Origin of the sequence: Asticcacaulis sp. AC466 (assembly GCF_000495815.1) — a bacterium.
In the GTDB taxonomy this organism is placed as follows: Bacteria; Pseudomonadota; Alphaproteobacteria; order Caulobacterales; family Caulobacteraceae; genus Asticcacaulis.
Map to the genome: position 1 here is coordinate 1 of NZ_AWGE01000029.1, position 41,134 is coordinate 41,134.

Consider the following 41,134-nt stretch of genomic DNA (forward strand, 5'->3'; position numbering starts at 1 on the left):
AGCCTCCGGAAAATCCGGGGCGGTTCACACCTCTTGGTGTTGGTGGGGGGCAAGGTTCAGGTGTTCAGAAGCAAGCATCCAAAGTTTGGGCAGGTCCGCATCGTCTGGGTAGGTAGCCTGAGCTTCCTCTAAAACGTATTTGCAAACGGTTTCGAGAAGCGTGCGCGAAGCGGTAATTGCGCCCTCCGGGTCACTGGAACGGCGGTCAAGTGCCTTCTGCCAAATGCCATGCACATTCTCCGGATCGAAATCTTCTAGTGCATCACTGATCGGAGCAATCCCCGGCACTTTATCTTGAAACTCTAAGTGGTCCATGAGGGGTCTAAATTCATCCCATATGTACGCACGGCGCTCCTGATAATGTTTGAACTTCCCTTTTATAAACTGCCAAAATTGACCTGCGTCCCGGTACCGGCGCAGCATGTCAGGTACCTTTTCCCGAGACACTGGACTCGTTAGAAGTTCTTGCCGCAGCCGAGAAAAATCACTTGAGCTGAGCCCCCCAGGGTCTTGGGTTGCCGCCGCAACGAGACCGGCCTGAAGTTTCTCTGCCTTCTCCAACAGCGTCCGTTCATCGTCCTCAGTATAATCACCAGTCATCGACTCCTGCCTCGCTTCTATTTCAACTCATGGATTTATTTCCGCCAGCCACATCTACCTTCTCATAGATTGGCGTGAACTTGACTTGGAAGGGAAGCTTGCGAAGGCTCCGCTCGGAGGAATCTGCGTGTCAGTTGCTTGCCACTCTTGGATTTACATAAAGCGGACATCCTCCGCAAACCCTGAAAAAGAAAGGGCCTAGCAACGGAAGCTGCTAAGCCCAAGTTTATGTTGAGAAGATACCACTTACAAAGCATAAACTCTGCAATTGGCGTATCCCGGTCGCGTCACAACAACCGGAATGGCAAAAACGGATCGCAAACGCGCACAGCATGGCTGACGCCGTCGGTTTAAGACCCGAAATTCATATGTAAACGTTTGCACGCGTATTGCGCAAGAAAAAAAGTAGGCGTAAGGCAATAATTAGAAAAAATATTCTGTATTCACGCGGTTTGTCGTTGTGCCGTTGAGGGCGCGTGCTGTCTACGACGTCAGGCAAGGCTAAATGGGCCTTAAGGCGCGCGCAATCTTGAATACGTATTCAATTCGAATTCGTTCTGTTGAATACGTATGCACCGGCTTTGCGGTGGCAAAGGGCTTTTGTACCGGACAAACTTGGCTTAAAGCGTGCTTGATAACGATTACAGGAACAAGGAAACCCGCCATGATCTCCAGGCCGCGCCTGACGACTCTCGCCCTCTTTTTGCTGGCCGGCGGTGGTGCCGCACTTCCCGCCCTGGCTCAGGACGCCGCCCCGACTGCTGATGTGTCGCAGTCGTCGCAGGCCGCGCCGAAGTTCCAGACCATCGCCAGCGCGGATTCACCGGATAAGGTGTTGCATGTCGATGTCATGCTGAGCGGCGACGGCAACCTGTCTTATCAGGTGGTGAGAAAGGGTCAGGTCATCGTCAATCCGTCGCGCCTGGGCCTTATCCTGGCCAACGCGCCGAAATTCGACCGCTATTTCTCGCTCGAAGATACACAAACGACGACGCACGACGATACCTGGGAGCAGCCGTGGGGCGAGCGCCGGCTGACGCGCAACCATTACAACGAATTACGCGTCAATGTGGTCCAGAAGACGTGGGATAACCGCAAGATGACGGTGGTGTTCCGCATCTATGACGACGGCCTCGGGTTCCGCTATGAGTTCCCCGATCAGCCACAACTGCACAAGCTTGAAATCATGGACGAATTGACCGAGTTCGCCATCGCCGATCCGGCCACAGCGTGGTGGGACGTGGCCGGCGAATGGAACCGTGAGGAATATCTTTACGAAAAGACGCCGCTGAACGAGGTCAGCGAAGCCCAGACCCCAATGACGATCAAGACGGATAAGGGGCTTTATATTTCCTTCCATGAGGCCGCTCTGGTCGATTACGCCGCTTACTGGCTGCGTCGCGTCGATGGCCAGCGCCTGAAAACCCGTCTGGCTCCGTCGGCCATGGGCGCGCCGGTGGTGCGTGATGCGCCGTTCCCGACGCCGTGGCGGACTATGCAAATCACCGACTCGGCGGCGGCTCTGTACAATGGCTCCGACCTGATCCTCAACCTGAACGAACCCAACAAGCTGGGCGATGTGTCGTGGGTCAAGCCGTATAAATATGTCGGTATCTGGTGGGGGATGCACCTCAATAAATGGACCTGGGAAGCCGGACCTCGCCACGGCGCCACGACCGAAAACACCGAGGCCTATATCGACTTTGCCGCGAAAAACGGCTTCCGCGGCGTATTGGTCGAAGGCTGGAACAAGGGATGGGAAGACTGGTTCGGCAAGGGCTACAACTTCTCCTTCACCGAAAGCTATCCTGATTTCGATCTGGCGGCCATTTCGGCCTATGGCCTGAAAAAAGGCGTGCATCTGGTCGGCCATAACGAAACTTCCGGCAATGTCGCAGTCTATGAACCGCAGATGGCGGCGGGCTTTGCCCAGTACGAAAAATACGGCGTCGATTCGGTTAAGACGGGCTATGTCGCCGATGCCGGGGGGGCGCGCGTCCGGGCCGCCGATGGATCGATCCGCTACACATGGAACGACAGCCAGGAAATGGTTCGTCATTACCTGCTAAACGTCACGACGGCGGCCAAATACCATATCGCCATCGATACCCATGAGCCGATCAAGGATACCGGCCTGCGCCGCACCTATCCGAACTGGGTATCGCGCGAAGGTCAGCGGGGCATGGAGTATAATGCGTGGGGCGATCCACAAAATCCGCCTGAGCACGAGGCCAACCTGGTGTTCACGCGCATGCTCAGCGGCCCGATGGATTTCACGCCGGGCATATTGTCTTTGCAGGGGCAGGGCAAACCGATTGCCTCGACCCAGGCGAAACAACTGGCGCTCTATGTTGTCTTGTATTCGCCGATCCAGATGGCGGCCGACCTGCCGGAAAACTACGCTAAATATCCCAAGCCGTTCCAGTTTATTAAGGATGTGCCGGTGGATTGGGAGCAGTCAATCGCGCTCAACGGTGAGATTGGCGACTATGCCACCATCGTGCGCAAGGATCGTCACTCGGAAGATTGGTATCTCGGCGCGGTGACAGATGAAACCGAACGTAAGGTGTCTGTGCCTCTCACCTTCCTCGATCCGGCAAAAAAGTACGTCGCGCAAATCTATCGCGATGGTCCAAAGGCTGGCCTGACGGGCGATGCCCGCTTTGACATCGTTATCGAAGAAAAGCCGGTGACCGCCGCCGACACGCTGGAGCTCCGCATGGCGCCGGGCGGCGGTGAGGCCATCCGCTTTGTGGCCCAGGGCGGAAAAGTGGCGAAGAAGAAAAAATAGTCCATTCAGCGCATTCATTGGCGCGGAAGGTTGTCATCTGTCTTTGCAGTTTTTTGAAAGCGCTTGCTTTCGCAAAGGAAACTATGTTTTCTCATCCCAAGCCCGTGTGAAAAGGGTTTGGGTGGGACGCATGGATACACTTTCGAGTAAAATCAGGCTTGAGGATCTGGCGAAGATCGCAGGCGTTTCTGTGGCGACAGTGTCGCGTGCGCTCAACGATTCCCCTGCCGTCAATCGCGTGACCAAACGGCGGATATGGAAGATTGCCCGTGATCACAACTATGTTCTGAACCAGGACATGCCGATGTCGATGTCGGGATCTCAGGCAACGATCGCTATCGTCATTCCGCCGCCGCACGGCCGCGAAGGCCGCTTTTCAGATCCTTTTTATCAGGAAATGATTTCCGGTGTCGGCGAAGCGGCGCGGGACATGGGGTGCGACCTGCTGCTGTCGCACCTGACACCCAAAAGCCAGAACGACCTCGTCACTCTGATGCAGAATATCAAAGCCGACGGCGTCATCTTCCTTGGCCAAAGCTATCTGCACGACCGCTTCAACCAATTGGCGCGGTCAACCAACAAGTTCATTGTGTGGGGCCAGGAACTCCCCGGCCAAAAATATTGTACCGTCGGGTCGAACAATCTTCAGGGCGGCACGCGCGCCACGGCTCACCTCGCGCGCCTTGGGCGTAAGCGCATCGCCTATTTCGGTGAAACGGAAGGTACCGAAATGAAGCAGCGATTTCAGGGCTATCTCAATGTCCTGAATGAATCGGGCCACGTCTATGATCCGCGTCTGGTCGTCAACACACATTTCGAAATTGCATCTGCCGAAAATGCTGTCCTCAGCCTGATCAATAAAGGCATTGCGTTCGATGGCCTGTTTGCCTGTTCCGACATTATTGCTTTCGGCGCCATTCGCGGTTTGATGCGTGCCGGCTTGCGCGTGCCGGAAGATGTTTCGGTGGTGGGCTACGACAATATCGTTTTGGCTTCGCTGACCCATCCGGCCCTGACGACTATTTCGCAGGATCTGGCCCGCGCGGGCAAGCTGATGGTCTCCAAGCTCATCGGCTCGATTTCCAATGACGAAAGCCATTCTGAGATCGTAGCCACTGAATTGGTAGTCAGGGAATCGTGCGGCGGTTAGAGGAACACGCGTTCAATTTGGCTTACGTATTGAACGCGAGGCGCGGAAAAACGCAAAATGTCGAGCGGGCTGCATATTCGACCTGAGTTAATCCGAAGGCAGATCGCTCTAGCTCGGTTTGGTTGTGCGTCGGTCAACATTAATTGACCTATGGGTAAGGCGGCGCGATCCATGCCATATCGCTATTGCGACGAATTTGCAGTTTTTTGCAATTTTTTACACTTTGCGTCAAATTTTGTACCGGCCACTTCATTGTCTTACGAAAGGCTTCATCACCAAATATTGCCGTAAAATAATATAAATCGTCCATTTTGCCATAATTTCGTATCTTGAAAGCCACAATATTACGAATAGTTCAGGTTTATAGCTGCAAATTTTTGCAAAGCATTGCAAAAACAACGGTGTTGTAGATACTCGCGCCTTAGACGCCAATAAGAGTGTCGTGAGGGTTGAGACGTCAAAGGCGAATGCTCCGCACATAATGACGGGGCAAGCGTTGATAAGATCAAAACGCAACACCAGGAGAGCTTATATGCTTAAATTAAAGGGTCGTAACGTGGCGTTCAGGACGCGCCTGCTGACCTGTGGCGCCACGGCTGCCGTATTGACCGCCATGTCGGTCGCGTTGCCTGCCATGGCTCAAACGACCACGGCACCTGCCGATGACACGACAACCATCGTCGTGACAGGCATCCGTCGCGGCATCCAGGACGCCATCTCAGCCAAGAAGAAATCGGCCCAGATCGTCGAAGCCGTCTCCGCCGAAGACATCGGCAAGCTGCCCGACGCCTCGATCGCCGAATCGATTGCCCGCCTGCCCGGCATTGCGGCCCAGCGCACAAACGGTCGCGCCCAGTCGCTGTCCATTCGCGGTCTTGGCCCCGATTACACCGTAACCACCCTGAACGGCCGCGAACAGGTTTCCACCGGTGACAACCGCTCTGTCGAATTCGACCAGTATCCGTCGGAACTGATCTCCCAGGTCCTGATCTACAAGACGCCGAATGCTGGCATGACGACCCAAGGCATCGCCGGCACCGCCGATCTGCAAACCGTCCGCCCGCTGGCCTATGGCAAGCGCGCCGCCGCCATCAATGTCCGCGGCGAGCAGAACAGCGAAAGCGCTGCCGTCGGTGGCATGAAGAATACGGGCAACCGTTATTCGCTGATGTATATCGACCAGTTCGCCAACAAGACGATCGGCCTGGCCCTGGGCTATGCCCATACCGACTCGCCCTATCAGGTCCTGAAGAAGGAACCCTGGGGTGACGGCGGCTATCCGACCTGCGGCGCGTGTCTGCCTGCAAATCAGAATCTGCTTATTCTCGGCGGCGCCAAGGACGGCATCATTTCGTCGAACCTGAAGCGTGATGGCTATATGGGTGTCTTGGAATGGCGTCCGAACGACCACCTCCACATGACCCTGGACGCCTATCATTCCGATTTCCGCGAATTGCAGAAGATTGCCCGTATCGAATATCCGCTGGCCTGGGGTGCCAACCACCTGGCGCCGGGCTATACGGCGGGTCAAACCTTCGTCACACACGGCGTTTTCAACGACGTCGCCGCTGTCGTCGAAAACTATACCAATGATCGCAAGGCCAAACTCGACGCCATCGGCTTGAACACCGAATACAAGCTGAACGACAACTGGGACCTGATGGCCGATGCGTCCTATTCGAAAGTGGCGCGCGACGACGTCATTCTGGAATCGACAGGCGGTACGGGCGCCAGCTCTTCTACGACCCGCCAGCTCGACACGGTGACCTTCGACACGCCGGACGATTACGGTCTGTCGACGCTTCATGGTGTTGTCGACTATTCCAACTTCGCCACCACCTTCCTGACTGATCCAGGCGGTTGGGGCGGCCCGGTCGCCAATCGTGCCGGCTACGTCAAGGCGCCGCATATCGAAGACGAGCTGTCGACGATCAAGCTGGCCGCCACGCGCCATATGGATAATGTCTTTTCAAGCGTCAGCTTCGGCTATACCACCGCGCACCGCACGAAGGACAAGCAGGGCGTCGAAGGTTTCCTGTCATTGAAGACGGGGCCGCAGGAAGTTGTGCCTGAGAAGTATCGCCTCGGCGTCACCGATGCCGCCTTCCTGGGCGGGTCGTCGGGGATGATCTCCTACGACGGTCTGGCCATGTACAAAGACGGCTACTTTAATTTCACGCAGGACGTCGGCCAGGACACGGTCAAGCGCACCTGGAACGTGGATGAGCATGTCGATGTTATGTTCGTGAAGGCCGATCTGGACACCCACCTGTTCGGTTTCCCGCTCACGGGTAATATCGGCATTCAGTCGCAGCACGCCAAGCAGACGGCCAAGTCCTACTTTACCGACGGCACAGCCAACGGCAAGACCCTGAAAACCGAAAGTGCCGACTACACCGATATCCTGCCGAGCGCCAACTTCAACTTCGCTTTGTCGGATGACATGACCCTGCGCGTTGGCGCTGGCGTCACCATCGCCCGTCCGCGTATGGACGACATGGCGGCGGGCGTCGGCTATGGCCCTATCTCCAACGGCAATCAACCGGTGCAGTTCAACGGCAGCAGCTATTACTGGTCCGGTTCCGGAGGCAATCCAAGCCTGCGTCCATGGAAGGCAACGGCGGTCGATATCTCATGGGAAAAATACTTCGGTCGCAAGGGATACGTCGCGATCGCCGGCTTCCACAAGACGTTGAACTCCTACATCTATAACCAGACCCTGTTGCGCGACTACACCGGGGCGGCAATCCCGACCGGCGCCGATCCAGCGGCCTATTCGCTGGCCCTGGCCAATCGTACCGGCACGGTCTCCGTCATGCAAAATGGCACCGGCGGCTGGATCCGGGGGGTAGAGCTCACCTTGTCGGTGCCGGGCGATCTCGTCACGCCGTACCTGAACGGCTTTGGCGTCATTGTTTCAGGAGCGTTCAACGAATCGCAGATCAATCCGTCGGGCACCAACCCGATCGATCTGCCGGGTCTGTCCAGGCAAGTGATCAACACCACCGTCTATTACGAAAACCATGGCTTCTCGGCGCGTCTGTCCAATCGCTATCGCGGCGCTTTCCTTGGCGAAGTGCCGGACTATACCAACAGCCTGCAAAGCCGGTATGTCGCCGGTGAATCCCTGCTCGACGCCCAACTGGGCTACGAATTCCAGGGCGGCAGCCTGAAGGGCCTGTCCTTATCGTTCTCGGCGACCAACATCACCAACGAACCGTTCAAGCTCTACACCAAGGGCAACAAGAACAATGTGATGCGCTATGAAACCTATGGTTCGACCTACCTGTTCGGCGTGAACTACAAGTTCTTCTAAAGCCGACACGTCACATAAATTTGCACCCGTCGACTCTCCCGTCGGCGGGTGCTTTTATATTCTGATCGTCTAAGCTCATAAGATATTCGGGGAAACGCCATGGCCGCTGAGCCCATCAAGACCATCGTCATTCTGGGCGGCGGCACCGCCGGGTGGCTGAGTGCGACCTTCCTCAACCGCATTTTGGGGGACACGGTCGACATCACCCTGATCGAATCAGACGATATCGGCACGGTGGGCGTGGGCGAAGCTACCATTCCGCCGCTCGTCAATCTTCTGGTCTTTCTCGGTCTCGACGAGCGCGAGGTCATGAAGGCGGTTCAGGGCACTTACAAGCTTGGTATCGAATTCATCGACTGGTACGAAAAGGGCGAGGCCTACAGCCATGCCTTCGGTGCGCCGGGCAATCCGCTGGGCGTCCTGCCCTTCCATCAGTACTGGCTACGTCAACGGATGCGCGGCAAGGGCGGCAGCCTGTGGGATTACAGCCTGAACCACATGGCCGCCAAGGCCAACCGCTTTACCCATATGAAGACCATCCCCAATACGCCGAACATGGAGGGCATGAATTACGCCCTGCATTTCGACGCAGGCCTGCTAGCCAGGTATCTGCGTGGACATTGCGAGGCGCAAGGCGTCACGCGTCGTGAAGGCAAGGTGGCCGGGGTCAATCTGCGCGCCAAAGACGGCTTTATTGAAAGTCTGCGCCTTGAAGGCGGAGAGACTGTGGGCGGTGATTTCTTCCTCGACTGTTCAGGCTTCCAGGGCGTGCTGATCGAAGGGGCGTTGAAGGCCGGCTATGAGGATTGGACGCGCTGGTTGCCGTGCGATCGCGCCTTGGCCGTGCCGTGCGCATCGGCCGGACCGCTCAAACCCTATACTCAGGCACGCGCCCATACCGCCGGGTGGCAATGGCGCATTCCCTTGCAGCATCGCACCGGCAATGGCCATGTCTTTTCGAGCGCCTTCATGGAGACCGACGAGGCGGCCAAGATCCTGCTTGCCAATCTGGACGGCGAGCCGCTGGCCGAGCCGCGCCTGCTCAAATTTACAACGGGGCGGCGGCGCAAGACCTGGGTCAAGAACTGCGTGGCCCTGGGACTGGCCTCGGGCTTTATGGAACCGCTGGAATCGACCAGCATACATCTGGTCCAGACCGCCTTGCAGCGCCTTGCGCATATGTTCCCGGATAAGGGTTTCAACCCCATCGAGATCGCGGAATATAACCGCAAAACCCAGCGCGAATACGAATTGATTCGCGACTTTCTGGTCCTGCATTACACTGCCACCCAGCGTGCCGACAGCCCGTTCTGGAATCACTGCCGCACCATGGATGTGCCGGACAGTCTGAACGGCAAGGTCGATTTCTTCCGCCAGCATGGCCGCGTCATTGTCGAGGAGGACGACCTGTTCAAAGAGGCCAATTGGGTACAGGTGCTGATCGGTCAGGGTGTCATGCCGGAAAGTTGTTCGCCATTGACCCTGAATGTGCCGGAAAAGAAGCTGGACGACTATTTCCAGCATATCCGCCAGATTTACGAGACCACGGTCATGAAGACACCGTCTCATGCCCAGTACATCGCCTATCATTGCCAGGCGGAAACGTGATCTGCGGTAGTTAGAGGTTTGCCGCCAGCCAGGCTTGTGTGTCGGCCAATAGAGGCGCCTTGCGACGGAAGGGCACCGAGTAGACGGCGGCCGTATCCTGGTGGCTCAGGCCGTCATACACCTTCAAGGTCACATCCGTGCCAGCGGCCTTCAGGCGCGCATCGAGATTGACGGCATTGCGCAGGCCCACCACCTGGTCCGCCCGGCTTTGCAGCAGCAGGAATTTTGTGTCGAGTTTACGGGCATAGGTGACCGGCTGTGTTTCGGCGGGACGGGGCCATTTACCGAAAGCATCGATAGATGACGCAACGTCAAACGGATAGAAGTCATAAGGACCGGCAATGCCGACGCAGACCTTTAATGGCGACGGATTGCCGAGATAGCGGGCATCCAGGGCCATCATGACCGCCGCATAGGCGCCGGCAGAATGACCCGCCACCCCCAGGCGGCTGGCGTCGCCTCCATATTCGCCAGCATGGGCGATGACGTGCTTTATGGCACGGGCGTTGTCTTCGAGAAAGACCGGGTAGACGACCTGCGGCACCAGTCGATAGTCGGGTATTGCCACGACATAGCCGAGAGCCGCCAGCGCATGCCCCATCCATGTATAGTCGGCCTTCGATCCTGAATTCCACCCGCCGCCATAGAAGAAGACCAGCACCGGCAGGTCCGTGCTGGCGCCTTTCGGGGCGTAAACGTCATAGGTTTGGCGGGTCTCTTCACCAAACCGGACATCGCGCGCCACGCGCCGGGCCTCATCCTTGGGCGTGAAGGTATTGAACAGGGTGAGGGTATTGCAGGCGGCCAGCAGCGGCGCCAATCCGACAAGGCCAAGCAGGGAGCGTTTCGGCACAGTCACGGTCTCAAAATCTCAGAATAGGCAGCAGAAAATCAAAAATCACTAAGCACTTCCCGCCGGTTGGGCCACAAAAAGGCGCTAAATCTCCACGGAGATTTGCGAGCGTTCCGTCGGTGGTTTTGGTTTCAGTCGAAGCCCCTTGGCGAACAGCAGAAGGGCCTCCCAGTGGATGCCGATTACCACACCCAGCGTCATCAACGGCATGGCGAAGAACAGCCATAACAGGGTCCGGTCACACAAGGGTTCGCGTTTGGCGGTGAAGCCGGCAAAGAGCATAGGTGTGCCGTCCTGTTTCAAGTCGATCTTCAATGCGAAGGTCTCCGCCGGTGCGATCAGGTCGAAATCGTACGCCATATCCATGTCCATAAAGGGAGAGACGTGGAGACGTTTGTCGCTGGCCTGGGTAACGCGCCGGCCCGTCTGTCGCACCGGCAGGACATAGGAATGACGGTCGCCGAAGGTATTGTTGACTTCGTAGACGATTGCCCGCATTGCGCCATCGGGCTTCTGCACGAAATAGAGGCTTATCGGGTTGAAAACGAAGCCCAGCATACGCGGCATGGCGAGCAGAAACAGCCGGTCGCCGGCCTCATACAGGCCGTGGCCGGTCAGGAGGGCTACCATACGATCTTTTAACGACGCCGTCCCGGCGCGCGCCTTGTCCGGGCCGTGGTCGCGATCGTAGAAGCCGAACAGGTTGAAACGGTTGCGTGAGAAGAAGCGGGTGGTCACCGGCGCATCCAGGTCAATCAGAACCTGAAAAATCCGATAGCTCAGGCGGTGCGGTTTCGGCGCGAAGCGCTGGTGGACGACCTCGCCCCGGTAAAGCGCGGTGTGCAGGGCGGGCGGTGATTGCGTCGGTGCGGCGGCCATGACGGATTACTCGGCCGCCATCGGCAGGACGTCATTTGCCCAGGGGTTATAGCGAATACGGCTTTGCGACCAGTCGAAATCCCACGGCCGTCGCTCGCCGGTAATGCCTTCCGCGACCGCCAGGCCCGATTGCAGGCCGTCTTCGTGAAACCCAGACCCGAAATAGGCGCCGCAGAACCAGGCGCGGTTTTGGCCTTGCAGGTCGCCCAGCCGGTCCTGGGCCGCGATGGCCGCTACGTCGAACAAGGGGTGCTCGAACACGATCCGCTTGATGACCTTATCTGGATCAACCGCGTGGGTTGGATTGAGGGTGACAAAATAGTTCGGTGCGTCCTTCAGGACCTGCAAGAGATTCATCCAGTAGGTGACGCACAGCTGTTGCTCGTCCGAGGCATCCTTTTCACCCAGATAGTTCCAGCTCGACCACGCGCGGCGGCGTTGCGGCATGAAAGCCGTATCGGTGTGCAGAACCACCTCGTTGCGGGTGTAGGTGAAAGCGCCAAGCGTGCGACGTTCCGCCGGACTGGCGTCCAGCATCTTAAGCGTGGTGTCGGCGTGCGTGGCGAACACGACCTGATCGAAACGACGGGCGACGCCATGTTGGTCGGTTAAGGTGACGCCTTCACTATCGCGCGATACCGACCGAATGGCTGTGCCGGTGTGTATTTTGTCGGCAAATTCGGGCGTCAGCTTTTTGAGATAGGCCTGAGCGCCGCCCACGACGCTACGCCACAGGATGCGATCCATGATCTGCAACAGGCCATGGTTTTCAAAAAAGGCGATGAAGGCGCGAAACGGGTAGTCCATGATCTGACGCGCCGAGGTAGACCAGATGGCCGCCGCCTGCGGCAGCAGGTGATCGTCGATAAAGGCGCGGCCGTAATTGCGATCCTTCAGATAGTCGCCGAGGCGATAGTTTTCCCGCGCCCGGGCCGCCAGGTCCTTCGGCGCTTCGCGATAAAAGCGGACGATATCGAGCAGAAGGGATAGAAAGCGGGGACGGAACAGGTTGCGCGTCTGGGCGAACAGGCCGCGCAGACCCAGGCTGGAATATTCCAGGCGCCCCTTGTCTACGGATACGCCGAACGACATGTCCGAAAGCTGATGTTCGACGTCCAGATGCTTGAACAGCTGAACAAGGTTGGGATAGCAGGGTGCGTTGAAGACGATGAAGCCCATATCGATCCACACGGGCGCCTCGGCCGTGCCGACATTGACGCTGTGGCTGTGACCGCCGACCTCTGCCTCGCTTTCGAATACGGTGATGTCGCAGCTCTTGTTCAGCATCCAGGCCGCCGACAGGCCGGCAATGCCGGTGCCGATGATGGCAATGCGTTGCCGCTTGGAAGAGGACCGATCAAACATATACGACTCGCTGTGTATTGGGGTTACCGAACATCTACGCGATGCGGGGCCTCCTGGATCACAACCGTAATAAAGGCACGGTATTTGTCCCCTTTTTTGTGCGGGAGTGATCCGCCGCTCTGTCGAAGGCGTACATCATTCATAAATTCGCTTCTGGCTTTAAAATGCACTTTGACCGCACACTGACAATCGGGTCTTCTGTCCGCATGACACCATCGGATCCAGCAGACGCCGCCGCGACCCCGGAAATGCTCATTGTGCGCATTGCCGAAACGAAGGATCGCGCCGCCTATGCAGCCCTCTTCACGCGTTTTGCCCCAAAGGTGAAAGCCTTCGTCATGGGCCAGGGCCTGACCGCCCAGGAGGCTGAGGATCTGGCGCAGGATGCGCTGCTCAATGTCTGGCGAAAGGCGCATCTCTTCGATCCGTCAAAGGCGTCGGCTGTGACCTGGATTTACTCGATCGCCCGAAACATGCGCATCGACGCCGCCCGCAAGGCCAAGCGTGTTCGGGATCTGCCCGAGGACCTGTGGCAGGGTGACGGCGAACGCGCCGCCGACGACCAGCTGTGCGATGCGCAGACGGCCCGGTCGGTTGCGGCGCTGATGGACACCTTGCCCGTCGAACAAAAGACCATTCTGCGCCTGTCCTTCTATGAGGACCTGTCGCACGGCGATATCGCCAAAGCCCTTTCCATCCCCCTGGGGACCGTCAAATCCCGTCTGCGTCTGGCCATGACCCGCCTGCGCATGGGGTTCGATACAGTATCAGGAGAACGCGTATGAGTACCGCTCACCACCCCGACGAAGAGATGTTGTGGGATTACCACCGTGGCGCTTTGGCGCCCGGCATAGCCTTGGGCGTGCGTACCCATCTCGACATGTGCGCCCAGTGCCGGACCGATATGCGGGTGTTTTCCGCCGTTGGCGGCGCTTTGCTTGACGCGGCCGAGGGAATTGCGATGAGCGACAATGCGCTGGACCTGGCTCTGGCACGTATCGAGCGTCCCGAAGCGGACGTGGCGCCGGCGCGCCGCGACATTCGTCAGCCGGCCTTTCTCAAGGGGTTCGAACTGCCTGACAGCCTGAAGCAGGTTCAGGTCAAGGACCGTTATTTTGTGGCACCAGGGGTATGGCTGGCGCCCATCGCTGTCGACCGGCCGGTCAAGGGGTCGAAAACCTATCTGATGTTCGTCAAGGCCGGGATGGCCATGCCGGAACACACACACCGGGGACGGGAAATAACCGTCATGCTGCAGGGCCATTACAAGGATCACAAGGGCGACTATCGTCGTGGCGATTTCGCCCAATGCGACGATAGCGATGACTGTCACATGCCGGCCATGCAAGGCGATGTCGATTGTCTGTGCCTGGTGGCTCAAGAAGCCGCGATAGTGCCTAAGACCTTGCTTGGGTGGCTGCTGAAACCCATTGCAAGGATATGATCGAATGAAAGCCTTCACAACCACCTACCTTATCGGCCTTGCTGTTCTGGCAGTGCTCGATTTCATCTGGCTCACCACCATGGGCAATTCGCTGTATAAGCCGGCCATGGGCAGCCTGATGCGCGCGCAGCCCAACATGATTCCCGCGGTGGCTTTTTATCTGCTGTATGTGTTCGGCCTGACATATCTGATCGTTTACCCCGCTCTGTTCGGCAATGCTGCCTTCTCCCTACTCGATCTGGCCTTTCGCGCCGCCCTCTTCGGGCTGATCGCCTATGCGACCTATAACCTGACCTGTCTGTCAGTCATCAACGCCTGGCCCGTCAGCCTCAGCTTCATCGACATGGCCTGGGGGGCGGTGGTGACCCTGCTGACCGCCTGTGCGACGGCCTATATGGTCAAGGCGATTGGCATAGACCGTCTTAGGTAATCAGGCGCGGCTCATGGCATTGGCAACCTTGGATCGCGGCGTCCGGCCAAGCACGTCCGATATGAACCAGGCGGCCTCAACGATGGTGCGGATATCGACGCCCGTCGCTATGCCGAGGCCATTCAGCATGTACAATACGTCTTCGGTGGCGACATTTCCGCTGGCCCCCGGCGCATAGGGGCAACCGCCCAGGCCGCCGACCGAGGCATCCACGGTGGCGATGCCGTAGTCGAGAGACGTCAGTATATTGGCGAGGGCCTGACCGTAGGTGTCATGGAAATGCACAGCCAACCGGTCGCGTGGCACGCGCGCGGTTACGACATCCAGAAGGCGCGCGACATCGGCGGGCGTTCCCACACCGATAGTGTCGCCTAGCGAAATCTCATAACATCCCATGTCGAGCATCTGTTCGGCGACCGACGCCACCGCCTCCGGCGTGATCGGCCCTTCATAAGGGCAGGCGATGACCGTCGAGACATAGCCGCGCACCCGCATGCCGTCGGACAGGGCGGCATCCGTGACGAAGCGAAACCGCGCCAAGCTTTCGGCGATCGAGCAGTTGATGTTCTTTTGGCTAAAGGTTTCGGAGGCCGCGCCGAATATGGCCACGGTCCGCGCACCGGCGTCCTTGGCGGCTTCATAGCCTTGCAGATTGGGCGTGAGAACCGGATAGTCCACACCGGCGGCGCGGGCGATGCCGGTCATCACCTCACGGGCGTCGGCCATTTGCGGCACCCATTTGGGCGATACGAAACTGGCGGCCTCGATATGGGTCAGGCCGCTTTTCGACAGCCGGTCGATCAGGGCGATCTTGTCTGCGGCGGAGACGATAGCCGTTTCTGCCTGAAGGCCGTCGCGCGGGCCAACCTCGTACAGGGTGACGTGGGACGGCCTCACTTCGTTTCCTCAAACAGTTCACGGCCAATCAGCATACGGCGGATTTCCGATGTGCCGGCGCCGATCTCATACAGCTTGGCATCGCGCCATAGCCGCCCGACAGGGAAGTCGTTGGTATAGCCATTGCCACCCAGGCACTGGATGGCTTCGCCCGCCATCCATGTCGCCTTTTCGGCGGCGTAGAGGATGCAGCCCGCGGCGTCCTTGCGCGTGGTTTCCCCCCGGTCGCAGGCAGCCGCGACCGCGTAGACATAGGCGCGGCACGCCGCCCAGGTCGAATACATGTCGGCAATCTTGCCCTGCATCAGCTGGAAAGTGCCAATCGGCGCACCAAATTGTTCGCGCTCATGGATGTATGGGATCACGGCGTCGAGACAGGCGCGCATGATGCCGAGCGGCCCGCCGGACAGGACGACCCGTTCGTAATCGAGACCGGACATCAGCACCTGTACGCCGCGCCCTTCGATGCCCAGCGCGTTTTCATACGGCACTTCGCAGTCCTCGAACACCAGCTCGCCGGTGTGGGAGCCGCGCATGCCCAGCTTGTCGAGTTTCTGGGCTACGGAAAAGCCCTTAAATCCTTTTTCGATCAGGAAGGCGGTCATGCCTTTCGAACCGGCATCCATATTTGTCTTGGCGTAGACGACGAGCGTATCGGCATCGGGGCCGTTGGTGATCCACATCTTGCTGCCGTTGAGCACAAACCGATCACCCCTGCGGTCGGCGCGCAGACGCATGGAAACGACGTCCGATCCCGCGCCGGTTTCCGACATGGCCAGGGCGCCGACATGGTCGCCGGAGATCAGTTTGGGCAGATAGCGCGCCTTCTGTTCGGCGGTGCCATTGCGCACGATCTGGTTGACGCAGAGGTTGGAATGGGCGCCGTAGGACAGACCGATGGAGGCGGAGGCGCGTGAGATTTCCTCCATGGCGATGGTATGGGCCAGATAGCCCATGTTCGCACCGCCGAAATCTTCCGGTGCCGTCAGGCCCAGCACGCCCATCTCACCCATCTTGCGCCACAGGTCCATCGGGAACTGATCATCGCGATCGGCGGCTTCGGCCAGGGGGGCGATTTCGACCCCGGCGAACCGGGCAACGCCTTCGCGCAGCGCGTCGATGTCGTCGCCGTGGCCGAATTGTAGGTGGGGAAAGTCGATCATGGTCGGTCCTCTATTTCGACCAGAAGGGCTTTGTCTCCCACCTGGTCACCGGCCGCCGCGTGGACGGCCTTGATCACGCCCGCCTTGGGCGCCTTCATGGTGTGTTCGATCTTCATCGCGCCGAGGATGAGAAGCTTCTGGCCCTTTTCGACGCTGTCGCCCGCCGAAACGAACACGTCGATCAGCTTGCCTGGCATGGGTGCATTTATGTCTCCGCTGGCGATGGCCGCTTCGCCAGCCTCGGCCTTCAGATTGAGCGGCGCGCGTGGCGGCAGATTAACCAGCCATCCGGTCATGTCATTCCATGGTGATCCCGGGTCGGCAGCCCGGACATAGGCGGGAATCTCCGCATCGGGCCATGGCGCCAGCAGCCGATCGAGATGGCGGCCGATGAAGCCGGTGTCGATGTGCGCGGCGGCGAAGGCGTCGTCCGACACCAGCCGGCGCAGAAAGCCCAGATTGGTGGCCAGGCCGCTAAGCTGCGTTTCAATCAGGGCGTCGCGCATCCGCGACAGGGCCTGTTTGCGATCACGCCCGTGAACGATGATTTTAGCGATCATAGGGTCGTAGAAAACGCTGACCGTATCGCCTTCACCGACAGCCGATTCGATGCGGGCCCACGGCGGGAACCGGAGCCTGTCCAGCTTGCCGGTGGCGGGCAGGAAATCGTTTTGCGGGTCTTCGGCATAGAGGCGCGCTTCAATGGCGTGCCCGCTGATGGTCAATTCATCCTGTCGCTTGGGTAGAGGCTCGCCGGCTGCCACCCGTAACTGCCACTCCACCAGGTCCAGACCCGTGATCTCCTCGGTGACCGGATGCTCGACCTGCAGTCGCGTGTTCATTTCCATGAAATAGAAGGGAGCGTCCGCAATCCCGCGCGATACATCGACGATAAATTCGACCGTGCCTGCGCCGCGATAATGGATGGCCTGAGCGGCGCGCACAGCGGCGGCTCCCATAGCTGCACGCATGGCGTCGGGCAGGTCCGGGGCGGGCGCTTCCTCAATGACCTTCTGGTGGCGGCGTTGCAAAGAACAGTCCCGCTCGAACAGGTGGACGACATGGCCGTGTTCGTCGGCGAACAGCTGTATTTCGATATGTCTGGGAATCTCGAGATATTTCTCTATCAGGACCTTGGGGTCGCTGAACGCGTTCAGGCCCTCGCGCTGCGCTGATATCAAGGCGTCGGCAAACTCGGCGGGATCGTCGACCCGGCGCATGCCCTTGCCACCCCCGCCGGCCACGGCCTTGATCAGCACCGGATATCCGATGCGCCCGGCCTCGGCCTGCAAGGTTTCAAGCGACTGATCCTCGCCGTGGTAGCCGGGGGTTACCGGGACGCCTGCCGCTGTCATCAGGGCCTTGGCGGCTCCTTTGAGTGCCATGGCGCGAATGGCGTCGGGGCGCGGACCGATGAAGGTGAGACCCGCGGCCTCGCAGGCTTCGGCGAACGCGGCGTTTTCCGACAGGAAGCCGTAGCCGGGATGGATTGCCTGCGCACCTGTCTCGATCGCCACGGCAATGATTCGGTCGCCCCGCAAATAGCTGTCCGCCGCTGCCGCCGGACCGATCAGGACGGCGCGATCCGCTTCGCGCACAAAGGCAGCATCAGCGTCGGCCTGGGAATAGACGGCGACCGTCTGCACGCCCAGGCGTCGGCAGGTTCGGATGATGCGCCGCGCGATTTCGCCGCGATTGGCGATCAGGATTGTGTGGAACATCGCCAAGGTCCTAAAGCATCCAGCCGGGTTTGCGTTTGGCCAGGAAGGCGGCAATGCCTTCACGGCCTTCGTCTGACGCGCGTCTTGCCGCGATGCGCGTTGCGGTGACGTCGGCGGTCAGGCGACGTTCGGCGACCAGATCCTTGGCGTCGGCGATGGCTTCGGGGCCACCCGCCAGCAGCGCGTCGATCAGACGTGCGCCCGCGGCCTCCAGCCCGCTCGCCACTTCATGGACCAAGCCGATGCGATGGGCCTCGGCGGCGGTGAAATGCTCCCCCGTCAGAAAATATCGCCGCGCCGCCGACCGACCGATCTTGGCGATGACGAAGGGGGAGATCACCGCCGGGATAAGGCCAAGCCGCACCTCGGTCAGGCCGAATTTCGCTTCGGGCTGGGCTATCACCACATCGCAACAGGCGGCCAATCCGACCCCGCCGCCAAAGGCCGCCCCCTGCACTAGTCCGACGACAGGTTTTGGACAGGTGTCGATGGTTTCGAACATGCGGGCCAAAGCCAGGGCATCTTCGCGGTTGGCGAATTCATCCTGTTCGGCCGCACGCTGCATCCAGTTGAGATCGGCGCCGGCGGAAAAGCTGGCGCCGTTGCCGGACAGAACGATGGCGCGCACGCCGTCCTGCTTGCCCAGGTCTTCGAACGCCTGGGTCAGATCGCCGATCAGCCCTTCATTGAAGGCATTGTGCACGGCCGGGCGGTTCAGGCTGACGCGGACCACACCGCGGGCGTCGGAATCGATAATCAGATCGGTCATGGTCTACATCCTGAAAACGCCGAATTTCGTCGGTACGATGGGCGCATTAAGCGCCGCCGATAGGCCCAGACCCAATACGCGGCGCGTGTCGGCCGGGTCGATGACACCGTCGTCCCAAAGCCGGGCCGAAGCGTAATAGGGATGTCCCTGCGCGTCATAGGTGTCGCGGATCGGTGCTTTGAAGGCCGCCTCTTCTTCCGGCGCCCATGTGCCGCCTCTGGCTTCGATGCCGTCGCGTTTTACCGTGGCCAGCACATTAGAGGCCTGTTCGCCGCCCATGACGGAGATGCGGGCATTGGGCCACATCCACAGGAAACGCGGTTCGAAGGCCCGCCCGCACATGCCGTAATTGCCCGCACCATAGGACCCGCCGATGATGACGGTGAGTTTCGGCACATTGGCGCAGGCGACGGCGGTGACCATCTTGGCGCCGTGCCGGGCAATGCCCTCGTTCTCATATCTCTGGCCGACCATGAAGCCGGTGATGTTCTGCAGGAAGATCAGCGGAATGCCGCGTTGCGCGCACAACTCGATGAAGTGCGCCCCCTTGAGCGCGCTTTCCGAAAACAGCACGCCGTTGTTAGCGACGATGCCGACGGGGTAGCCGTAGAGATGGGCGAACCCGCAGACCAGGGTTTCGCCATATAAGGCCTTGAATGCGTCGAACCGGGAACCGTCTACCAGGCGTGCGATGACTTCGCGTACATCGAACGGCTGGCGCGTATCGGCCGGGATGATGCCATATATGTCTTCGGGCGGATAAAGCGGGTCTTCGACCGGCAGGGTCGCCAACCCGACCGTCTTGGTTCGGTTGAGATTGCCGACGATGCGGCGGGCGATCGACAAGGCGTCGGCATCGTTGGCGGCCAGGTGATCCACCACGCCGGAAACACGGGCATGGACGTCACCACCGCCCAGATCTTCGGCGGAGACGACCTCGCCGGTTGCGGCCTTCACCAGCGGCGGTCCGGCCAGGAAGATAGTCCCCTGCTTCTGAACGATAATGCTTTCGTCGCTCATGGCCGGAACGTAAGCGCCGCCCGCCGTACACGATCCCATGACCACGGCAATCTGCGGAATGCCGCGCGCCGACATCTGGGCCTGATTATAGAAGATGCGGCCAAAATCGTCCTTGTCGGGAAAGACCTCGTCCTGGTTGGGCAGGTTGGCGCCGCCGGAATCGACCAGGTAAACGCATGGCAGATTGTTCTGCGCGGCAATCTCCTGGGCGCGCAAATGCTTCTTGACGGTCAGCGGATAATAGGTGCCGCCCTTGACGGTGGCATCGTTGCAGACAATGACGCATTCGGTGCCGTTGATGCGGCCCAGCCCGGTTATCATGCCGGCAGCCGAGACATCGTCCTCATAGACCTTATAGGCCGCCAGGGCCGAGAATTCGAGGAAGGGCGAACCGGGATCGATCAGACCAGCGACCCGATCGCGCGGCAGAAGCTTGCCCCGCGCTACATGTTTGTCACGAGCGGATGGCGATCCGCCTTGCGCAATTCGAGCGGTGAGGGCGCGCAGGTCATCGACCAACCCCTGCATACGCCTCGTATTGGCCTGAAATTCCTCGGATGCCGGATCTATTTCGCTCTTGAAGGCCATGCGCGTTCCAATGTTTTCCCCAATCCCGTGTTTTCCCCAACTTAGCGGATTTCCATGAATTGGAAAAATCGATAATTATTATCCTGTATATAGATATTATCTATGATGGCGTCACACGACGCGGAGGTTGCGTGGAACTCTATTTGTTGCGCTATTTTCTGGCGGTTGTTGAAACCGGCAGCTTCACCAAGGCCGCGCAGGCCTGCCTGATCACCCAGCCGACCCTTTCAGCCGGCATCAAACGGCTTGAAGACCAGCTTGGCGTCGATCTGTTCGTGCGCAACAACCGGCGGGTGTTTCTGACGACCGCGGGCACCCGGTTTCTGCCGCGTGCCAAAGCGATCTTGCACGAGGTCAATATGGCGTCGGCGGAAATCACCCGTACGGAACAGGCCAATAGTCTGCGGCTAGGCGTCTTGCAGACTGTGCCCGCTGCATTGGTGGCGCGGCTGTTGTCGGGCTTTTGCGCTGCCCATCCGGGCGTCCGGTTCGATCTGTATGATGGCAGCGAGCAGGAATTGCTCAACCGCCTAGACGAACGCGGCCTCGACTACGCCTTGTCGATTCGCCGGGTCGATGACGACACGTCCGTGCCGCTGTTCGAGGAAGGGTATAAACTGGCCCTGGCCGCCACCCATCGCCTAGCGCAGGCCAGTGAAATCCGTGGTGAAGACCTGGCTGACGACAGCATGATCGTCCGGTCGCGGTGCGAAGTCCTGTCCGAAACCTCCCGGCATTTTACCGATCGTAATGTCCGGCCGCCGCTGGTGTACCGCACGGCTCAGGATGAACGGGCGCTGAGCATGGTCGGGGCGGGCGTCGGCGTGACCGTCATGCCCGACAGTTATGAGGCCCCCGATGTGGTGCGTGTGCGGATGCAAGGCTTCAACCCGCGCCGCACCGTCGCGCTGTTCCTGCCGCGCTTCACCCTGCCGCAACGGCTGGCCGAGACGGCTCAGGCCTTCGCGAATTTCACGGTGAAGCACTTTTCGAATGCGCCGGCGTAAGGGGGGCTTGCTGAGCGCCTTAACCCGTTCGTGCAGCCGCCGGCATGACGTCAGGCTGAACCGGCTCCGCGACCCGGGCGGACGCCTGGGGCATCATGTAGTCGCGGGTGATTGGCAAGGTGTCTATCTTTTTGGCCAACTGAATTTGGAAGACCATCAGATCGCCGTAGCGGAAACCGAGTTCGCAGAAACAGAGATAGAATTCCCACATGCGTCCGAACCGCTCATCATATAACGCCTCGATTTCGGCCCGGTTCGCCTCGAACCGCATTCGCCAATGCCGCAGCGTTTCGGCATAGTGCAGGCGCAGGGACTCGATGTCGGTGATAAACAGTCCCGATTTTTCAACGGAGTCGGTAATTTCGGACAGGCTGGGGATATAGCCGCCGGGGAAGATATATTTATCGAGCCAGGCCGATCGTCCGCTTGTCTTGCCGCGCCGTCCGATGGTGTGGATCAGGGCCACGCCATCGGGCTTCAGGCGGTCGGCGACGGTCTGGAAATAGCCGTCGAAACCGGCCAGGCCGACATGTTCGAACATGCCGACGGAAACAATGCGGTCGAACAGGCCGCTGACCAGACGATAGTCGCACAGTTCGAACCGCACGCGGGCATTGACGCTGGGTTCCAACGCCCTTTGTTCCGCCACCGCCAATTGTTCGGTAGATAGGGTGACGCCCGTGACATTGACGCCGGCCTGACGTGCCAGATGCAGGGCCATGCCACCCCAGCCGCAGCCGATATCGAGCACGCTCTGGCCCGGCGTCAGGAACAGCTTGTCGGCGATATGGTCCTTCTTGGCGATCTGCGCGTCTTCGAGGCTGGCTTGCGGACAGCGAAAATAGGCGCAGGAATATTGCATGTCCTCGTCAAGGAACAGGCGATAGAGCCGTTCCGACAGGTCATAATGGTGCGCGACGTTGCGGCGTGAGGTGTCGGGGGAATGAACTGGTAGCCAGTTTCTGAAACCATGCAGCCAGCGCGCAAATCGACCCCGTTTTGGCGCATTGGGCAGGTTTATGCCGATCAACTCAATCAGGCCCCACAGGGTTCCCTTTTCGACGGTAAGTTTCCCGTCGGTATAGGCCTCGCCGAAATGGAGATAGGGTTGCGCGCCGATCTTGAACGCCGTCCACAGGCTGTCGATGCGTATGGCTATGTCGAGATCGGGCCTGTCCAGCCTAGGCCTACCAAAACGATAGGTTCGGTTTGCGCCGATCCGCACGGTTAAAACGCCTTCTTGGATCAAGGCATCGAGATAGGATTGCAGCATGAAGCGCTCCTCAGATGAGCGGTAGCGGTGAGCTCATGTAAGCGCTGCAAAACACAAAAATCCGATGGGATTCGCCTATCGAATAGTAAGAAAATCGTAAGATTGCCTGCCTCCCCTGACGGGTCAGCGTGTCGTTTGATGATCAGTGTTTATCAGCCTATCCGATGAAGAGGGGTGGGTATCGAGAGGCGGTCGACGTTTGGATTGTGTCACGGCATATACAATTGCGTTCGAATACCGGTGAATCGACAAAATAAATGTTTTTAGGTTGGCGGCGAACTTTGCGCCGCCTGGACCAGCAACCGGTTAAGGATTGCGGTTTTTTGAGGTGTTTGACGCGGTTATACTGTCGCGCGTCGCGAGGGTGCCGGGGGCTACGCGTATCGGCTGCAATCTCGATATTCTCCAGCCATTCCATGCGGTATGACACGCAGGTTTCGTAAAGTATGGCCGGTATTACCGACTGTTTTTATTACATTTTCAACATTAATCTTTGATTTTTTTCGGCGCTGATATTTTCAGCGGCGGGCCCGCTTTTCAGAAAAATCCGGTAATAAATTATTAAGAATAGTGACACTTACTCGCCTTAATGTTGCGCGTCTATCGCGTGCCAATGTGAGTGTGTATCGTGTACAGTATTGACGCCTGCGGCTATTTCAGCCGCGCTATCATAAGTTGGTATCCCGCCGTTAACAGGGATGTCCTTTTTCATAGCCAGGCCCCCGGCACACCGCCAAAGCCGGTTTAAAGATACCACTCTCTCCTTTCAAATTTCGCCACCTGGCTGCGTAGCCCGCATGCCTGCGACGGTGGCCTATGTCCAATCCCGCATCCGAGAACCATCATGTCCCGCAAGCATCTCCGCCGCGTTTCCTGTCTCAGTCTTCTGGCGACGGCCTTCGGTCTTCTGTCGGGCACGGCGTTCGCCCAGACCGCGACGCCTCCGGATGCCGGCCAGACCTTGCGCGACAATCGCCAGCCCGTGGCGCCGCAGCGCCCGTCATCCCTGCCCAGCTTGTCTGTGCCCGACGAGACCGATCCAGGTTCTGATCCGTCACAACGCCTGACCGTGTCGGCGATCCGCATCGAAGGCAACACCAATGTGCCGACGCCGGTCCTGATGACCCTGGTAGCCGATGCGCAAGGGAAGGAACAATCCTTAGGCGAACTGCGCGCCGCCGTCCGACGTATTACCGACTATTATCGGGCGCACGGCTATGTCGTTGCTCGTGCTTATATTCCGGCCCAGACTATCGACAATGGGATAGTTGTCGTGCGGGTGCTGGAAGGCCGACTGGCGGGTGCTGCAATCGACAATCACAGCGCCGTGCTTACGACCTACCTTCAGGCCGTCCTGAACGCCCAGAAGCTGAATGGCGAAGTCATCGTGTCGCGTACGACCGACCGGGCCCTGCTGTTGATGGCGGACCTGCCGGGTGTCGGCAAGGTGTCGGGCAAGCTTAAGCCCGGCGCGGAAGTTGGCACGTCGGACCTGATCGTAACGGCTGGGGCGGGCAAGCGTTTCGAAGGCAATATCAGCCTTGATACCTATGGTAACCGTTACACCGGCCAAAACCGGCTGAGCGGTCAGGCGGCATTCAACAACCCTCTGCATCTTGGCGATCGTCTTTCGGTCCAGACGACCCTGACCGACGAGAACATGCTGTACGGGCGCGCCGCCTATGATCTGCCGTTCGGTGGCAACGGCCTGCGCATCGGCGCGGCGGTATCGAATAGCAGCTACGAACTGGGCCGCGAATTCGCCAGCCTCGACGCCACCGGCACGGCCCGAACTACGGGCCTCTATGCTCTCTATCCTGTCGTCCGCAGCCTAAATCACAATATCTGGCTCAGTACCAATGTCGAAAGCCGCGACCTGAAGGACGAGATCGCTTCGGTCAATGTGGTGACCCATAAGTCGGCGTCTGTGGCGACGCTTGCGGCCTACGGCGATATGACCGATGCATTCTTCGGTGGTGGTTACACGAGCTGGAGCCTGTCCTACGTTTCGGGCAATCTGAAGATCAATTCCGCCGCTGCTCGCGCTACTGACGCACTGGGGCCGATGACGGCCGGCCATTACAGCAAACTCGCCTTCAGTGCCTCCCGTCTTCAGGCTCTGACGGCGAAGACCAGCCTGTCCCTGTCGTTGAACACGCAAGCGGCCGGCAAGAATCTCGATTCATCCGAAAAATTCGTTATCGGAGGCATTTACGGCGTTCGCGCCTATCCGCAAGGCGAAGGCGCCGGCGATACCGGTTGGCTGGCCAATGTCGAACTGCGCCATCAGGTTCGCAGCGGATTGCAGGTTGCCGCCTTCTACGACGCTGGCCGCGTTCAGTTCAGCCGTAATCTGTATGCCCCCGGCCGCAATGCGCAGTCCCTCGACAGCTATGGCCTGTCGGCGGCGGCCCAGCGCGGGCACGTCAATGCCCGTATCACCATGGCTTTTCATGACGGTGAAAACGCCACAACCGCGCCGGATCGCCGTCCGCGTCTGTGGGCTTCCCTGGGCTACAGCTTCTAATTCCTCACAAATTTTACGTCTTCAAGATCTATCGGCGCCGCGGGGCGCACCCAGTATTCAAGGATTACCCGAATGTACGATCACGGTGGCATGAACCGGTTTTACCGTCTGGTGTGGAGCGACGCCAAGGGCTGCTATATCCCGATACCGGAAGTCTCTCAAAAGCGTGGCAAGCGTAAAGGCGGCCTGTTCGCCGCCCTCGCGGCCGCCGCGATTGCGCTGCTGTCGGCGGCTACGGGCGCATTGGCTGATCCGGGAACGCCAGTCATGGGAACACCGGTTATCCAGCCGACGCCGGTGATGCGTGGCGCTGAGCCGCAGACCGTCGCTCCAACCGCCTTGCCGACCGGCGGCCAGGTCGTTGGCGGACAGGCAACGATCAGCCAGTCGGGTAATACCCAAACCATCACTCAAACCAGCCAGAACGCCGCCATAGATTGGCAGAGCTTCAATATCGGTGCTGATGGCAAGGTGATCTTCAATCAGCCGAACGCCTCGGCCGTTGCGCTGAATCGGGTGCTCGGCGGCGACGCGTCGAAGATTTACGGCGTTTTGCAGGCCAATGGTCAGGTCTTCCTGGTCAACCCAAACGGCGTTCTGTTCGCCAAAGGCTCCCAGGTCAGCGCCGCAGCGGTCATGGCTTCGACGCGCGACATGTCCGTCGCCGACTTCATGGCTGGCAAATATCGGCTGGCGGGAACCGGTAGCGGCGCCATAGTCAACGAAGGCACGATTACAGCGGGTGCCGGCGGCTTTGTCGCCCTGGTCGGTGCGCAGGTCGTTAATGACGGTGCGATCAACGCCGCACAGGGCGATGTTCGCCTGATTGCCGCCAACGACGTCACCATCCGGCTTGATACCGGTGGTCTGGACCTGACCATCAATCAGGGCGCCTACGACGCGTTGGTTGCCAATGGCGGTGTCATCAAGGCGGACAGCGGCCGTATTTATCTGACCGCCGATGCGTTCGATGCCCTGGCCAAATCGTCTGTCAACAACACGGGAATTATCGAAGCGTCGAGCCTTGCCACTGTCGGCGGCAAGGTTGTGCTGAGCGGCGATACGATTACCTTGGCTGACGGGTCTCAAATAAATGCGACGGGCGCGACCGGTGGCGGCACGGTCCTGGTCGGCGGCGGCTGGCAAGGCAAGGACGCCTCCATCCGCAATGCGTCGACTGTCTTGATGGCGCCCGATGCCACGATCGATGTCAGTGCCATGCAATCGGGCAAGGGCGGCACAGCGGTATTGTGGTCGGAAGATCGCACCGGCTTCTACGGTACAATCACCGCTAAGGGCGGCATGGCCAGCGGAAATGGCGGACAGGTGGAAACCTCCGGTCACACTCAGCTTCAGGCCGTCGGCGCCGTTGACGCCAGTGCGGCGAACGGGGAGGCGGGCCAATGGCTGCTCGATCCGGTCGACGTCACCATCGCAACATCGGGTGCAAACGGTACCGCTTACAGCGCGAACTACAACCCCAACGCCGACTCGACCATCCTGGCCAGCGCCATCAACAGCTCGTTGAATGGCGGCACATCGGTGACGATCACGACGGGCAGCACGGGCAGCTCGGCCGGCAATATCACGGTCAACGCGAATATCCTGAAGTCCAATGGCAATGCCGCCACCCTGAGCCTGCAGGCGGCAGGCGATATTGTCGTCAACAACCAGATATCCAGCACAGCTAACCGCCTCAATGTCGTCTTGACGGCCGACAGCGATAACAGCGGTAGCGGCAGCATTCTGTTCGGTGCCGGCGGCAAGGTCCTCACCAATGGCGGCAATTTTTATGCCGGTTCACTGGCCAGCAATGTCAACAGTAAGCGGGGCCAGAACTTTACCATGGCGGCCGGCAGTCAGATTGACGTCGGCACGGGCGGCTTCTTCGATATCGCCGTCAATGGTACGGTTTCGCTCGACGCCAACAGCCTGATTTTCAGGCAGGCGACCTATCCCGTCTATTACAACGATGGCACGAATTCGCAACGTAGCGCTTATTTTAGCGTCAACGCCGGTTCCATCGTCAGCACAAACACCTCTGCCTCGACTGCGGATATTATCACGCGCGTCGGTCTTAACCTGAACGCGGCGACGGGCGATATCGGCGCTTCTTCCAATGCCCTGAAAATCTCAGCAGGCGATCCGGCCAGTGGCATGGCCTATGGCGGCCTGTCAATTTCCAACAGCGGCGGCAGCACATGGGTCAATGAGATCGAGACGCAGTCAACCGCCTCCATCAACCTGTCGATCGGCAGCCAGACCAATAGCCAGCATCATATCAACATCATGAATGATGCCGGCAACGGCAATGGTCACATCGACCTGACCACCGACGGCGCGGGTGTCGTGCAGGTAGCCAATAACGGCATCCGGACAGGCGGAAACTTCGACTGGAATGCCTATGAAGGCATCTATCCAACCGACCTGACCTTGTCGGCCGGAACCATCCATTTCGCCAGCGGCGCGGTGGACAGCGGGACGGCTTCCTTGACCGTCAACGCCACCACCATGACCGGCAGCAATGACGGTGTCGCCGACATTGTCGGGCGCAGCATCAGGCTCAACGGCAGCGATATTGGCACCTCGGCCAATCCGCTCGAACTCGCCGACAACAATCACGATGAGGGTTTCTGGTCGGGATCGCTAACGGTCAACAATAACGGCGGGTCCACCTACCTGAAAGTGCTCAATGACGGCTTCGGCTACCTTAGCCTCGACAACGTCAAGGCGGCGGGGTCGCACTCGATCCTGTTCAGCGGCGGCGACCATATCGATTTCACGACCGATGGGTCATCCATATTGACGCCTACGGTTTCGGGTGGCGCTTCCGATGGCACGACCTTCGGCGCGACGACCGGTATCGATTTATCGCGTAGCTTCCGCAACCTGACCCTCAGTGCGGCCGACGGCAACATTTTGTTGGGTGACGATTCCATCCGCATGAATGCCGGAATGCTATACTACGGTGAGTATCTCAATACGATGCTGACCTTGGGCATCGATCGTTATAACGCCACGGGTGTCATTGCCGCCCAGAACAGCTACAATTCGGGTAGTCCTGCCGCCCAGATCACTGCCGGCGATGTCAGCTTAAGTGTCGGCAACGATCTGACACCGGCCGCCACAACCATCGGCGCCGGCGGCAAGGATATCCAGATCGCCAAGGCGGCTGGCGCGGGCAATGGAGCCTTGAATGTCAGTACCTATCAGGGCGACGTCAGCATACATGAACTAACGGAAAACCACTTCAAGAGCGTCAGCGTTTCATTGGGCGATGTATCGGCCAGTCAGACGATTGCGATCGATCTCAAAGGCGCCGACGACATAAACTTCTCTGACAACGGCAGCCAGTTGCTCGTCGATGCCACCAAGGTCGCGGTCTCATCTAATAATCGCACCTTCAGCCTCTCCGCCGGCGCCCGCACCATCCAGGCGGACGGCAATAGCTTGACGACCGGCGGCTACACCCTTTCTGGTAAATATCTCAAACTGAACGGCGACATTGTCACCGATGGCGGCAATATTTCCCTGTACGGTTCCTATGGTGTAAACCTGCTGAGCTCCGTTCTGGTCGACAGCAACAGCGGCCACCTGGGCGTGGGCGGTACGATCAATATCTCTTCGTCCAGCTCGTACAGCGGCAGCATATCTGCGACCGGATCGGGCAAGACCCTGATGCTCGATTCGCACTCTACTAACGATGTCGGTGGAAATATCGGCCTCGGCGATATGGTGGATAATCGGGCGGGAGCTTATCTGGCCGGTCTGGCCATGAACGCCACAAGCGTCGGCACCGGTCAGGACGCTTCCATAAATGTCAGCGCCAAGAGCGTTTTACTCGACGGCACATTCTCGGCCTACGGCGCAACATCGGTTGGCTATTACAACTCTGACTTCCTTCTCAAAACAGCCGCCAGCAATTCTGGCAGCGCGGGCAACATCCTTTTCGGTGGTGACAGCCTGAGCCACGGTTCGAGTTACGCGGCGACCTTCAACGCGTCTACCACAGCGACAAATGGTAATGGCGGCGCGGTCGATCTGTTCACCAGTGACAGCGCCGGTGTGTTCCAGGCGACGACCCTGTCCGTGACAGCCAGCGCCGGGTCCGGCGGCACCAAGGGCGCTATTGAATTGGGTGGCGTCTCGACCAGCAGCAGCCAGACCTATTCCGGCAGCACCATCACGCTCAACGGCGATCTGACCACTAGCAATGCCACCCTGTCGCTGGGCGGTCCGGCGTATCTAAACAAGAGCGTCACGATCAAATCCGGCAGCGGTGCCATGACGGTTGGTACCCTATCGGCCACTGCCGCTGGACTGAACGCGACCATAGGCTCCGCCTCTGACAGCGGCAGCCTTAGCCTCAGCGCCGACAATGCAGCGGGCCACTATGTCGACACGCTGACCGTCCTTTCGCAAGGCGCGCGCGCGGTGACACTTGCGGGTATCGCCACCGAAGGCACCCAGACCTATACGGGCGGACAGCTCAATTTCGCCGGTGCGCTCAGCACCAATGGCGGTAATATCAACCTGTCCGGTGCTTCGAACATCGCGACGAGCAGTCCGATCACCTTTACCACAGACCGTACCGGCGGAACCAACGATGCCGGACGCGTCCTTCTGGGCTCTCAGCAGCTCAAGGGGTCGGGTGCGCTCACGATTGACACCACGGCGGATGGCGGCGGTGCCAATGCGGCGCTTGTTCTGAATGATGCCGGCAACAGCACGGCCTTCTCGTCGATCAACATCAAGGCCGGCAGCGTGACCCTCAATGGTACGGTCAAGTCGACAGGCAACATCACCATCGAAGCCCTGGGCGCTGGCTCTGACCTGAGCATCGCATCGACAGGCAAGGTCCAGACGACGGGAACGTCCAACACCATCGTCCTGGCCGCCGGTCGCAACTTCCTCAACAGTGCCGCCTCCAATACCGGCATCACCTACGGTGCGGGCAGCCGCTATCTGGTCTATTCCGCCGACCCGGCAGCCAGCACCGAAGGCATGACCGGCTACAGCAAGCACTATAACCAGGCCTATTCGACCGGTGTGACGCCCAGCTATGCGGGCTCCGGCAACTGGTTCCTCTACAGCATCGCACCGGTCATTTCTGTGTCGAGCAATGCATCTTCGGTCGTCTACGGATCGGCCGACCCCAGCTTGACCCTGGGCGCTTCGAACTATAGCGGCTTCATCGACGGAGATAGCTTCGCCAGCCTGAGCGGCTCCCAGACCCTTTCGCTCGCGGCTCCCGGCACCCTGTCCAGCGCGGGTAAGCGCCAGGTCGGCACCTATGCCTACACGCTCAACGGCACGGTTACCGACAGCCTGGGCTACCAATATGCCGTGTTCAGCGAAGATCTGGCTGTTACCAAGGCTTCCATCACCGTCACCGGCCTTACTGCGGTCAATCGTCAATATGACGGCACCACCGGTATTGCATTGACGGGCACCGCCCAGGCGGGCGCGGCTCAAAGCGGCGACCAGGTCACGGTCGATGTCAGCGGCATCACAGGCAGTATTACGGACAAGAATGTCGGCACCAACAAGTCGGTGATCATCAGCGGCAGTGGCGGTCTGACGGGGGCTGACGCCGGCAACTACCAGCTTGCACCGCCAACGGGTCTGACCGTGGACGTGACCCAGAAAACGCTCACGATCGCGGGATCAAGCGTCACCGGCAAGACCTATGACGGCACGCGCACCGCATCCGTCACCTCAGGCACCCTCAGTGGTATGATCGGAAGCGAAACCCTCTCGGTTTCAGCTTCGGGCCTCTTCTCGGACAAGGCCGCCGGTACCGCCAAATCGGTTGCGACCACCTACACGCTCGCCGACGGTACCGGGCTGGCCAGCAACTATAGCCTGGCGGGCGAAACCCTGTACGGTGACATCGCCAAGAAGGCCATTACTATCGCGGCGACCGGCCAGGACAAGACCTATGACGGGTCGGACGGCATTGTTGTGTCCGTGTCCAGCGCCGATATCTTTCAAGGCGATACCGTATCCTTCACCGGCACGGGCACGGCCAGCGACAAGAACGCGGGCACCGGCAAGACGGTGTCGGTTTCGGGGATCGCAGCATCGGGTGCCGATGCCGACAATTACGATTTTGGCACGACAGCATCGACCACGGCGAACATTGCCAAGAAGTCAATCGCAGTGACGGCGACCGGCCAGAACAAGACCTATGACGGGTCAGATTCGGTTGGTGTCAGTCTGGCGTCCAGCGACGTCATAAATGGCGATGTGGTCTCCTTCTCCGGCACCGGAACGGCGTCTGACAAGAACGCGGGCACGGGCAAGACAGTTTCGGTTTCTGCGATCGCCGCTGCCGGTACGGATGCCGGAAATTACGACTACAACACCACTGCGTCCGCCACGGCCAACATAGCCAAGAAGACGATCAGCCTGGCCGCGACCGGCCAAAACAGGACCTATGACGGGTCTGCTGCTGTCGGCGTGACCGTAGCCAGCAGCGATTTGGTCCAAGGCGACACGGTATCCTTTAGCGGTAACGGCGCCATGGCAGATAAGAACGCAGGCACGGGCAAATCGGTCGCGGTTACCGCTATTGCCGCCACGGGCGCGGATGCGGGCAATTATGACTACGCCTCGACGGCCTCGACGACAGTCGACGTGGCGAAAAGGGCCATTACCGTAGCGGCGGCCGGTCAGAACAAGACGTACGACGGCACCACCGCCGTGGGCGTGACGCTTGGCAGCACCGATATCCTGAACGGCGATACCGTGGGCTTTACCGGTACAGGCGCCCTGACCGACAAGAATGCGGGCACCGGCAAAACAGTGGCGGTTTCCGCCATCGCCGCCTCAGGCGCAGATGCGGACAACTATGTATTCGGCTCCACTGCCACCACGACGGCGGATGTCGCCAAGAAGGCCATCACCATTGCGGCCGCCGGTCAGAACAAGACCTATGACGGGTCGGCTTCGGTTGGCGTCAACCTGGCATCGAACGATGTCATAAACGGCGATCAGGTTTCGTTCACCGGGACGGGCACGGCGTCGGATAAGAATGCAGGCACCAACAAGACTGTGGCCATTTCAAACTTTGCCGCAACCGGTGCGGACGCGGCCAACTATGACTATTCGGCCCCAACCTCTGCAACGGTGGACATCGCCAAGAAGGCCATTACGATTGCGGCGACCGGTCAGAACAAGACCTATGACGGGTCGGCTTCGGTTGGTGTTAACCTGGCATCGAACGACGTCATAAACGGCGATCAGGTTTCGTTTAACGGAACAGGTACGGCCTCTGATAAAAATGCAGGCACAAACAAGACCGTGGCCATTTCAAACTTTGCCGCAACCGGAGCGGATGCGGCCAACTATGACTATTCGGCCCCAACCTCTGCAACGGTGGACATTGCCAAGAAGGCCATTACGATTGCGGCGACCGGTCAGAACAAGACCTATGACGGGTCGGCTTCGGTTGGTGTTAACCTGGCATCGAACGACGTCATAAACGGCGATCAGGTGGTCTTCTCCGGCACCGGGGAGGCGTCTGACAAGAATGCCGGCACCGGCAAGGCGGTGACGATTGGCAATATTACAGCGTCGGGTGCCGACGCCGGCAACTATGCCTATGTCGCGACGGGTGCCACCACGGTCGATATCGCCAAGAAGGCCGTTACGATTGCGGCGACCGGGCAGAACAAGACCTATGACGGGTCGGCCTCGGTGGGGCTTGACCTGACGTCGGGTGGTCTGGTTTCGGGTGATCAGGTCGCTTTCTCCGGCGCAGGCGTGGCCTCGGATAAGAATGCCGGCACGGGCAAGACGGTGGCGGTGACCAACATCAACGCTTCGGGTGCCGATGCGGGTAACTACACCTATAATACCCAGGGATCGACCACGGTCGATATCGCCCGCAAGGCGATCGATGTCGCCGCCGCCGGTGTCGCCAAGACCTATGACGGATCGACCGGCATCGCCGTCAACCTGTCCTCAGGCGATATTGTGGCCGGTGATCAGGTCGCCTTTACCGGCACAGGCACGGCGTCGGATAAGAATGCCGGCGCGGGCAAGGCGGTGGCTGTCACGGGCATCAATGCCTCAGGCGCGGATGCGGACAACTACGCCTATTCCACGACCGGCACGACCACTGTGGACATCGCTCAAAAGACCGTAACCCTCACGGTCGGCGCCCAGGGCAAGACCTATGACGGTTCAGCCGCCGTCGCGGTCACCCTTGCGTCCAATGGCATTGTCGCAGGCGATCGGGTCGCCTTTACCGGCACAGGCACGGCGTCTGACAAGAACGCAGGCACCGGTAAGACGGTGGCCGTGACGGGTATCAACGCTTCAGGCGTGGATGCCGGCAACTATGCCTACGCCACGAACGCCTCAACCACAGTCGATATCGCGACGCGGGCCTTCGACGTGGCGCTACAGGGGCCGATTTCGAAGACCGGCGATGGTTCGACGGCGGTGACGCTTACGACCGACAACTACAAACTTAGCGGCCTCGTAGCCGGTGAATCGATCACGGTCAACCAGACCGCCGGTCAGTTTGCCGACGCGACGGCGGGCAAGGACAAGACGGTAACGGCGCAACTGGCTTCGACCAACTATGTCGCCGGCGCCAATACGGATCTGTCCAACTACAAATTGATCTCTCTGACCCTGACCACCAATGTGGGTGAAATCGTCAACCCAACCTCTCCTGGCTATGACAGCGCCCTGACAACGGCGACCAGCAACCCCGTGGCCGGAACGCCCGGCACCACGTTCACGACCCCGGTCGGGACCTCCGGACCGGCGGTCAGCACGGGTGATGGCAGCAATGCTGTGGCGACCGTCAGCGATGGGGGCCAGTCCGGGCAGTCGACAAGCCTTGCGCCGGTCGAATCGCGCGACGGCCTGACCTTCCGCCGCACCTTCTCCATCGCAGACGGCGGCATCCGCCTGCCCGATGGCGTGGCGGATGCGGAAGGGGGCAGAAAGGACGACGGGGCCAAGTAGTCAGCCGGTCAAAACAGGGAGCAGAGGCCTCGTCCTTCGGGACATTGCCTTTGCTTCTAGTCATCGAAAACAGGATCGCGAAATTTTTGCGCGGAGGCGAAAGGTTATGGTAAATAGCCGCTTATAGGCCGTATTGCCTAAGTAGCGTATTGACCAGGACCGCCGGATGCCGCTTCAGATCTCGATGACCCGCAACGCCATCTATCTGGTGGTGGTGGCTGCACTTCTGGCGGTGTTTGCCGGGCTGGCCATTCTGTTCGGCTATATCAGCGTCGATTCCTGGTATTACATGCTGTTGGCACAGGCCCTGCGCAGCGGGCACGGATGCAGCCTGCACGGTGAATATATGGCGGTCTATCCGTGCGGATATCCCGCCGTTCTGGCGCTTACTGCGCCATCGACCGATCCGGCGGTGTTGATGATCAGCAGCAAGATCACCAACCTGATCCTTCTGGCGGCAGGATTCTGGCTCGTTCTGAAGGCGTCCAGAAACATTTTCCTGGCGGCCCTGGTCGTGCTCAATCCCATCACCCTGATCATTGGTATGTATACATGGTCGGAAAATCTGCTGCTTTTCTGCTTCTGCGGCATATTTTTCGCCATCTCGGAAATTCATAGGGATGAGCGGCAGGTCGCGGGATATGTGTGGCTGGCGGCGTTTCTGGTTGTTGGTTGCTTTGCACGCTATTTCTTCGGGCCGTTCGCCTTTATCCTCTTCGTGTGCGCCTGGATTGCCTATGGTCGACGCACGGCATGGCGTATTTTCCCGGTCTTTTGCGGCGCGGGCCTCGTCTTTATCGGCTATCAGGCGTTCAATTACCTGAACACCGGCTTTGCTACCGGCATGCCGCGCGTAGCGGCGCCCGAAGCCCCCCTGCTGCTCATCCGCCAATTCCTGATCGCCCTGGGTATCAATGGCCTGGGTGTAGTGATATGCGCGCTCCTGCTGGTCGGAATTTCATTCCGCCGCGTATCTGTCACCCCCATGCCGGTGCACGACACGCAACGCCCGGCGGCTCTCTTCATCACTTTGGCGGGATTGGGGTTTATCGCACTGGCGTTTATCCTGCGATTGCGGACGCTTTTCGATCCCTACAACACGCGCACGATCGGATACGGCATAGTGCTGATCATCGCCGGGCTGGTTGGGCTATGGGTGCGTGAAATGCCCCGCGAGGCGCGTCGCGGTTCGGCAATCGCCACTCTGGTCGCCATGATGGCCAGCGCCGGATTTTCTATGGCCTATGCCGACAACGGTGCGCTGGTTCAGTCTATCCAAGACTCGTTCCAAGAGTACAAATTTCCCGCCGGTTCCTTGACGATGCTTAAAGGTCAAACGCCACCGGCGGATACCATGGTCTTTTTCAAGACACCTGTCCCGGATCTGGGTGGCGCCAATGTCGACAATATCGAAGAGATCTATTACGGCAAAGGTGTCACGCTACTGACTCCGCGCATGGGGCCGGACAATGCGCCGGAGACGCCTTCCGAGTTCCTGCATCGCCTGGCTGGTGTGGTCTCGAAGCGTTGCTATTTCGATTTCACGCCCTTCGCCACGCGCGATGACTTTCAAGCCTATCTCGGCGCGACGACACTGATTGATCATAAACTGATCGGAATTGCCGGGCCGTGGAAAAATGTCGAACGCGCCAATTTGAATCCTGATATGAGCCTTTACCTTAACAGCATTTTTCAGCCGAAAAGGCTGGTGCCGTGCCAGGAAATTCTCTATCAGCCGCAAAGCCGCCAGGTCTTGACAAAAAAACTACCTTAAGATGCGTTTTAGCCCGTCCGACTACCACCAATAATGCATGGCTTGATGCCATAGTACCGTCCTCCATTCCAGAGTCCCAATGTCCAAGCAAAAGCCGATTTTTTATGATCCCACAGGCCGTCGCAAGAAGGCGTCCTTTATTGGTGTCATCAGCCTGGCCATATTAGCGGTGCTTATGTTCATCGGGGTCGTTGTCTCCATTTTGTGGGTGCCGGTGCCTAAGGGGTTGGATCTGCACCTGGAATATCCCAAACCGCACGCGTCCAAGATGATTCTTAACCGTGCCAACCCGCGCCATCCGCCCCTGCGCGTGCGCGGCGGCACGTCGAAGGTGCAACAGACCCTGGCTGCCTTCTACATAACGGGTGACGACGCTTCGCTGGTCTCGTTGCAAAAGCATGTCAATAACCTCGATATCGTCATTCCGGGACTGGCCTATGTCGGTGGAACTGACAATAAATTCGTTTATCTGGCTGATCTTCCGTTCACCGAAACCCTCCAGAACGCTCAGCATAAGCCGACCGTTCTTGTAATGGTGCAAAACATCTCAGACGGGCAATGGCAGGGGGCCAATACGGCACGACTGGTTGCAGATCCGGTAGCCCGACAAAAGCTGATAGGCCAAATGCTCGACATGGTGGCGCGTGAAAAGGCGCAAGGGGTGGTGCTGGACTTCGAAACCCTCCAAGGCGCGGCCATCCGCAACTATCTGACCTTCGTTACTGAGGCGCGCGCGGCCTTCGCGGCTCGCGGTTATCAACTGACCCTGACGGCGCCGGTTGATGATGATGCTTGGAACCTTAAGGCGTTTGCCGCCGCAGCGGACAAACTTTTTCTTATGATCTATGACCAGCATTCCATGGTCGATCCGGCCGGCCCAATTGCTGCGCAGGGCTGGTTCAACGAACGCCTGGGGCACGTCCTGAAAAGCGTGCCGCTCAACAAGGCAATCGTATGTATCGGCAATTACGGCTATGACTGGTACAAGCAGCCCAACGGCAAGCTGAAGGCTGACCCGTCGACGGTGGCGGAAGCGTGGCGCGTTGCACGCGAATCCGAAGCGCCGATCCAGTTTGACCCGGCCTCTGGAAATGCCCACTTCCTTTATGATGAGGAGAATGTGCGCCACGAAGTCTGGTTGTTGGATGCCGTAAGCGCCTGGAATCAGTTACTGACGATTTCCGCCTCGAACGTGTCGGGCGTGGGCTTGTGGCGTCTGGGGTCGGAAGACCCCGGAATCTGGCACGCCTTTCGCGATTATCAGACGGCCGCGACGCCCAGCTTCAATACGCTGACGGCCTTGGGCGACAATCAGGTCTACGGAAACGGCGAGGTGGTTCATATTGAGGAAACGCCGCATAAGGGCAGCCGGACCGTAACCTTTGACAAGGCCCGTGTTGCGCAAAACGAAGTCTATCATGATCTCCCCACGCCTTATGTCGTACGCCGCGCCGGATACAGGCCCGGTAAGTTGGCCTTGACCTTCGATGATGGCCCGGATGCGCGCTGGACACCGCAGGTCCTTAAGATCCTTGAACAGGAAAAAGTCCCGGCAACCTTCTTTGTGATCGGCGAAAAGGCCATCAGTCATCCGGCGCTGCTGCGTCAGATGGTCCGTGACGGCAACGATATAGGCAACCATTCCTATACCCATCCGGACATGTCGAAAATTCCCGACTGGCAAATCCGGTTTGAATTGAACTCGACCCAGCGGGTGGTCGAAGCCTATACCGGACGTTCGATGCGTCTTTTGCGCGCCCCCTATTTCGGTGACGCGGAGCCCACGACCAATGACGAACTGATGCCGGCCCTCATTGCCCAACAGCTCGGCTACACCAATGTGGGTCTTCACGTCGATTCCGAGGACTGGACGAAGCCTGGTGTCGATAAAATCGTTCAAAACACGCTGGATGGCGTGCAGGAAGGCACCGAGAGCGAGCAATCGGCGGCGTGTCAACAGTCGCAGGACGATTGCCGGTCGGGTCAGATTATCCTGATGCACGATTCCGGCGGTGTCCGCTCCGAAACGCTCCAGGCATTGCCGACCATCATTCGCACGCTTAAGGCGCAAGGCTATGAATTTGTTACCGTCGGCGACCTGGTTGGGCTGCCGCGTGATCAGGTCATGCCGAAGCTGAACGGCCAGGATCTGCTGGCCGTGCGGTTCGACATCGGCATCTTCATGTTGATGGCCTGGTCAGCCGAAGCACTGAAATGGCTTTTTGTCATCGCCATCGTGCTTGGTATCGGACGGGCTTTGATGCTGTCCGGTCTGGCTATCTATGCCTCGTTCAGCAACCATATGGAACCGCCGGGCGATGACGACGCCGAAGATGCCAAGGCCGTCGCTGCTTATGTCAACAGCAGCTTCGTCAGTGTCCTTATCCCGGCCTATAACGAGGCGCGCGTCATCGAAAGCTCGGTGCGCCGGGTTCTGGAGAGTGTGGGCGTCGCCATGGAAGTGATCGTCATAGACGATGGCTCCAAGGATGACACCAGCGCGATTGTCGCCAAGGCGTTCAAAGATGATCCGCGTGTGCGCTTGATTACCCAGCCCAACGCCGGCAAGGCCAGTGCTGTCAACAACGGTATTGCTGCCTCCAAGGGTGAAATCATCATCGCTCTGGATGCGGATACGCAGTTCGAAAAGGAAACCATCGCCCGTCTGGTCCGCTGGTTCATCCGACCGGAAATCGGCGCGGTGGCCGGCAACGCCAAGGTCGGCAATCGTTTCAACTGGGTGACCAAGTGGCAGGCGGTCGAATATGTCACCTCGCAGAACCTGGAACGCAGCGCGCTGGCCATGTTCGGTGCCATGATGGTTGTCCCGGGTGCGGTCGGTGCCTGGCGTCGCTCGGCCCTGGCTCAGGTCGGCAACTATCCGCACAATACGCTGGCCGAAGATCAGGACCTGACCATAGCTATCCAGCGCGAGGGCTGGAAGGTCGCTTATGACCAAGACGCCGTTGCGTGGACGGAAGCGCCAGAAAGCTTCGGCGCGCTAATGAAGCAGCGCTTCCGCTGGGCTTTTGGCACCTTGCAATGTCTGTGGAAGCATCGCGCCATATTCCGGACGGGCAAGCCGAGGGGGCTGGCTGTGATTGGCATCCCGCAGGCATGGATGTTCCAGATCGGTTTCTCGGTTATTTCGCCGCTTATCGATTTTGCCCTGATCGTCAATATCATCGGCACAATCGTACAGGTGTCGCAGCATGGCTGGGCGCAAAGCAGCGGCGACCTGGAACGCATGGTTATTTACTGGCTGGCCTTCCTGACTATCGACGCAATCTGTGGTGCTATTGCCTATTGGCTGGAGCCGCGTGAGAAATCCTATCCGGTCTTCTGGTTGCTGTCTCAGCGCTTCGTCTATCGTCAGATCATGTACTATGTGGTCCTGAAGGCGCTGACGTCGGCCGGGCGGGGCTTGAACGTCGGCTGGGGCAAACTGGAACGCAGCGGGCGGTCGCAGGCTTCCTGAGGCCTTGCCGCTGCCAGCCTGCCTAGCCCATAGTCACCCCGCGAAGGTCTTCACTTCGTGGGGTGACTTTTATTCTGCTTCCATCCGCCTGAGGCCGATCCGCCTGTATTTGACAAAAACATATGCCGCGGTACTAGTAGGGCAATAGTCAGACATATAGACCGCAGGGACGACAAATGCCAAATACGACAGATAGCTTCACCCGACGCAAACTCTTGATCGCATCTGCCGGAGTTGGGCTTCTGGCACCTGGCCTTGCGCGGGCGAAAAGCAGGAAGTCCGTGATTGTCAATCCGCTCGTTCAACAACGCGCCGACGCCCAGATCGAACGCCATCCGGACGGCTACTATTACATGATGGCATCGGTGCCGGAATATGACCGCCTGATCATCCGGCGCTCCAAAACGCTCGCCGGGCTGTCCTCGGCCAAGGAGGCGGTCGTGTGGCGACGTCCAGCGAGCGGCAAGATGGCGGGTTATATATGGGCGCCGGAATTACACCGCTTCGACGGCCGCTGGCATATTTACTTCGCTGCGGGCAATGGCGACGACCTCTTTCACATCCGGACATATGTCCTGACCTGCGCGGATGCCAATCCGCTGACGGGAAAATGGACCCTGACGGGACAGGTAGAGATGCCGTGGGACACCTTCAATCTCGACGCGACGGTCTTTCAACACCGGGGCGTCCGTTACCTGTGCTGGGCGCAGCATGAACCCGGCATAGAAACCAACAGCAATCTCTATCTCGCGCCGCTTGCAACACCGACGCGACTGGGCGCCAAGCCTGCGCGTCTGAGCGTACCGACCTTGCCGTGGGAAACCATAGGCTACAAGGTCAATGAAGGGCCGGCAATCCTGGCGCGTAATTCACGCCTGTTTCTGACCTATTCGGCCAGCGCGACCGATGAAAACTATTGCATGGGCATGCTTACTGCCCGCGATGATGTCGACCTCATGAGCCCTGATGCCTGGGTAAAATCTCCAGAGCCCGTATTCAAAAGTTCCCCCAAGAATAATGTCTGGGGGCCTGGCCATAACGGTTTCACCGTGGATGAGGCGGGTCGTGACATGCTCGTCTATCATGCGCGGGACTATCAGAAGATACAGGGCAATCCGTTGTTCGACCCGAACCGGCACACGCGCGTCCAGCCCATACAGTACGATGCGAGGGGCGTTCCTGTGTTCGGTGAGCCTGTTGCCAATGGTGTGCTGACCTGATTTGGGGCGCGCCAACGCGCTTTATGTGAATAGTTTTCATTTGGTGATTGACGGCGTCTAAGCCTTCCATTAGGAACGCCGCTCCGCCGGAGAGGCCCTAGGGCAGGTACGGCGGTTCGGTTATCGGTTTGTTGACAAAAACTTTTTGTAAATAAGCAGTTGACTGGTTTAATTAAGCGGTTATATACGCCGCTCCGCTGTTTAGGCCTTATGGTTTTAGTAGTGGTTGTGTTTAAGAAAAACTTTTTTAAAAAGAATTGCTTGACACAAAAAAAT

Annotated in this window: 23 protein-coding genes; 13 read left to right on the forward strand and 10 right to left on the reverse strand. The window is 59.1% G+C overall.

Annotated elements, in window-relative coordinates:
* Window positions 1–24: 24 nt before the first annotated feature.
* On the reverse strand, window positions 25–600 hold the full coding sequence (locus AEAC466_RS42925) for a hypothetical protein (protein ID WP_023460202.1): 576 nt from the start codon (window positions 598–600) through the stop codon (window positions 25–27).
* Between the two features lie 664 nt (window positions 601–1,264).
* On the opposite strand from AEAC466_RS42925, the gene AEAC466_RS42930 reads away from it, so the two are divergent.
* From AEAC466_RS42930 to AEAC466_RS42945, 4 genes are all read left to right on the forward strand, one after another.
* On the forward strand, window positions 1,265–3,391 hold the full coding sequence (locus AEAC466_RS42930; RefSeq protein ID WP_023460203.1) for a glycoside hydrolase family 97 protein: 2,127 nt from the start codon (window positions 1,265–1,267) through the stop codon (window positions 3,389–3,391).
* Between the two features lie 130 nt (window positions 3,392–3,521).
* Window positions 3,522–4,541, forward strand: a complete 1,020-nt coding sequence (locus tag AEAC466_RS42935; RefSeq protein WP_023460204.1) for a LacI family DNA-binding transcriptional regulator — start codon at window positions 3,522–3,524, stop codon at window positions 4,539–4,541.
* 532 nt (window positions 4,542–5,073) lie between these two features.
* Window positions 5,074–7,857 carry a TonB-dependent receptor gene (locus AEAC466_RS42940; protein ID WP_023460206.1) on the forward strand — a complete coding sequence of 928 codons (2,784 nt, stop codon included), beginning with the start codon at window positions 5,074–5,076 and terminating at the stop codon, window positions 7,855–7,857.
* A 99-nt stretch (window positions 7,858–7,956) separates the two neighbouring features.
* Window positions 7,957–9,465 carry a tryptophan halogenase family protein gene (locus tag AEAC466_RS42945; protein WP_023460207.1) on the forward strand — a complete coding sequence of 503 codons (1,509 nt, stop codon included), beginning with the start codon at window positions 7,957–7,959 and terminating at the stop codon, window positions 9,463–9,465.
* A 10-nt stretch (window positions 9,466–9,475) separates the two neighbouring features.
* Here AEAC466_RS42945 and AEAC466_RS42950 read toward each other — a convergent pair whose 3' ends face one another.
* From AEAC466_RS42950 to AEAC466_RS42960, 3 genes are all read right to left on the reverse strand, one after another.
* Window positions 9,476–10,318: an alpha/beta hydrolase gene (locus tag AEAC466_RS42950; RefSeq protein ID WP_023460208.1), complete on the reverse strand. Its 843-nt coding sequence runs from the start codon at window positions 10,316–10,318 to the stop codon at window positions 9,476–9,478.
* A gap of 84 nt (window positions 10,319–10,402) precedes the next feature.
* Entirely contained in the window at window positions 10,403–11,197 is a 795-nt protein-coding gene (locus AEAC466_RS42955) for a DUF1365 domain-containing protein (protein ID WP_023460209.1), read from the reverse strand.
* A gap of 6 nt (window positions 11,198–11,203) precedes the next feature.
* Window positions 11,204–12,562, reverse strand: coding sequence for an NAD(P)/FAD-dependent oxidoreductase (locus AEAC466_RS42960; RefSeq protein WP_023460210.1), 1,359 nt, complete (start codon window positions 12,560–12,562; stop codon window positions 11,204–11,206).
* A 206-nt stretch (window positions 12,563–12,768) separates the two neighbouring features.
* Between AEAC466_RS42960 and AEAC466_RS42965 the strand changes: the two genes are divergently transcribed.
* Genes AEAC466_RS42965 through AEAC466_RS42975 form a run of 3 tightly spaced genes read left to right on the forward strand, consistent with a single transcriptional unit; the run spans window position 12,769 to window position 14,436 of the window.
* Window positions 12,769–13,347, forward strand: a complete 579-nt coding sequence (locus AEAC466_RS42965) for a sigma-70 family RNA polymerase sigma factor (RefSeq protein WP_235074373.1) — start codon at window positions 12,769–12,771, stop codon at window positions 13,345–13,347.
* A complete protein-coding gene (locus AEAC466_RS42970) occupies window positions 13,344–14,006 on the forward strand; it encodes a ChrR family anti-sigma-E factor (protein WP_023460212.1) in 663 nt (220 codons plus the stop codon). Before AEAC466_RS42965 ends, AEAC466_RS42970 begins: the two co-directional genes overlap by 4 nt.
* Window positions 14,007–14,010: 4 nt before the next feature.
* Entirely contained in the window at window positions 14,011–14,436 is a 426-nt protein-coding gene (locus AEAC466_RS42975; RefSeq protein ID WP_023460213.1) for a DUF2177 family protein, read from the forward strand.
* Here the strand turns inward: AEAC466_RS42975 and AEAC466_RS42980 are convergent, their stop codons facing one another.
* Genes AEAC466_RS42980 through AEAC466_RS43000 form a run of 5 tightly spaced genes read right to left on the reverse strand, consistent with a single transcriptional unit; the run spans window position 14,437 to window position 20,594 of the window.
* Complete coding sequence (locus AEAC466_RS42980; RefSeq protein WP_023460214.1) at window positions 14,437–15,333, reverse strand: hydroxymethylglutaryl-CoA lyase; 897 nt, start codon at window positions 15,331–15,333, stop codon at window positions 14,437–14,439.
* Window positions 15,330–16,496, reverse strand: coding sequence for an isovaleryl-CoA dehydrogenase (locus AEAC466_RS42985; RefSeq protein ID WP_023460215.1), 1,167 nt, complete (start codon window positions 16,494–16,496; stop codon window positions 15,330–15,332). Before AEAC466_RS42985 ends, AEAC466_RS42980 begins: the two co-directional genes overlap by 4 nt.
* The gene (locus AEAC466_RS42990; RefSeq protein ID WP_023460216.1) at window positions 16,493–18,217 is read right to left on the reverse strand and encodes an acetyl/propionyl/methylcrotonyl-CoA carboxylase subunit alpha; all 1,725 of its coding nucleotides are present in this window, start codon (window positions 18,215–18,217) and stop codon (window positions 16,493–16,495) included. Before AEAC466_RS42990 ends, AEAC466_RS42985 begins: the two co-directional genes overlap by 4 nt.
* A gap of 10 nt (window positions 18,218–18,227) precedes the next feature.
* Window positions 18,228–18,986 carry an enoyl-CoA hydratase-related protein gene (locus AEAC466_RS42995; RefSeq protein ID WP_023460217.1) on the reverse strand — a complete coding sequence of 253 codons (759 nt, stop codon included), beginning with the start codon at window positions 18,984–18,986 and terminating at the stop codon, window positions 18,228–18,230.
* 3 nt (window positions 18,987–18,989) lie between these two features.
* Window positions 18,990–20,594: a carboxyl transferase domain-containing protein gene (locus tag AEAC466_RS43000; protein ID WP_023460218.1), complete on the reverse strand. Its 1,605-nt coding sequence runs from the start codon at window positions 20,592–20,594 to the stop codon at window positions 18,990–18,992.
* A gap of 131 nt (window positions 20,595–20,725) precedes the next feature.
* Here AEAC466_RS43000 and AEAC466_RS43005 point away from each other — a divergent pair, with 131 nt between their 5' ends.
* Window positions 20,726–21,601, forward strand: a complete 876-nt coding sequence (locus tag AEAC466_RS43005; protein ID WP_031239637.1) for a LysR family transcriptional regulator — start codon at window positions 20,726–20,728, stop codon at window positions 21,599–21,601.
* A gap of 19 nt (window positions 21,602–21,620) precedes the next feature.
* On the opposite strand, the gene AEAC466_RS43010 is transcribed toward AEAC466_RS43005, so the two are convergent.
* A complete protein-coding gene (locus AEAC466_RS43010) occupies window positions 21,621–22,874 on the reverse strand; it encodes an SAM-dependent methyltransferase (protein ID WP_023460220.1) in 1,254 nt (417 codons plus the stop codon).
* 844 nt (window positions 22,875–23,718) lie between these two features.
* On the opposite strand from AEAC466_RS43010, the gene AEAC466_RS43015 reads away from it, so the two are divergent.
* The 5 genes from AEAC466_RS43015 (at window position 23,719) to AEAC466_RS43035 (ending at window position 40,858) form a co-directional block, all read left to right on the forward strand.
* Window positions 23,719–25,401 (forward strand): ShlB/FhaC/HecB family hemolysin secretion/activation protein, encoded by a 1,683-nt coding sequence (locus AEAC466_RS43015; RefSeq protein ID WP_023460221.1) that lies wholly within the window; start codon window positions 23,719–23,721, stop codon window positions 25,399–25,401.
* Window positions 25,402–25,473: 72 nt separating this feature from the next.
* Window positions 25,474–34,386, forward strand: a complete 8,913-nt coding sequence (locus tag AEAC466_RS43020) for a YDG domain-containing protein (RefSeq protein WP_023460222.1) — start codon at window positions 25,474–25,476, stop codon at window positions 34,384–34,386.
* Between the two features lie 166 nt (window positions 34,387–34,552).
* Window positions 34,553–36,160 (forward strand): hypothetical protein, encoded by a 1,608-nt coding sequence (locus AEAC466_RS43025; RefSeq protein WP_023460223.1) that lies wholly within the window; start codon window positions 34,553–34,555, stop codon window positions 36,158–36,160.
* Between the two features lie 79 nt (window positions 36,161–36,239).
* Complete coding sequence (locus AEAC466_RS43030; RefSeq protein WP_023460224.1) at window positions 36,240–39,638, forward strand: polysaccharide deacetylase family protein; 3,399 nt, start codon at window positions 36,240–36,242, stop codon at window positions 39,636–39,638.
* Window positions 39,639–39,814: 176 nt separating this feature from the next.
* Window positions 39,815–40,858 carry a glycoside hydrolase family 43 protein gene (locus AEAC466_RS43035; RefSeq protein ID WP_031239642.1) on the forward strand — a complete coding sequence of 348 codons (1,044 nt, stop codon included), beginning with the start codon at window positions 39,815–39,817 and terminating at the stop codon, window positions 40,856–40,858.
* The last annotated feature ends 276 nt before the right edge of the window (window positions 40,859–41,134 follow it).

What these genes read in the sequence shown, in the direction of transcription:
- AEAC466_RS42925 (WP_023460202.1), bottom strand. Translation starts at nt 600, where the DNA reads ATGACTGGTGATTATACTGAGGACGATGAACGGACGCTGTTGGAGAAG.
- AEAC466_RS42930 (WP_023460203.1), top strand. Translation starts at nt 1,265, where the DNA reads ATGATCTCCAGGCCGCGCCTGACGACTCTCGCCCTCTTTTTGCTGGCC.
- AEAC466_RS42935 (WP_023460204.1), top strand. Translation starts at nt 3,522, where the DNA reads ATGGATACACTTTCGAGTAAAATCAGGCTTGAGGATCTGGCGAAGATC.
- AEAC466_RS42940 (WP_023460206.1), top strand. Translation starts at nt 5,074, where the DNA reads ATGCTTAAATTAAAGGGTCGTAACGTGGCGTTCAGGACGCGCCTGCTG.
- AEAC466_RS42945 (WP_023460207.1), top strand. Translation starts at nt 7,957, where the DNA reads ATGGCCGCTGAGCCCATCAAGACCATCGTCATTCTGGGCGGCGGCACC.
- AEAC466_RS42955 (WP_023460209.1), bottom strand. Translation starts at nt 11,197, where the DNA reads ATGGCCGCCGCACCGACGCAATCACCGCCCGCCCTGCACACCGCGCTT.
- AEAC466_RS42960 (WP_023460210.1), bottom strand. Translation starts at nt 12,562, where the DNA reads ATGTTTGATCGGTCCTCTTCCAAGCGGCAACGCATTGCCATCATCGGC.
- AEAC466_RS42965 (WP_235074373.1), top strand. Translation starts at nt 12,769, where the DNA reads ATGACACCATCGGATCCAGCAGACGCCGCCGCGACCCCGGAAATGCTC.
- AEAC466_RS42970 (WP_023460212.1), top strand. Translation starts at nt 13,344, where the DNA reads ATGAGTACCGCTCACCACCCCGACGAAGAGATGTTGTGGGATTACCAC.
- AEAC466_RS42975 (WP_023460213.1), top strand. Translation starts at nt 14,011, where the DNA reads ATGAAAGCCTTCACAACCACCTACCTTATCGGCCTTGCTGTTCTGGCA.
- AEAC466_RS42985 (WP_023460215.1), bottom strand. Translation starts at nt 16,496, where the DNA reads ATGATCGACTTTCCCCACCTACAATTCGGCCACGGCGACGACATCGAC.
- AEAC466_RS42990 (WP_023460216.1), bottom strand. Translation starts at nt 18,217, where the DNA reads ATGTTCCACACAATCCTGATCGCCAATCGCGGCGAAATCGCGCGGCGC.
- AEAC466_RS42995 (WP_023460217.1), bottom strand. Translation starts at nt 18,986, where the DNA reads ATGACCGATCTGATTATCGATTCCGACGCCCGCGGTGTGGTCCGCGTC.
- AEAC466_RS43000 (WP_023460218.1), bottom strand. Translation starts at nt 20,594, where the DNA reads ATGGCCTTCAAGAGCGAAATAGATCCGGCATCCGAGGAATTTCAGGCC.
- AEAC466_RS43010 (WP_023460220.1), bottom strand. Translation starts at nt 22,874, where the DNA reads ATGCTGCAATCCTATCTCGATGCCTTGATCCAAGAAGGCGTTTTAACC.
- AEAC466_RS43015 (WP_023460221.1), top strand. Translation starts at nt 23,719, where the DNA reads ATGTCCCGCAAGCATCTCCGCCGCGTTTCCTGTCTCAGTCTTCTGGCG.
- AEAC466_RS43020 (WP_023460222.1), top strand. Translation starts at nt 25,474, where the DNA reads ATGTACGATCACGGTGGCATGAACCGGTTTTACCGTCTGGTGTGGAGC.
- AEAC466_RS43025 (WP_023460223.1), top strand. Translation starts at nt 34,553, where the DNA reads ATGCCGCTTCAGATCTCGATGACCCGCAACGCCATCTATCTGGTGGTG.
- AEAC466_RS43030 (WP_023460224.1), top strand. Translation starts at nt 36,240, where the DNA reads ATGTCCAAGCAAAAGCCGATTTTTTATGATCCCACAGGCCGTCGCAAG.
- AEAC466_RS43035 (WP_031239642.1), top strand. Translation starts at nt 39,815, where the DNA reads ATGCCAAATACGACAGATAGCTTCACCCGACGCAAACTCTTGATCGCA.